The sequence below is a fragment of the Rhodococcus sp. ARC_M12 genome (assembly GCF_022810385.1).
Lineage (GTDB): Bacteria > Actinomycetota > Actinomycetes > Mycobacteriales > Mycobacteriaceae > Rhodococcoides > Rhodococcoides navarretei.
In genome coordinates, this window is record NZ_JALGQI010000009.1 from 172,530 (window position 1) to 228,330 (window position 55,801).

Here is a 55,801-nt window from a genome sequence, read left to right on the forward strand (position 1 = left end):
TCCTGCAGTCGAGGCTGTGCACCTCGCCTGTACGATCGCGCGCCGAGGAATGGATCTGTCAGTTCTGCTCCGGATCTACCGGCATGGGCAACAGGCTGCACTTCGGTATGCGAACGAGATGATCGAGACCCAGGATTGGCCCGAGGAAGGCCGGGTCGAGATTTTGACCGAGGTCTGGTCGCGCGCAACCGACTGGTTCAGCTTGTGCGTCGAGCAACTGATCACCGCGTACGCGGAAGAGCGTGAGCGATGGCTGCGCAGTGCGCTCACGCGGCGAAGGCAACAGGTCGAGGCGGTCCTGCGCGGAGACGCCGTCGACGTGACCGCGGCGGAAACCTCACTCGGCCATCCACTTCGACGCCGCAACACCGCACTCGTCATCATTGCCGACAGCGAAACCGACGGCACGACAGGGCTCGAAGAATCAGCTGTCCGGCTGGCCGCAGTATTGGGCGCGCCCCGACCGCTGCTGGTCCCTGTCGGGTCGCGCACCCTCTGGGCTTGGCTCGCGACCGACCACACACCCGATCTGACTCTGTTGAACGCGACCACACGTCCCAAGGACATACGGATCGGTATCGGCATCACCGCCAACGGAGTAGAAGGCTTCCGGTCCAGCCACCGGGAAGCTGTTGCGGCACTACAGGCCGATGCACGCCAGCTCGTGTTGTATTCGGATGTGGAACTGGTCAGCCTGCTCTCCGCAGATCGAACGGCACTGTCGACCTTCATCGACCGCACTCTCGGACGGTTGGCAGACGATGTCCACGCTCCGCTTCGGGACACCGTGATCGCCTACCTTGCGGAGGGTGTCGGCGGTGCCTCGACAAAACTCGGCCTGCATCGCAACACCGTTCGCTATCGACTACGGCAAGCCGAGGACCTTCTGGGACACAGTCTGGAAACCGGAAGACTGGAACTACACCTTGCCCTGGTCTGCGCAACCGCCGAAACATTGAGCGCGAACTGACTGACAGAACCCCATCACTGCCGCTTCGGAACGCCCTTTCGGGTAGAAGTCCGATCCGCCTCAGCCTCCGCCGATGGGAAGTCCGGTGAGCGCGTTCTTGGAAATCTGCTCGAATTCCAGGAACTTGACGAGGAAGTCGTGGACCCAACGTCGTCGACGCCATCGACGACGAACGCCGCCGCATCGAGCGCGACCTGCACGGCGGCGTACAGCAGCAGTTGGGTGCGGTGGGGATGCTGATCGGCCGGGCTCGCCGCGCCGAGGAGCCCGAGAAGTTGCACGAGCTCCTCACTCAGGACCGAGATCATCCACATGGAGACGATCGTCTAGCCGAGCCGTCCATCTGTAGGGGTCTCTGATCGGAGCACGCCGCCGCGATCATTCGCTGGTTCCACAAGACCGAGCATCCGTGCCGACGCCGAACTGCCTCGGGTCGGCAAGGCTCCCGAACTGGACAGAACCCGCTAGTCTGTTGCCGGAGTCAGCACGCCGGGGGTTGCTGACGTCGACTTACCGGGGGGTAAATGTTCGAGCATCGCGGCAGTTCGCCGGGGTTGTATGTGCCGCTTCAACCGTCGGAGGGTACTGCCAGCCGGACGGTTGATCTGCGAATCCTGCCCGACGGCCGAGTCGGGTTGGCGGCATACACGTCGCTGACATCATTGGTCCAGAACTGCGGCAACGGACAGCCGTGGGGGCTGGTGGACGAACACGGGCTCGCCGAGATCCGCGCGTCGGCCGAAATCGACGTCGTCCTACTCGATGCCGCACTTCCACTGCCGGACAGACGCATTCGTGCGGATAGCAGTACACCCGGTACCTACATGACGGATCCGCTCCGATGAGCGTGCCAGGTATCGAGATCGGTGACCTGAACGAACCCGCTCGGATACTGATCGAGAACGCGCAAACGTTGGATTCGAGTGGCGACAGCGCACCCGAGGTGCCGAACGCGGGCCGGTCCACCATCTTCGTCGGCGAGGCCATTAGATCTCTGGCGCAGGCGATGTCGGAATCTTGGTCAGCTATGGCGTGGGCGAGCTGATCGAATGGGCCGCAGACTGATGTCGAATCCACGGCGAGCACTCAGGCAGCCAGCTCCGATGCCGAATCCGACCACAGGCGAACCTCGACCACCGACCGCGCACCGAGGTGAAGCACGAGCGCATTGGGTGACGATGCCTGGAGACCTCGAAAATAGCGTTGTGCCACTCGAATACGGCCCAGCATTAGAAGCATTCGAGGAGCCCCGACGAGAAAAACTTCTGCAAGCGGTGATGTTGATCTGCATTTTTTTGCTGTTCTTTATTGTTCCCTTCCGCGGCTTCGGTTGGGCTGATCTCTGGTTTCCGTGGCTCGTCATTCTTGGACTCCCCGTTCTGCAATATCGCAAAAGCCTAGGAGATCGCGTCCTGGCAGGGGCTCGCTGGGTTCAACAGCGAGACGAATGGATCTCGACCTACGAAATCACCAAAATACGATCCACCACCGTCGGACTCAACCGAGCATCCAAGATCGAAGACGTCCACGGCAACAAGCTCATCCTCGTACTCCCCGACGCCCAAATGAACCCACTGCTCTGGAACCTCGTCTACAACGGCATCGTCCACTCCGTCGCCTACGGCAACTGCGACATATCGAAAGCTGCACGCCGAATTCTCGAGATCTAGCCGCCGTGCGTCGGTACGCAGCCCCGGTCGGTCCGACCGCGCGTCACCACCGATCGACGTGCAGCACCGTTTCGATCGGATCCCGCGGAGCAACCTTGAAGGTCTCGCCGGTGTAGTACGCCGTCGGAATCAGCGCGCCCTGATGGAAATCCTCGGGGATGCCGAGCAGTTCGGAGATCTCGGCTTCCTTCGCGAGATGGATTGTCGTCCAAGCCGTTCCGAGACCGCGCGCCCGCGCAGCCAGGGCGTAGTTCCACACCGCCGGCAACAGTGAGCCCCACAAGCCCGCCTGATTTCCTGCCGGGAGCGTCTTACCGGCCTGGATGCACGGAATCAGCAGCACCGGCACCTCACCCATGTGCTCACCGAGCCATCCGGCACTGTCTCCGACGCGCTTCTGCACCGATGCGCGTTCCGGATCGTCGGCGAACAGCGCCGACGCGGAATGCTTCGATGCCTGATACGCGGTGAACAATTCGCCGTAGATCGCCCCGATGCGAGCGCGAAGATCGGGATCGGTGACGACGATCCACTGCCACCCCTGCTTGTTCGACCCAGACGGTGCCTGTAGAGCGATCTCGAGACACTCCTTGATCAGCTCCATGGGCACCGGCCGCGTCAGATCCAAGCGCTTACGGACGGTACGCGTCGTGGTCAGCAGCTCGTCGGGAGTGAGGTCGATGATCGGGAAGGAAGTCACCCCTCGATCATGCACCACCGGCAGTCACACCGGCAGCAACGGTCGGATCAGTGCCCATGCGGACGCGTCGACCCAGGACGGATTCGATTGCTGCGGCGATCGGAACACCTCGAGCATCGACAGTTCCTCGATGGACTGAATGTCCGACGCGAGGATCGGCTCATCGAACAGCGCGATGTCGGTGCTTACCTTCCATTGCGGGCCGGGGACCGGTGTGCCGGTAAGGGTGCCTGCACCCCAGATCCCGCGTCGGGGATGGCTGCTGACCCAGAACAGCACGGGTTGCCCGGGTGCCATCAGACGCGTTCGGTAATTGTCGGCAACGCACCAGTGCTCTTGTGCGCGTCCGGCTTCGACCATCGGCGCGAGATCGGTCTTGTGCGGATTGCACTTGATCACCCAGGCACCGAGCGTCCGATCGGTAATCGCCATCACCGTCGCCATAGTAACGAAGAAGGCGGTCGAGTCACTGTTCTGCACCCAAGCACAATGGCGATCGCCGCCGGCGCGTTGCTTGCGAAACACGTAAAGCAATCCGTGTCGCCACCACGCTGGCCTCATGGGTTCTGACGAGACCGAAAGGACACCATCGCAACCTTGACGCGAGGCGGAAATGCCCCGATCGAGGCGCGCCAACGTTCCAGGTCACCGCCGGAGATGCCAACGGTGGCGACATACTCGCATTCCAAGTGGACACGAGTCGAAAATTAAGCAGCGACGACGATTTCGTGTTTTTCAACCAACCGTCATCGCCTGAGGGCTCGGTTGGTCTGTCACCGACGCAGTCGTTGAGCATCGACCCGCGACTCGTACCGGCTTACGCAAGCGCCATCGTCGTCGCGATCGCATCGGACTGCGCACTGTCGGCTCTCGCTGGGTTTGATCGTAAATTGTAGAGGTATCGTTTGCGCGATCCGGGATCCGCCGGTCCAACGATGGTCGATAGCGCGCACCCCGACGCAGGTTTGGTTAGATCGCGCTCGCTTCTAGACGTAACCCAGCCATGACCCTCAAGTCGTTTTAGAACGCGAAGGGGTTGAGCGCCGAATCTCGCGGATGAATGCGCCATGATCTCTGCATCATTCGATTGGACGACAACGGAAAAGCTGGTGGTACAGCACAATGACGATTAAGCTCGCTCGATTCCGAAGGAAGACCACTGTGAACGTCTCTACGATCTTCCGCCACCTCGGCGTCGGCGCGATGGCCGTCGCGATCACCATCGCGGTGACCACCACTGCAATGGCTGACCCGACGGACGAGCCTTCCCATCCGAGTTCCAGCGAGCAAGAACCGATTAGCACGCCTGACGCGCCATTCACCACGGAGATCGGTGCTCCAGTAGTTACACCCGAGGAGACGTTGAGTGGGGAAGCTGCGCCCACAACGGAGGCAGAGCCGCAGGAAGAGCCGCAGGAAGAGCCTGCCACGATTCCACCCACCACATCTCCTGAGTCGACTTCCGCAACACGACAGACACCCACCACCACGACTACTGCGCTGACACCACAAGACGAGCGCGAGGCTTCACCACCGCGACGCGCAGCAGCGGAGCCATCAACTGAGGCCGTAGAAGCGCGACCGATGGATACCGCGCCAAATGGAGCATCGTCGCCGCCAGGGTTCGTCGCAGCATCGGACGATGTCCGTTACGTCAACCGGTCCGATCAGTCCGAACTCGTCTATGTCTATGAGAACGGCCAACCAATCGGCCAACCGCGCACTGTGGAACCAGGCCAGACGCTTGTACTCCAACGATGCGCCACGGCTGATAGCACCTGTGCCTTCGTTGCATATTCTCCGACCACGAAACAGCAAACTGCTTTGTACCAAATTGTTGACCGCGCTACTCCCAGCGGCGACAGAATTACATCGGCACCAATGACTGGGGGGGACGGTTACGGCGGTGGTTGGCAGTCAATCGACGCCGGGGTGCTTTACACCAACCGCAGCGGTCACGACCAGGTGGTCGCTTCTTCGCAGACCTCACCTACCGGAGTATCCGAGACGACGCATGTACAGGTTCCGGCAGGTTCATCCGTCTCGCTGTCTTGCGCTGCCGGGAAAGGATGCGACTACACCGTTGGCGTTTTTTCTAAGGATCGATTGGACTTCACGAACGAGGGCCTGTTGATGGTCGACAGTGCAGGGAGAGCCGTCCACAACGGGAGCGGATATAGCTCAGGGATTGACCGTGAACCCGGCGGGCTCCGTTACACGAACAACGGTAAATTTAGGACGCTCGTCGCGTTTTTCGCCAATGGCGTTGACCTCGAACAAACCGCCACCGTATATGTAGGGGACAGCCTGTTCCTCCCGCCCTGCCACCCTTCGCTCCGCTACTGCACGTACACGGTATTTCAACTGGACGAAGATCTCACGACACAAAGCAGCGTGACGACATACTTCGAGAATTCTGGGCCACCGCTCACGGGTGGAGGCGGTACCACTGGTGGGGGGACTCCCGTCACCACTTCGACTCCTGTGCCGACCACTACGAAAACACCACCTTCCCCCAAACCACGACCGACCAATATCCCCAAACCACAAACAACCAAGCCGTCTCCTCGTCCCACGACTTCACAGCCAAAGCCCGCACACTACGGCGAAGACAGGTGGGTGGACTGCGGTCCGAAGGTCTGCACGGTGTATTGGAACAGGGCTACGACCAGAAGGCTCGCCGATGGACTCAATGGTCTCGCATTTGAGATCGGTAAAGATGCACTCGCAGCCGGTCAATGCAGTGTCACCGCCATCTTCGAAAAGTGGATTAGTCTGATCGGCGAGGCAATTGCCTCTCAAACTTGCTCAGCCGTCGTTGAAGCGCAGTATGAAGCGAAGGTTGAAACTATGGCATCCGCAGCCATGAGGGCCAAGAAGGCAGGTGCGTGTCTACAGGTCAGCTACGCCAAGGGCGACGAAGGTGGTCGCCAGACCTGGGGCGTTACAAGCAACGATCGGTACTGCTCATGACTGAACAGCCAATTGAACGCTGCAGTAGATGCATAGCCTCGGGGCTTAACGCTGGTAGATGAGGCCGGTCTGTCAGAACAGAAGATGGGCACGCTAAGCTGCGAGGACCGCATCCGCACCGTGAAGGACACCAGACTGACGGACTCCCTCTGCACTGGTTCGACCAGAACCGCATCCGCTTTGGCCATCGCACAGCGCGCGGTGGACCGATCGGTGTGGACGAGGCGGAAACCCAAACATGCTCGCTACCAAGCCTTCTCGGTCACCGCGCACATCGCCGCCTACGATAGCCACACACACCTGAGACTGTCGAAAACCGCGACCTGGTCGGCGCTGATCATGACAGCCAGGCTGGCAGCATTCCCCGCGCCCGCCTGACCACAATCCACCCCGCCGACCCCGAAAAACCAACGTCGGACCGTAGACCCGAGCCCTTCCGATCCGCTCGGCCCCTGCGCCCCTGCGACAGGCAGGTCCGAAGTCCACCATCTCGAACAGCTCAGGCGAGGACGTCACCGCCAAACAAATCGAGGCCAGTATGGGCTCGTCGAACAGCGTGATGCTCGTCGAAATTTTCCATCGGGGCACGGTTGCCGGTCAAGGTACCCACACCCCAGATTCCGCGTCGGGGATGGCTACTGACCCAGAACAGCACGGGTTGCCGGGTGCCATCAGACGCGTTCGGTAATTGTCGGCAACGCACCAGTGCTCTTGTGCGCGTCCGGCTTCGACCATCGGCGCGAGATCGGTCTTGTGCGGATTGCACTTGATCACCCAGGCACCGAGCGTCTGGTCCGTTATCGCCCGTGCCGTAACCGCCGCCAGCGTACCGAGCGTCAGCCCACCGCGTCGTTGCCCTGGGATGCCGAGACCACCAGATTGTTTGCGGTCAGCCCGTTCCCGTTCTTGGCGGCGTCGATCCACTGATCCGTCGTCGCTACCGCCGCGAAGTTCGACTGGTAGAGCACCATCAGAGCCTTGTGCAACTGTTCGGCAGAGACGGTGCCGGCCTCGTTCGAGAGGTTGATCGCACCCGTGGCGTCGGACAGGATCTCGACGGTCAGATCCAGCGCCTCGGCGTCGGCGCTGGATGCGAGGTCGCAGTTGTTGGTCATGTAGCCGACGATCGTGACGGTGTCGATGTTGTTGCTCTGCAGCCACTTCGCGACTCCGGTCCCGGCGAACACGCTGCTGTACTTCTTCTCGACCCGCTCGAAAGACGGCTGCACGACGGCTTGAATGTCCGGGTGCAGTTCGTATGTCGGAGTGCCTTTGACGAAAGCGGGCGCACCTTCCGGCATTTCGTGCTGCACGATCGCGACGGGAAGATCCTGCGCCGCAGCGGCTTCGATGGCACGGACGATGTTGGCCAACGACTCGTCTCGGGGCGGGTACTGAATCTTCAGCACCCCCTCGAAGTATTCCTGCTGGACATCGATCACGATGAGGGCTCTACGCGGTGCGGTCATGGCGTTCTCCTTCGACTGGCGTTGTTTGGTCGCACTTCATCCTGCGGTGCTGCTCTTGCATTCACGAGTGGCACGGATGCATACTTTCGATGGATTTGCGCCAGCGGTTGAGATCGGAGTCGGTATGCGCATCGCGCTCTACGCGTTCGACGGCATCACGATGTTCCACCTCGCCGCGCCGTTGATGGTGTTCGGCGAGGTGACCCGGCTCGGACTCGCCCCGGACTGGGAGACGCGAGTGTGGTCCGACGAAGCCGGTTCGATCCGCACCGAGGAGGGATTTCCGGTCGGCGAGATCGCAGGGCCCGATACCGTCGCCTGGGCCGATATCGTGATCGTGACATCGTGGCCGGAGTCGTTGCCTCGCATAGGCACTGACTTCTCGAACTCACTCCGAGGAGCACATGAACGAGGGGCAGAGATCGCAGGTCTGTGCCTCGGTTCGTTCGCTGTAGTCGATACCGGGTTGCTCGCCGGCCGTCCGGCCGTCACGCACTGGACCAAGATGGCCGAGCTGCGGGAGCGAAATGCACACGCGGGCGTCGACGAGTCGGTGCTCTACATCGACCACGGCGACGTGATGACCTCCGCGGGCACCGCGTCGTCGATCGATTCCTGCCTGCACATCGTGCGCAAGCACCTCGGTTCGGCTGCGGCGACACGGGTTGCGCGGAGTCTCGTGGTCGCGCCCCATCGCGACGGCGGACAGGCGCAGTACATAGAGCGTCCGGTCATCGAGGCATCGGGAGATACCGCGATCGCCGACGTGCTGAGCTGGGTACTCGAGCGTCTGGACGAGCCGTTGCCCATCGAGCGACTGGCCGACCATGCGCGCATGAGCCGACGCAGCTTCATCCGTCAGTTTCAGCTCGAGACAGGATCCACCCCGGCTCGCTGGGTCTTGGACAAACGACTAGAGGAAGCTCGGAGCCTGCTCGAAACGACCGATCGCAGTATCGAGAACATCGCTGCTCTGTGCGGATTCGGCAGCGCTGTCACTCTGCGTCAGAACTTTCGTTCGGCATTCGCAGTGACACCGACGGCCTATCGACGGCAATTCGCCGTCGGATGTGCGCCCACAGATGCGGTCGACAGGCAAGGATGAGCGACGTGATCCTGTGGATAGTTGCCGGAGTAGAGCTCGCTGCCATCATCGCGCTCGGTGTGGTCTTGATCGTCTCGCGTCGAAAGTTGAAGCACACGCGCCGGGCACTGGACCGCGCTCTCGAATCGCAGCAACGCCGTAAGCGACGCGGCCTGGTGCCCTTCGCGATCAGAACTGCCTTCCACACCACGGACCTACTCATCAACAAGGGATTCGGTGCCACGGTCCGCAACTCCGTCGAAGACCTCGCGGGCTGGGCCAAAGTCGAACGCCCCGACCTGGCACGCATGACGGCCGACGGCGACATCGTGGTGATGTTCTCCGACATCGAAGGATCCACCGCACGCAACGAGGAACTGGGCGACCGCGGTTGGGTGAAACTGCTCGAAAAGCACAACAAGCTCATCAACAAGCACGTCGACGCCCACGGCGGGCACGTGGTGAAAAGCCAGGGCGACGGCTACATGATTGCTTTCTCCGACCCGGGCCAGGCCGTGCGTTGCGGGGTGGAAGTGCAAGAAGCACTGATGAAGAACCCGGATCGATGGGACCGTATCCGCGTCCGGATGGGTATCCACGTCGGCAGTTCCGTACGACGCGGTGACGACCTGTTCGGCCTCAACGTGGCCATGGCCGCACGCGTCGCGGGACAGGCCGACGGCGGCGAAATTCTGATCAGCGAACCGGTGCGCAAGGCCATCGGTGCGGCGCATGATCTGACTCTCGGGACGCCACGCGACGTCGAACTCAAGGGAATGAGCGGGACTTTCCAGTTGTATCCGATTGCGCTGCCGGTGCAACCGGATACAACGCCGTCCATCAGCGCGGGATAGCGCCGGGAAGCACGTGCAGGGTCAAGTACGAACCACCGGCTCCGGTTCAGACGATGACGTCCCCTGCCGGAGCGTCGTCGGTGATGTCGGGGTAGTCGTTCCTGAGGACCAGGACAACTCGACGTCGACCTCGACTTGGGAAGTCGGAAACCTGTCTCACTCGGGACCGAACAGTTTCGAGTAGGTGGCCGCCGCACGTTCTCTGAGCTGTTCGCCGGACAGATCCTCCGGGCTATCGCGCAGCTCCGGATCCGAAACATAGTCATCTACATCGAAAAATAGCTTTTCGAGAACCGTGAACTCACTACCCGGCACTTGACTTTTATCGTTGGTGAAGGTGCGAATATAGTCTGTCTCGAAATCATCTGCCGAAATCTTTTCTTGTACAAATGCCTCGATCAGCTCCCTATACTGGCGCAGCATTGCTTCGACTGACCTCTCGCGCTCAGCCATTACTCACCCCCAAGATTTCTGTGTCAGAGCGCATCGCTGGCTTGTGAACGCGAATCCACGAGAGATCGACACTATCCGCCTCGACTCAACTGACGAAGTTTTTCCAACGCCCCAGTCGCACGGACAAGCAATTGCCCTGCGTCCAGATCGTCATCGCCACGCAACCTGTCCTCGGCGACGAAAGCGTCCACGTCGCCGAGCAGACCGTTGACGATCTCGGACACTTGCCTTTCGAGTATCCCCGGCGTCCGCTTCACCAGCCTCGAATATGCCTTCTCGAAGGCATCGGCGGTGTGACTCCATCTACGAAAGCCTCGATAGTGGGAATAAAAATCAGGGCCTGCTCGGCCGCGCTCCCGATAGCACTCATCAGTACAGTCTCCCCTCACTGAGAACCGACGCCATCTGGTCCTCACTCATTTCCCAGCCACTGACAAACCTTCCGTCTGAGCGTTGAACCACAATAGGCTTGGTGACTACCGGTCAGCGCACTGCCGCGGTGGGGAGCACCGGCACGGTCAGGGTTGAACCTCCGGCTCCGGTTCGAACCATGACATCTCCGGCTGGAGCGTCGTCGGTGATGTCGGGGTAATCGTCACTACGAACCTGCACCTGCAGCCGATGTCCGGCCGGCAACCGGAAGTGCGTCGGCCACGCCCGTACGTCCAATTCATACTCCTGTCCGGGTATTCCGGGCTCGGGTGCAATGGATCCGTTGCGATGGCTTGCCTTGAGCCAGCCCTGGGTGATGCGCTCCACGGTGCCGTCCGGCGCGACGTCGTCGACAATGACAGCGAGGTTACCGTCGGACGCGGTGAAGGTCGCCGACACCTTCGCTGTGGGGGAACCCGTGATGACCACATCACCGGGTAGTGGAGTGGTCGAGAAGACCACTGCCGCATCGGCAGCGTCGGTGTGGTCCGTCGGGACGGTGTATGCGCGACTGCCCTGCTCGGTCGACACCGGACTCAGACCGCCGTCGGTCCCCATCGTCAGCGTCAGCACGGTCGATTCAGCGGGCGGCCACTGCCCGAATTCCTGCCAGCCGCGTTCGACGGGCACCGAGGAGATCTCGTAGGAATTGATCCGCTTCGCCGGCAGAGGTGCAGAGCTGTCCTCGCGCAGCCACTTGTCCCACCATGCGAGGTATGCCCCCGTACCGATGTCGGCTTTCTGGCCCGCCGGCATACCGTGTTTCCAGGGCCCGGCAACGACCCACGTCAGATCCGGATGCGCGGAGTAGTTCTGCATCATCGGGTCTCGATAGCGGTCGTACCATCCGCCGACCTGCAACATCGGGACGTCGATGTTCTGCCATTTCGCCTTGACGCTGCGGTCGGTCCAGTACTCGTCGTACAGCGGATGCTCGTCGTACGGACCCTCGGTGGCCGGGGCTGTGCTCGCCTGCCACGTGCGGATGGTGTCGGATCGGATCCCGCCGCGGTAGATGGTGTTCTCGTACCAGTCACTGAATGCATCGACCGGGATGACCGCAGCCAGGTGCGGTGGATTGTTGGCTGCGGCGAGCATCGACGTGTGACCTCCGTAGCTGACACCGGATTGTCCGACCTTGTCCGTCGACCACGGCTGTGCTGCAGCCCATTCGACGAGATCGTAGTTGTCCTGCTGTTCCTGCGGGCCGAACGGATCCAGTACGCCTCGAGAATCTCCGGATCCCCGGACGTTGCACAACAAGATGTTGTACCCGCGTTCGACCAGATACGCCGAGTCCACTGCCAACCGGTCGAGGCCGTCGTAAGCGTTGAAGTCGTAGACGATGGTCGGGAACTTCTCTGCGACCGGCACGTTGCCGTCATCACCGGGTCGGTTCACGTCACACGCCAGCGCGGCACCGTCGCGCATCGGAACCTCCATGCGCTCCGAGGTGACCGTGTATTCGGCCGCCCGCCCATAACCGAAGAAGGGGTCGGTCGGTAATTCGCGAGGCAGTGCTCCGGCGGTACCGGCTGCCTGTCCGACGAGGACTACGGCAAGAGTCAGGGCCAGGGGTACGCGGATGTTACGGATGTCGATCTCCATCCATCGGGCGGCTGGGCCGCGAGAGTCGAAAAATGGGGTCAAAGAGGTTCCGGTACAACCATGCTCAACAGGTGGTAGCTCAGACACTTGCCATGTCCGTCGAGCACCGGGCTTCCAGTCACTCCCCCACCGAGCACGCCGGGTAGCTCGAACACCAACCCACAGACCAGGGGCATGTCAGTGCGCCGTACGTCCCCGGTGACCAGCGGCGCGAAATGCGTGGCAACGGCATCGACAGTCAGTTCACGGGTCAATAACTCGTAGTACTCCTCTGAGCGCGGAAAGACAGCGAGAATGAGGGTGTCGCCCTTGTCCCCGGTTCGCACGTCGGCGAGATCGTCGACAGTCCTCATACCGTCACCTCCGTGGTGTGTACAGCGGTCGTCACCTGTGCACGTGGAATCAGACACGATCTGATCGCGAGCACCTCGGCGCTGCTGCTGCGTGCGCCACCTCCACCGGCCGGGCCGTTGGTGTAGAGGCTTTCGACTTCCCACCCCACGAGTGCCGCGGTCTCCGCGTCGGGCACCTTCCCGGTCACGCGCAGCCGCACTTCGGGGACATCGGTTGGGGCAGCAAGTCCGCGGAACGCCGCACCCGCCCCGATGTACTCGATGCCGACATTCTCGGCCGGAATACCGTGCACCTCCCACAGTCGTTGCTGCACAATCTCTCCGGCGAGCTCGGCGCGTTGCAGTGCGCGTGGCCCGGCGTAGCTGATCTGACCTTCGCCGAGCCAACCGCCGCGAAAACCGAGGGTCACCTTCAGCTCCTCTGGCCGTGTACTGCCCGTCGCCCCGGACACCGCTACCCGATCGGGTCCGACGGTCTCGAACGCGACTCCGGTGAAATCGGCGGTCACATCCGGCGTCAAGTACCGGGCTGGATCGCCTACCTCGTAGAGCAACTGCTCGGCGCACGTTCGCCGCGTCAATTCCCCGCCGGTGCCGTCGACTTTGCCGAATTCGGCTGTGCCATCGGCACGTACGTCACCGAAAGGAAATCCCAGATGTGCCAGGCCCTGCACCGGCTTGGTGATCGGATCGGCGAAGTAGCCACCGGTCAGTTGGCCCGCGCATTCGAGAAGGTGTCCGACGGCCGTCCCTGCACCGAGCGTCTCCCAGTCCTGCCCAGCCCAACCGAACTCGTGCATCAGCGGCGCAAGATACAACGCTGGATCGGCAAGACGGCCGGTGATGATCACGTCGGCACCGACATCGAGTGCGGGCAGAACCGCATCGGCCCCGATATAGGCGTTCGCCGACACCAGTTCCTCGGAATGCTCCGACAGCGGCCGGCCGGTCTCCCACACCAACGGGTCGATCCGGCGCACTGCGTCGAGCACGTCGTCGCCGGTGACGGCAGCGATGCGCACCGAGCGCGAGCACACCTGCTCGGCAACACGAGCGGCAACGGCTGCTGCCGCAACAGGATTCGCCGCTCCCGAGTTCGTCACGACGGTGATGCCCTGCTCCGTGGTCGCGCCCAGCACTGCCCGCATCCGCGCGGCCAACAGTGGGTCGTAGCCCGCAGCGGGATCGAGCAGCTTTCGTGCCTGCCCGGTCGCAACAGTCCGCTCCCCGAGGCACTCGAAGATCAGATAGTCGAGCTCGCCGCGCTCGGCCAAGATCTTCGCCGGGTCGATGCGATCGCCGGCGAAGCCTGCTCCGGCCCCGAGCCGGATCGTTCCGTCGCGACTCATGACGACCACAGCGGGATCGCGCCGGTGGCCATGGCAACGCCGAGCATGCCGAGACTGATCAGCCACGCCCACCCCAGCGTGTGGCGAATGTGCTTACCGATGTCGACTTTCGCGAGACCCACCAGAAGGTAGAACGCGCCGGTCATCGGGCTGATGGGGAATCCGACGGTTTCCTCACCGATGATCGAGGCTTGCGCCAGATCCATTGCGCTGACGCCGAATTGGTCGCCTACCTCGATGAGGACCGGCAGCACGCCGAAGTAGTAGGCGTCCGGTCCGAAGATCAGGCTCATCGGTACCGCAAACACGCCGACGATGAGCGGTAAGGCAGGTGCCATAGCGTCCGGAATGGCATTCGCCGCGCTGACCGCCATCGATTCGATCATGCCGCTGCCGTCGAGCACACCGAGTAGTACACCGGCCGCGAGCAACGTACCGACCATGAGCATCGCGCCGACAGCGTGGGCCTCGATGCGGGCCGACTGGGCCTTCATTCCGCGGTAGTTGACGAGGAGCGCCACGATAGTGGCGATGATGAAGCACGTCTCCGGCGGGGCGATGGCGGCGATCAACGCAGCCAACGTCGCGATTACCAGGAAGGCGTTGACCCAGAACAACTTCGGCCGCAGCAGTGCTCGGTCACTCGACGCGGTTGCCGGACCGTCCGCATCGTCCCCGCCGGTCGACGGGCTACCGGGCTCCTCGTTCGCGTCATCGACTGAGGATCCGGTATCCCCGGATCCCACGGACATGCGTTCGGCGACTCGCGCCGTCGACTCGTCCACGACGGCCGACGCATCGCCCGCGGCTACCTTGGCCAACCGGGTCCGCTCACGCCGACCCAGATAGTAGGCGACGCCCAGTGCGAACACGACCCCGGCAATCTGAGCAGGAATCAGCGGCACCCACAGCTCGTTGGCGTCGACGCCCAGTGTTGCTGCAGCGCGAGCCGTCGGACCACCCCAGGGGACCATGTTCATCACTCCGGCACCGAGACCGACGCAGGTCGCCAGGACGAGCCGGCTCATACCGAGGCGTTCGTAGATCGGCAGCATGGCGGGGACGGCGATCAGAAACGTGGTTGCGCCGGCTCCGTCGAGGTGAGCCACCACGGCGAGGGCAGTGGTCGCGACTGCCACGGTCGGCGGGGCACTACCTGCCCAGCGCACGATGCGGGCGATGATCGGATCGAACAGACCCGCGTCGCGCATGATCCCGAAGAAGACGATTGCGAACAGGAACATCGCGGCGACGCCGACGACCCCGCCGAGTCCCTCTTTGACGAACCCTGCCACCTCGGATGGAGAGTTGCCGGCCAGGAACGCCGCAGCAAGCGGGACACCTGCAAGCGCGACGATGGCCGCGACGCGCTGGGTGAACAACAGCAGCAGGATGATGGCAATCGTCCCGAAGCCGAGCAGTGACAACATGTGATCTCCTTCATCGAATACGACGAGTGTTGTGCAGATCACTTACGCAGTCCAACATCAGTTGGGTATACATTCATTCGCTGTGAGCATCAATATCGGTATCGCGCACCTACGGGCCATCGTGGCGCTGGCCGATCTCGCGAGCTTCACCTCGGCGGCAGCGTCCCTCGGGGTATCCCAGCCGAACCTCAGTCGCACGGTCGCCGAGGCAGAGCGCCGCCTGGGCGTGCGACTGTTCGTCCGCACCACCCGCAGCGTCGACCTCACCGGCGATGGACACGAGGTGACGGCCTATGCCCGTCGGGTATTGCTCGAGTTCGATGACGGCCTGGAGCAGATCGGACGCTTCGTCTCGGGCGACCGAGGAACCGTCACCATCGCGTGCTTGCCGTCGATCGCGGCCACGTTCCTCCCGCCGTACATCGTCGACTTTCGCAGTAGTCACCCCGACGTCTCGGTGCACATCAAGGACGGCCTGCGCGACGACGTGGTGGCCTCCGTCCGCGACGGCTCCGTGGATTTCGCAGTGGTGGCGGCATCGGGGCGAGCGAACGACCTGATGCGCACGACGGTCAGCGCCGATGCGTTCGTCTGCGCGCTACCGTCGAATCACGCTCTGGCGCAGCGCAACAGCTTGAGTTGGACCGACCTCGCCGACGAGCCGTTCATCGCCTTCGGCCCCGAATCCAGCATCGCGTCGCATGTACGACTGGCTCTGGAGAACGCGGGAGTCGACGTCGGACCGTCTGTTCAGGCACACAACGTAGCCGCCGTGGCGGGCCTGACCGCGGCGGGACTCGGCATCACCGTCATCCCGGAACTGGTGGTGCCGATGATGTCGTTCGCGAGCCTTGTCTACCTGCCGATCGAGCCGACCATTCATCGCACCATTTCGGTCGTGCAATTGCCCGGACGACGCCAAAGCGCTAGTTGTTCGGCTTTTCTGGACATTTTGGTGCCGCCCCCGTAACGAATGAATGGCCCATTCAATACGTCTGAGCGCGTGAAAGTCACATTGATCCCGACGGGGTGGGCGGTGGACCCGAATGATGTTGCACCCCAATACGAATGAATGGTCCATTCACAACGTCTGAGCGCGTGAATGGACCATTCATTCGATGGGGGGTGAGGCAGAAAGAACTACTGCTTCGCCGACTCCAGAGCCTCGTTGAAGGTCTTGGACGGACGCATCACTGCGGCGGTGGCTTCGGGGTCGGGGTAGTAGTAGCCGCCGATGTCGACTGCAGTGCCCTGGACCTCGTTGAGCTCGGCGACGATCTTCTCTTCGTTGTCTGCCAACGTCTTTGCCAGTGCTCCGAAGTGCTTGGCCAGTTCGGCGTCCTCGGTCTGCTCGGCGAGTTCCTGCGCCCAGTACAGCGCGAGGTAGAACTGGCTGCCACGGTTGTCGAGTTCGCCGGTCGAGCGCGACGGGCCCTTGCTGTTCTCAAGCAGCTTGCCGGTGGCGGAGTCGAGTGCCTTGGCGAGGATGGTCGCCTTGGCGTCGCCGGTCTTGGTGCCGAGGTCTTCCAGGCTCACGGCCAGAGCCAGGAATTCACCGAGCGAATCCCAGCGCAGGTGGTTCTCCTCGATGAGCTGCTTGACGTGCTTGGGAGCCGAGCCGCCCGCACCCGTCTCGTACAGTCCGCCGCCCGCCATCAGAGGAACGATGGAGAGCATCTTGGCACTGGTGCCGAGTTCGAGGATCGGGAACAGGTCGGTGAGGTAGTCGCGCAGGATGTTGCCCGTCGCGGAGATGGTGTCGAGTCCGCGGACCAGACGCTCCATCGTGTACCGAATCGCGCGCACCTGCGACATGATCTGAATGTCGAGGCCCTCGGTGTCGTGATTCTTCAGGTACTTGCGCACCTTGCCGATGAGCTCGTTCTCGTGCGGGCGGTACGGGTCGAGCCAGAAGACGACCGGCATTCCGGACTCGCGAGCGCGGCGCACGGCGAGCGCAACCCAGTCCTGGATCGGAGCGTCCTTGACGATGCACAGGCGCCAGATGTCGCCCTCTTCGACGGTCTGCGTGAGCAGGACCTCGCCGGTGGCGATGTCGGTGATGTTCGCGACGCCGGCCTTCGGAGCTTCGAAGGTCTTGTCGTGCGAGCCGTACTCCTCGGCCTTCTGCGCCATCAGGCCGACGTTGGGAACTGTGCCCATCGTAGTCGGATCGAACTGGCCGTTGGTCTTGCAGAAGTTCACCATCTCCTGGTAGATCCGGGAGAAGGTCGACTCGGGGTTGACGGCCTTGGTGTCCTTGGGGCGACCGTCCGCTCCCCACATCTTGCCGCCGGCGCGAATCATCGCGGGCATCGATGCGTCGACGATGACATCGCTGGGCGAGTGGAAGTTCGAGATGCCGCGAGCGGAGTCGACCATCGCGAGCTCCGGACGGGTCTCGTGACACTTGTGCAGGTCTTCGATGATCTCGTCGCGCTTGGATGCCGGCAGCGTCTCGATCTTGGTGTACAGATCCGACAGGCCGTTGTTGACGTTGACGCCGAGCTCTTCGAAGATCTCGTTGTGCTTGGCGAACGCGTCCTTGTAGAACACGCGGACGGCGTGGCCGAAGACGATGGGGTGGGAGACGCGCATCATCGTCGCCTTGACGTGCAGCGACAGCATGACGCCGGTCTCGTAGGCGTCCTGCATCTCGGCCTCGTAGAAATCGAGAAGCGCCTTCTTGCTCATGAACATCGAGTCGATGACGTCACCGTCGGTGAGCGAGACCTTCTCCTTGAGCACGATCGGCTCGCCGTCGGCGGGCAGCAGCTCCATCTTGACCTCACGGTCACCGTCGACGACGGTCGACTTCTCACCGTGGTAGAAATCGCCCTCGCGCATGTGTGCGACGTGGGTGCGCGACGCCATCGACCACTCGGTCATGGAGTGCGGGTGCTTGCGCGCGAATTCCTTGACGGCCTTCGGCGCACGGCGATCCGAGTTACCTTCGCGCAGAACAGGGTTGACGGCGCTGCCGAGGCACTTGGTGTAACGGTCGCGGATTTCGCGCTCTTCGTCGGTCTTCGGGTTGCCGGGGAAGTCCGGGATCGCGTAGCCCTTGTCCTGCAGTTCCTTGACGGCGGCGAGCAACTGCGGCACCGAGGCGCTGATGTTCGGCAGCTTGATGATGTTGGTCTCGGGCAACTGCGTCAGCTTGCCCAGCTCGGCGAGGTTGTCGGTCACTCGCTGGTCTTCGTTGAGGTAGTCGGGGAACTCGGCGAGGATGCGGTTGGCAACGGAGATGTCACTCGACTCGACGTTGATCTCGGCCGCGCTGGCGAAAGAACGTATGACCGGCAGAAACGCGTGAGTCGCCAGCATGGGCGCCTCGTCGGTCAGGGTATAGATGATGGTCGGCTTCTTCGCTGTCATGTTTCGCCTTTGCCTCAGTTTCAACGTCGTCTTTTGGATGCGTTCGTGGTCAACTTTAATCTTCGATCCCGCGAATGTGGGGGGCAGTGGGGTATCACTCCACCAGCGGTTCCAAGTTACCGACCGGTAGGGCGCTCAAAGGATTTCGCAACCCTCCTCGATCCGGCCCTGACCACCGTCGGAGCCTCCGATTTGCCCGAATAGGAACAATGGCACCCTCTGCGACCGTTGAACCGGGTATGACGACCTACAAGACTGTCAATCCAGCCGACGGCACAACCGTCAAGGAATTCGAAACTCTCGACACGGCCGGCGTCGAGCGCGCACTCGCCGACGCACACGCCGGATTCCAGACGTGGCGCAAGACCTCACCGAAGCACCGCGCGGAAATCCTGCACAAGGTCGCTGACCTCTACACCGAGCGTTCCGACGAACTGGCTCGAACCATCTCGCTCGAGATGGGCAAGCCGCTGACCGAGTCCCAGGGCGAGGTGGAGCTGTCGTCGAGCATCTACCGGTACTACGCAGACAACGGCCCGACCCTGCTCGAGGATGAGAAGCTCGACGTACCCGGCGCGGAAGACTCTGTGCTGCAACGCAAGCCGGTCGGCGCACTGGTCGGCGTCATGCCATGGAATTTCCCGTACTACCAGGTTGCCCGGTTCGCCGGTCCGAACCTGATGGTGGGCAACACGATTCTGCTCAAGCACGCACCGAACTGCCCGCAATCGGCGTTGCTGATGGAGGAGATCTTCCAGCAGGCGGGACTCCCCCAGGATGCGTACATCAACATTTTCGCGACCAACGAACAGATCGCCGACATGATCGCCGACCCCCGCGTGCAGGGCGTCTCGCTCACCGGTAGCGAGCGAGCCGGAACCTCCGTGGCCGAAACCGCAGGACGCAACCTCAAGAAGGTCGTCCTCGAACTCGGCGGTTCGGACGTGTTCATCCTGCTCGACTCCGACGACATGGATGCCACCGTCGAATCTGCGACTCGGGCACGCCTGTCCAACGCCGGCCAGGCCTGCAACGCCGCCAAGCGCATCCTCGTCGCCGAGGACATCTACGACGACTTCGTCACCAAGCTCGTCGCGTCGTTCGAGGCCGTGCAGACCGGCGACCCGTTGGACGCGAACACCACCCTCGGGCCGCTGTCGTCGCAGACCGCCGCCGACACGTTGATCGAGCAGATCGACGACGCCGTCGCCAAGGGCGCGACACTGCTGACCGGTGGCAAGAAGATCGACGGGCCGGGTGCATTCGTGCAGCCGACGCTGCTGACCGACGTCACCCCGGATATGCGGGCGTACAGCGAAGAGCTGTTCGGACCGGCCGGTGTGATCTACAAGGTCGAAAGCCCGCAGCAGGCAATCGAATTGGCGAACTCCTCGGCATACGGTCTGAGCGGATCGGTGTGGAGCACCGACCTGGACAAGGCCCGCGATGTGGCCGAGCAGCTCGAGGTCGGCATGGCGTTCGTCAACGAGCACGGCACCACCCTCCCCGGCCTCCCGTTCGGCGGCGTCAAGCGCTCCGGCGTCGGCCGCGAACTGGGACCGTGGGGCATGGACGAGTTCGTGAACAAGAAGCTGGTGCGAGTCTCCGCGAAGTAGGCTCAGCTGACGATGCTCCCCGGGCAGTTGTCCGGGGAGCTTTGTCGTGCCGCGGTCGTGCGGTCCCGATGATCGTCGAACACGCTCTGCTGCATGTCATTCCCCATCGAACCAACGAACTCGCGGTCGCCTTCGCCGACGCGAAATCGATCATCTCCTCGATGCCGGGGTTCGTGAACCCGACCCCCTCGCGCCGCATCGAGCATTTCGCTCCGAGGCTCAGGGCATAGGAGATAAGTTCGGTTCTCGACCCCTCACCGGTTCAAGGAGACACTCGTGGCCAACGCTTCGTCGTTCGTATCCAAGCAGGACGACACCGAGATCAGTACCTACACCTGGGCGACCTCGGCCGACCCGGCACGCGGCGTCGTGCAGATCGCGCACGGACTGGCCGAGCACGGCAGCCGCTACGCCCGCTTCGCCGCCGCGCTGAACGACGCCGGATTCCATGTCGTCGCGTCCGATCATCGTGGCCACGGCCAGTCGATCGTCGACACCCCGGGCGATTTCGGTGCCGCCGCATTCGCCGGACTGTGGGCCGACATCGAGCAGCTGGGCGAGTCGTTGCTGAACGACTACCCTGACCTGCCGCTGTTCCTGTTCGCGCACTCGATGGGTTCGTTTGCCGCGCAGCATGTTCTGATCGAGCGATCGGATCTGTACGAGGGAGTGGTGCTGTCGGGCTCGACGACGCTGAACATCCTCGCCGCCGGCATGGCCGACGCCCCCGCGGGCGACCTGAGCGTGTTCAACGCCGCCTTCGAACACCGCACCGGATACGAGTGGCTCACCCGCGACGAGGCCGAAGTGGACGCGTACGTCGCCGATCCTCTGTGCGGTTTCGACCTCCCGGAGTCGACGGTCCCCGCGTTGTTCGGTGAGGCCGACAAGCTGGCCGACCCACACAACCTCGAGCAGATCCGCTCCGACCTTCCGCTGCTCATCACCTCGGGAGCAGACGACCCGCTCGCCGGTGGCGGACAATTGATCGAAACCCTCGCCGCCCGGTACCGCGAGGCCGGGATGAGCGACGTGACCGTCACCCTCTACCCCGGTGCCCGCCACGAAATCCTCAACGAGACCAACCGCGACGAGGTCACCGCGAACATCATCGGGTGGCTCACCGACCGCGCCGGATAGATCTACCGCTTTCGTAGGTGCACGGGCTGCCCGTCCTCCGGGAAGGGCAGCGACGTGAAGTTCAGCGGTGCAACGTAATCAGGGTCGACCGACCAGTCGAACCGCAACAGCAGATGGTGCATGATCGTCTTGATCTCCGCGCCCGCGAAGAACATGCCGATGCACTTGTGCACGCCCCCGCCGAACGGCTCCCACGCGTAGCGGTGCACCTTGTCCTCGCGACGGTCGGCGGCGAACCGGCCGGGGTCGAACTTCTCGGGGTCGGGCCAGTACTGCTCCATGTGGTGCGTGAAGTGCGGCGCGACCGATGCATACGTGCCCGCGGGAACGAACTTTCCCTGCACCTCGGTGTCCTTCACTGCGCGACGCGCCACCACCGGAGTGGGTGACACCAGCCGCAGGCATTCCTTCATCACCAGGTCGACGCTGTGCAGTTCGTCGAGTTGCGCGAGCGTCGGTGCATCGGTGCCGAGGGCCTCGGATTCCGCACGACACTTGTCCTGCCACTCGGGGTGTTGCCCGAGATACTGCATGATCGTCGACAGCGTGATCGTCGACGTGTCGTGAGCCGCCATGAGCAGGAAGATCATGTGGTCGATCACTTCGTCGTCCGAGAAGCGCTCGCCGTCGTCCCCCTCGATGTGGCACAGAACCGAGAACAGGTCGTCGGTCTCGGTGGCGCGCCGCGCAGGTAGGTAGCGCCGGAAGAACTGCTCGAGCATGGCGCGGCCGTCGAGGCCACGCTTCCACCGCGTTCCCGGAACTCGATAGCGCACGATCGACGTCGCCGCCTGAACGCACGCCACGAAACTCGAATTGAGCTCGGCTATCTCGGCGTCGGTACTACCCTCGGCCCCGCCCATGAAGATGCTCGTCGCGACCTCGAGCGTCAACGCCTTGAGCGCCGGGTAGACCTGGACGTCGCGCCCGCCTTGCCAGGCGTCCAAACCGGTTGCGGTGACAGGATTCAACGCCTCCACGGATTTGGTGAGCCTGTCCCTCGTGAAGGCCTGCTGCATGATTCGTCGGTGCTTCAGATGTTCGTCGGAGTCGAGCAGCATCAATCCGCCGTGAAAGAACGGGCCGATCAACAGCGACCAGCCGTCACCGTTCGCGAACGCTTTGTCGGCGTTCTGAAGCACCTGCTGGCATGCGTCGGGGCCGAGGACGGTGATCCACTTCTGCCCGGCCATCGTCAACCAGGAGATCTCGCCGTACTTCTCCCATCGACTCCCGAGCAGTTTCAGCGGGTCACGGATGTACTCCAGGGTGTGGCCAACGACGGGCACACCGCCGTCGCCGTATACCGGCTGAAGCGTTGAATCAGCAGGTGGAGCAGCCAGAACACGTGCCATTATCGACCTCCATCAATCTGACAGAGCGTCCTGTCAGATGCGATGTAGTGTGCGTCACACTCGCTCCCTCTGTCAAGATCTACCTATGGCCTCCACGACGCGCCGCTACAACGGCATGAGCGCCGACGACCGCCTTGCCGACCGTCGGGCCCGCCTGCTCGACGCCGGGCTCGAGGTGTTCGCGAAGGCAGGTGCCCAGAACACGACCATGACCGCGATCTGCGCGGAGGCGAAGCTGACCGAGCGCTACTTCTACGAAAACTTCACCGGCCGAGACGAGCTGCTCGAACGCGTGGTGGATTCGATATCCGACGAGATCCGATCCAAGGCCCTGGACGCGCTCCACTCCCCCGCACCCACCGTCGAAGAACAGGTACACAACGCCATCGCTGCCTTCGTCGGCGTGCTCACCGAGGACCCGCGCAAGGGCCGCGTCGCGATGATCGAATCACTGGCCGTCGACTCACTCCGGGCATACCGGCGAAAGTCCATGCGCGCGTTCGCCCACCTGGTCGCCGAGCAATCCCGCGAACTCTACGGTGAGCAGGCCTTCCCGCAACCGCAGTCGGAGATCAACGGCCTCCTGTTCATCGGCGGACTCGCCGAACTCGTGATCGCGTGGCTCAACGACGAAATCGACATCACCCCTGCGGATATCGTCGACGCCGCAACCCGGCAGTTCATCGCGACGGCGCATCGCTGAGGTGCCTTCGGCAGTGGCGTGATCAAGTGCCCGTTGAGGCACTTGAACGCACCACTGCGCCGAAGGCGCACTCCTACCGGTCGAAGTGTGCCTTCGAGATCCGGCCGTGCACACCGACCGTCTTGTCGACCACCTGCGAAACGGTGAAGTTCGCGGCCGCGGAGAGGTACGCATAGGCCGTCGCCCGGTCCATACCCAGATCGGTCTCGAGGAAGTCGAGCGCATTGACCACCGCGCGGCGCATGGCGGCGTTCAGGTCCGAACTCTGGCCGCCGACGGCACCGTCCGGGTCGGACAGACCGATCGGAATCCACGAGTCCTCTTTCTCGGCAAAGGGATACGAGTAGGCAACGGACGGGGCATCACCGCTGCCCGCCTTGCAGACGGTGAGGCGGAAGGTGCCGCGCAGCGAACCCTCCATCGCCGTCAACGCCACCTCCCCGTCGCCCATCGCCATGTGCGGATCGCCGACGTAGAACAACGCACCCTCCGCGAACACCGGGAGGTAGAACGTCGATCCGACGCCGAGCAACCCGACATCGATGTTGCCGCCGCCGAGCGTCGGCGGAATCGAATTCGCATTGGGCGACGTCAACCCTGGGTCGCTGGCGAACGCGACACCCATCATGCCCATGAACGGTCGCAGCGGAAAGCGCACGGACGCATCGCCGTACCGCATCACGCCCTGCCCGTCCTCGACGGCGGTGAACGTGGAGACGTTGCCGTACTGCGTCGGGTCACCCGACTTCCTGCCGTCGCTTCCGATCGGTGGCATGACCTCGTCGAGGCTGATACCCGCCGGTGCCTCACCGGACGCGGTGACGGCCAGAGCGCCCTTGCCGTGCCGGCTCGACACCACGCCGTACGGCACCCGGGGAGTCGCCTCGAGCGTCTCGATCTTGAGAACGTCGCCGCGCTGTGCACCTTCGACGAACACCGGGCCCGTGACCACGTGCGGTCCGTCGACGTCGAAGTTGCGTACCGTCCGGTCGTACCCGCCGGCGATGTCGATCGCATCCTGCAGAACATCGGACTCGGAAACACCTTCGCCACCGAAGAATTCGACGGGATCGCGGCCCTGGTCTTCGAGAATCCCCTCATGGCTGAGCGCGTCGATGGTCACCGTCTCGCCGGACTTCATCTGCAGCACCGATTCGGACTCGACCGTCGGCACGTAGGCCCCACAGGACCTTGTCGACCTCCGAGCTCAGGTAGTGATCGCCGGAGATGTCGCCCGCTCCGGGCTGAAGGATGCCGGCAGCGGTCGGAGCCGGTGACGACGAACTGGCAGCCGCGGTGGTCGTCGAGGACGTCGAACACGCTGCTGTTCCGGCAATTCCGACGCCTGCGCCCAGTGCTGCCACCGCCTGAATGAAGCCGCGACGCCCGATTCCCTTGGTGATCGTTTCCGCTGCCTGCTCCGCCATCGACCGCGCCATTGCTACCTCCTGAAGTGTCCGAATCTCGAACGTAGACGCACCGTGTTTCTCGGCCGTTACGAACGCGGGTCGGGCGAAGTGCTCAGCGGGACAACTCAGCTGGGATCGCTACCACCGATCACCGCCCACCAGATCGCGCTGACAGCGGCAGACACCGATTCGGCAAACCCACCATCGTCGACAACGAGCCACAGCAAATCGATGATCGGACCCGCCACCGCGGAGTGGCGTCGCGCAAGCACCCGGAGAAAGCGACGACCCCGATGTTCACGGCTCGACGACGACAGCGAGAATGGCGCTGCCCACTCACATCGGTAGATTCACGACCATGCCGACAGATTCCACACCCGACGGATTCACCTTCGAGCGCTTCGACGTCACCGACGCCGGATCCATCGCCACGGTCTTCGCGGCCAAGGAACACCGAGCCGGGCTCTACGTTCTGCACTTCACCGACGGCTCGGCTCACGTCGGCTACGCCGATTCGGTCGCCGCGCGGTTCGCCGCCGATCTGGACACCTGGACCGACATCGAGGCAATCGACTTCACGGCCGGAACGTCGGACCAGCTGGTAGAGGTGCAGGAGCTCGTGTCGCGCCTGACCCGCCTACGCGAACGCCCCGCCGAGTCCGATGCGATCGGCGAGGCACCGAGCGCGAAATCAGCACTGCCGAAGGAACGAGCCAAGCGGGCAACATTGCTCGACGCAGCCGTGGGCAAGGCGCGCAAACAATTCTGGGAACTGTCCGACCACATCGCGTACCCCGCCATCCGCAGCATCGTGGCCGACTACATCAATTCCTCGATACCCGACCCGGCGAACACCACCAAGTACCTGTGGCAGATTGCGGCACTGTCCGACGCACCCGACCAGACGGGACCTCGACGCCTGGTGACGCTGACGTGCGGCGGTTTCGAAACGCTGCGCATAGACGAGATCATGCACGACGACGACACGATCGAACTCGACCTGCGCATCAACACCAATGTTCCGCGCGACCGGACCGACGAGCAGCTCGAGATATCCAACGAGACCGTCAGTGCTGGGCGCGGACCGTACCGTGACGAACGTGTGTGGTCGTGGTCGATCGACCTCGGGGCACTGCTGGAAGAAGACGTCGATGTCGACTTGGGCATCGACGACGACACGTTCGACGACCTCGCCTACGGCCTCAACGCCCGGCTCATGCGCTCCGGAAACTCCACGGGCGCAGCGACACACAACCACGACCTGGCCGCCGACCTGCTCGCCGAGGCATACCGGCAGCTGTTCGAGACCGAGTGACCGACCGACTCTGGTACGTCTCGTACGGGTCGAACCTGCTGCGCGAGAGGTTCTTCACCTACCTGACGGGATCCGACGACAGCTCCGAATTCGGTGCGCACCCTACCGCGCCGTCGACTGCGTTACCTGCTGAAGAAAAGTGGTTGTGGATCGACCACGCACTGTATTTCGCAGGCGTCTCCAAGCGCTGGACAGGATCATCCGCCTTCGTCGCGACAACAGTAGATGCCACGAATCGCTCGGTAGCGCACGGCTACCTGGTCGACCGACGCCAGTTCGCTCATCTGGCTGCGGTCGAGAACGTCGTCGGGTCCGTCGATATCGGAGCGACGGAGACGCTTGCCATCGGACAGTGGTCGCAGCTGGCAGTGGATCGCGAGGGCGAGAACTTCCGCGGCAAATACGATGCACTGCTGCGACTTCCGGACCTCGGTGGACAGCCCGCGTTCACACTGACCAGTTCGATCGTGCGGGAGCCCGGCGAACCGTCGAGCAGGTATCTTTCGACGATCCGGCACGGACTACTGTCCGCCTCCATCGACCTCGATGTGGACGCCTACCTGCAGGCCGCCATCGAACGATCGGGGACAATCACTTCAGAGCATCGAGATTCGTCTTCAACAACAGCACGTTGTAGTCCGACCACCGAGAAGCAGTGAAGTACAGGTCTTTTCCGCTCGACATCGGGTGAATGAACGGCGCATAGATACCACCGGCCGTCTGACCGGCGTCGAGAATGGTCCTCGGCGCACTCCACGGGCCCTCGGGATTGTCGGCGGTGCGAGCGACCAATGTGCGAGAGTTCTCGTCCCCGTACATCATCACGTAGCGGCCGAGGTAGTCGTTCCACGCGACCGACATCTCGCTGACCGGTCCCTTGACGATGGCAACGGTGTCACCGATGTTCTTCGACCACTGCTTCGTCGGATCCGGATCCTGCGTCGAGTACTCGTACGCGTCGAGGTTCTCGATGTCGTTCGGTGCCACGCGCGAGACGAAGGCGTCGCCGAATCGTCCGTTCGGAGTGCCGAACTGGTACAGGTACTCGCCGTCGCGACCCAGCACGTAGGCACTCTGTTGGAACTTGCCCTGGCTCTCGTGGACGTTGGTGAAGCCCGGGATGGTGACACCCTTGTTGACGCGGATCGTCTTGGGATCCGTCGACCAATTCTGGCCGTTGTCAGTCGATTTCGCGGTCGCGGAGTAGTTCGTGATCCAGCGTCCTGGTGTGCCCCAGCTCTGCACCGACATGTAGTTGATGTACTGGGTGTTGCCGATCGCGATGGCCGCCGTGGGGATCGTCGTGTCCTCGACGGTCGGCAGTTTGGCGCTCGCGATGATTTCGGCTGCGTACCTGGGATTGTCGGCTCGCACGACCGCACCGGAGGTGTTGTCCGCTGGGTTGGCTGGACCGATCTCGATGCCCTGCGCCAGGTTCGTCGATGCCTTGTCCGAACGAAAGAGGGCGTTGCTGCGCCACTGCGCGTTGCCGGAGGAGCAGTCCCCGAAAGTGTCTCCGAACGCCATCAAGATCTGGCCGGCACCGTTGTCCCAACTGATACCCAGGTCGGTGCCGGACATCGCGAGGTCGTCGTAGGTGTTGTTCACGCTCTGCGGACCGGTGACCCAGGCAATGCTCTGCGTGTTGCCGGTGATCCGAGGGAGAGGCCCCTGCGGCCCCTGGGGATTCTTGCCCGACATCCCCGCGCTGCCCGAGGATCCGAACAGCGGCGACGAACCCGGCCCACCGAGACCACCGCAGGGTTCGGCCGAGACGGTAGGCGCGGTGAGAGCGCTGAGTCCGCTCACTGCCAGTGCCAGGACAGCCCCGACAGCGATCTGCCGACTACGTACACGCATTGACGAACCCACCGTTTCCCGTGTGACCCACGATACTGATGTGACTGATGGGACGAGTGTTACGCAAATCTACCGAACACGCAACAAATCGGGCGCGTCGGTACTTGACAAAACGCCTACGGCGAGAATGACACTCGTGTGATTAGTCGGCGATCATGCGCGCGTGAGTCGTGTCCAGAGCGAGAAGCGCAGCACCCTGCACGACGACGGCAACTCCGTGGCCCAGCGCCTGGTCAGCGGTGATCTGGCCGCCGAACCGAGGCTTCCTGACGGCGATGTGCGCACCGGTCGCGATGTAGAGAACGTCGAGACCTGCATTGATCCACAGCAGCTTGCTCAAGCTCTTGGACGTCGGGACCGAGGAGTTGAGCGCCCCCGCGACGGCGATGGCCACATCGATTGCTCCCCACCCGGCGGTCTGCTGACCGAACGCCCGCCAGGCAGGCGACGACCCGCGCAACGCCAACACCGTTCCGACGAGCACACTTCCACCGCCCCACACCGTGAGACGACGGCCGAGCCGCTGGGCGACGATGGGGGCTTCGAGTGCTGTCATGGTCTCCAGTGTGCCGCGTTCGAGGGAAGGCCGGTTCGTAACGCGCGGTCGGTTGCGACCGATCCCATGAGCACTGAGTACTCGTGCTCGAAACGAACGGAGCCACCATGCTGAAGAAGATCCTCGCCGGAGTCGCGTTGGCGATCGGCGGCGCAGTGCTCGTCGCACCGACAGCCTCCGCAGCTCCCGACGACAACCCGTTCGGGCCCAAGGATTCGACCGCGAACTTCGTGAGCGCCTTCGACCCTGCGGCATACGGCGCAGCGAGCACCAAGTCGTTGATCGTCAGCCCGTTCGGCACGAGCGTGCAGATCGATTGCTCGTCGTTCCACGGTCAGAGCTGGTGCTCCCAGAACGGCCGGGCCCTGACGGAGATCCGAATCCCGGCCGGATCGTCGGAGTGGAACTACCGGATGCTCTACGTCTACAACCCCTTCTGATGTTCGTCGGCCGTGCACTGTGCGGACTGGCGCTCCTCACTCTTACCGGTTGCGCGGCAACGGAACCCGAGCCGCAGGTCGAGGTAATCAACGTGACGCCGACGTCGTTCCCGCTGCCTCCCCCAGCGGTCGCAGCCACCACGATCCCCACCCCGGAGGATACGACCGCGATCTTTCGCACCGTGTTCGATGGCACCGCCGAACGAGGCGACCGCGCCGACGCGCTCGAAGGATCGGCGGAGGAAAACGCCGCGGTCTTCGACAGCGGGGGAATCGTGTCGGAGGTGATCTTCGACCACGTTTCTACTGTTTCGCCCGACCGGGTCGAGGCGACAGGAGCCTCACTGGGGCAACCTACGACCATCGACTTCGTCGTGTCGGATGGCCGCTGGAAACTCGAACGATCGACGGCATGCGCTGTCACCGGGGCCTGCTGATCACCAACAGAACGGGTCGGAGTCGGATCCGGGCAGCCAATTGTTGCCTGGTTCGACCCATCCCATGGATTTGATCATCTTCTTCGCGGCGCGCTGATTGCGGCCGATCAGGCGGTCGAGGTACAGGTGACCGGCCAGATGGTCGCACTCGTGTTGGAGACACCGAGCCAGGTAGCCGTGGCCCTCGACCGTCACCGGATCGCCCTCCACATCGACGCCGGTGACGCGGGCCCACTCGGCGCGTCCCGTGGGGTACCGCTCCCCCGGAACCGACAGACACCCTTCGGTGTCCTCGGGGTCGGGCATCGTCTCCGGGATCGCCGACGTCTCGAGCACTGGGTTGACCACGTGCCCGCGGTGACGCACTCCGCCGTCGTTCAGGTCGTAGACGAACACCGCCCGCGGGTCACCGACCTGATTGGCGGCGAGACCGGCACCGTGCGCGGCGGTGTTGGTCTCCAAGAGGTCGTCCACGAACGCCGCCAGTGCCGAATCGAACTCGGTGACGGGAGCGGCATGGGTCGTCAGCCGCGGGTCGCCGGCAATGAGGATGGGTCGAATCGCCATGCGAGAAGGTTACTGTCGAAGCATGGCTCACTCCCGTCGCTCCCCCACGGCGCACCCAGCGGACAAGGTTTGCGCATCGTGCGGACGGAGAATCGAATGGCGCAAGAAGTGGGAGAAGAACTGGGATGACATCAAGTACTGCAGCGACACATGCCGGCGACACAAGGTGAGCACCACAGACAAGGAACTCGAGGACAAGATCAGGACCCTGCTCGACGCCCGATCTCGTGACGCCACGATCTGCCCCTCCGACGTTGCACGAGCGCTGTCCGACGACGGGTGGCGCGACTTGATGGAGCCGGTCCGCCGCGCAGCTCGACGCATGGTCGACGCGGGAGAAGTCGAGATCACACAGAAGGGTTCCGTCGTCGATCCATCGACCGCAAAGGGGCCCATCCGCATCCGGTGGAAGCGCTGACCTGCGCTGCAGAAACGTGTCGGTGGGTGGGTATAGCTTTCGTGGGGTGAAGACATGGGGGGATGTGTTCGGGCTCGGGGACCAGGAATTGGTCTCCGCGCTCGCCGACGCGACTTTCCACGAGAATGCGCTTGCTGCAACCAGATTGACTCTGCTGGCCGAGATCGACCGACGCGGATTGGCGATGAAGCTCGGGCACTCGTCCGTCACCCGCTGGTACGCCCGGTCGGTTCGGATCACCGACGGATCGGCCGTCCGCCAGAACGCACTGGGGTACTGGCTGCACGATCACCACACCGTGCTCGACGCCCTCGCCTGCGGTGAGATCCACGCCGCGCACGCCGCCGCGATCGCCGAGGGCTACGACGTCGTCCTGCTGGCCGACACCACCCTCGACGAGCATCGACGCGACGCAATCGTCGCCGAACTCCTCGACACCGCGATGCGCAGCACCGCCGGTCAGGTCACCTCACGTGCGCAAGCGCTGGCGCACTCTGCGGCGGAGGACGCTCGGGCCCGGCACGAGAAGGACCGACGGGCGCAACAACAACGAGAGCAGGAAAAGCAGGAGCAGGAGCGTCGAGACCAGGCGGGGCGGCGAGATGATGCCGCGACTTCTACCGGCAGGCTGCCCGATCCGGAACCGCCTGCACCTGAGCCTGTTCCGCCGAAGCCCGCACCGCGACCGGTGTCGGAGAACCCGGACCTGAACCGATTCGACGTTCATCCTCTGGCCAATGGCCGCTTCCAGCTGGGCGGCAACGTCGACCTGATGGTGGCCGAGAAGCTGCTCACCGCGTTGTCGGGGTTGACCGCTCCGCGCCCGGGCCACGGTGGTGAGCGCGATCCACGTGGTCCGTCGAAGCGCCGGGCCGATGCACTCGATCACATTCTCGACCGCCACCTACGCGGCAGCCGCGGGTCGGCGGGTGGGTCGCGGGCGTCGGTGCACTTGATCGTTCCGCTGCGAGACTTGCTCAGCGACCGCGGAGAGAAGCAATCCGGCAGCGCTACAACGGGTTCGGCGACACACAGCGCCGGCGCTACCGGCGACAACTCACGAACTGGCGGCGGTGCCAGTCCCGATCGTGCCGAGGGCGACGGCAACGAGGGCCCCGATCGCGGAGCGGGCGGTGCCCGTACCAGCGGGAGCAGTGCTGCTACCGGCGACAACTCACGAACCGGTGACTCGAACGCCGGTCCCGGTCGTGGCACCGCCGATCACCGTGCGGGCGGGAGCAGTGCTGCTACCGCCGACAATTCACGAACCGGCGATGCCAACGCCGGTCCCGGTCGTGGCACCGCCGATCACCGTGTCACCGGAAGAAGTGCTGCTACCGCGACAACTCACGAACCGGTGACTCCAATGCCGGTTCCGATCGTGGCGGTCGCAGCGATGCCGGTGGTGACGATGCCGGGAAGAACCCGGCTCCCGATCCGGGCGACGCGGACTGGCCGTTCCACTTCGACTGGACCGGCCCGATCAGTCGCTCCCTCGCCGAACTCGTCACCTGTGACGCCGACCTGACCCCTGTCATCGTCGACCACAACGGCGTTCCACTCGCGCTCGGACGAACCACCAGACTCGCCAGCGACGACCAGCGCATCGCCTTGACGATCCGCGACACCTGCTGCGTGATGTGCGGCCGCCCCGCACAGTGGTGCCAAGCCCACCACGTCAGATTCTGGGAACACGGCGGCCGCACCGACCTGAACAACCTCGCGCTGGTCTGCGGAGAATGCCACCGCCTCGTCCACCACGGCGACTGGCAGCTACTCATGGGCGACGATGGACACCCCTACGCCATCCCACCCCAATCCATCGACCCCACAGGGCAACCCATCCCCAGCTACCACCGACGAAAACGTCGCGCAGCCTGACAACAGGTCAACTGCGCAGCTCACGCTTGAGCAATTTTCCGCTCTGATTGCGCGGCAATTCGTCGACGAACGTGACGGTCTTGGGCACCTTGAACGGCGCTATCCGACCCTTCACATGGTCGATCAAGACCTCCGACGACAACTCACTTCCGTCCTTCAGAACGACGACGGCCGTCACCGCCTCGATCCACTTGTCGTCGGGGGTCCCGATCACCGCGACCTCGGCGACCGCCGGATGGGTGTAGATCGCATCCTCCACCTCGCGCGACGCGACGAGAATACCGCCGGTATTGATCACGTCCTTGATCCGATCGACCACGGTGATGAACCCCTCGGCATCGCGGGTCACCAGGTCACCCGAATGAAACCACCCGTCCGAGAACGCATCTGCCGTCGCCTCCGGCTTGTCCCAGTAGCCGTCGCACAACTGAGGGGAACGGTAGAGGATCTCGCCGGGCTCGCCGTCCGGCACATCGTTGCCGTCGGCATCGACGACTCGGGTTTCGACGAAGAACACCGCACGTCCGCACGATGCCGGCCGCGCCTCGTGCTCCTCGGGCTGCAATACCGTTGCCAGCGGGCCGATCTCGGACTGCCCGAAACAGTTGTAGAACTCGATGTCCGGGTACCGGTCACGTAGCCGAGTCAGCACGGTGACAGGCATGATCGAAGACCCGTACTGCGCCTTCTTCAGCGACGAGAGGTCGCGCGTGGCCAGGTCGGGGTGATTGGCGAGCGGAACCCACACCGTCGGTGCCAGGAACAGAGACTTGATCTTCTCCTCTTCGATGCGGCGCAGGATCTCGGGAACGTCGGGCCTGCGCATCAAGTGGACCGTGGCACCCACCGACAGGTAGGGCAGCATGAACACGTGCATCCCCGCCGAGTGATACATCGGCATCACGAGTAGAGGATCGTCGTCCCGAGTGAACCCGAGCGCGATGACGCACGAGACGTATTCCGCGACGAGCGCGCCATGAGACATCATCGCGCCCTTGGGTTTCGACGTCGTTCCGGAGGTGTAGAGCAACTGAGCGAGGTCGCTGGAATCGGCGGCGGGTTCGAGTTCGGCGCCGTCACCGTCTGCGCCCAGTACATCGGGAAGGGAGACCACGTGCTCGATCGTCAGGTCTCCACGAACGGAGTCGAGGGTGGCCGTCAACGCGGGATCCACGAGAACCACGCGGGAGCCCGACTGATCGAGCAAGTACTGCAGTTCTTCGCCCACCAGCGCGTAGTTGATCGGAACGTGCACCAATCCGGCTCGCGCACAAGCAAGGAACGCAACGACGTACGCATCCGAGTTGACGCCGTACGCCGCCACACGGTCACCCTTGTTCAATCCCAACGCGATCAGCCGGCGGGCGGCGCGGGTGACCGCGGTATCGAGTTCCCTGTAGGTGTGACTGCGTCCCTCGAACGTCACGGCGAGTCGGTCGGGGAATTTCGCTGCCGACCGTCGCAGGACGCCGTCGACGGTGTTCACTCGTGTTCCGCTGCTCATCACCCGACGTTATAGGACGTCCAAGCATCTCGTCCCGTGCTTGGCTGCCCTTACGGTTCGCGCATCCCCAGTGGGGCATTCGCCCCGGTATGACACTCAAACAAGCACTCGACAGCCTCGAATCGGCATCGTTCCTCGACGGAACCGGCAACGCCATCAACGGCGTTCTCGAGCCCGCACTCGACGACAGCGCGATCGGTGGGGCGCTCCGTGGGCGATGGATCGGTCACCCCATTCACCCGGCACTCGTCAACGTCACCATCGGTAGCTGGACCAGCGCCGTTGCCCTCGACCTGCTCAATCACCAATCGAGGGCGAGCAAGCTCGTCATCTCCGTCGGGCTGGCGTCCGCGCCGGCAGCCATCGCCACCGGTTGGGCCGACTGGTCGACGATGAACACGCGCCAACGACGGGTCGGGATGATCCACGCGGCCTCGAACGCGACCGGCGTATTCCTGTTCCTCGGCTCCTACCTACGACGCCGCAAGCACACCGACGGTGTTGCCAAGGCCTTGGCTGCGGCAGGCCTGGCGGCAGCGAGCGTCGGCGGCCTCATCGGAGGTCACCTCGCCTACAGCTCCACCGAGCAAGAACCGGCTCCGGCAGGCAAGCACAACATTCGCCGGTAGATCAGCAATTGTTCGGCTCACCGATCTTCACCGCGGACAGCAGTGCATCCCCCTCACCGATGAGAGTCCCTGCGGGTGGATCCTGCGCTACGACAATCCAGTTCGAGTCGTTGACCTGCATCCGGCTCGCACCGGACGCATCGTTGCTCCGGGAGTAGAAGACTCCTGCAGCCTGAATCGTATTCTGGGCAGTCTGCAGATTCATACACACGACCGGAGGCATGGCAACGAGGACGGGCTCCGCGGCGGGCGGTTCGGGCGCGGTGGTGTCCGGAAGGACAATTCGCTCGGAAGCCGTCGGCGCGGTCGTGGCTGGGGTCGCGTCCACGGTCACAGTCCGCACTTCGGTTCGAACCTCGGGTTCGGCGGAGTCCGCAGATCCGCAGCCCGCGAGGACGAACACAGGAAGGGCGAGCACGATGGCCGATCGCACGCGGAAACGACTGCTGCTCGTCATGAATACCTCTCGACACGACCGACAGCCTGTTGCAACCGGTGCCCATGAGAGATCGTCAGACCGGTAAGTCTGTTACGGCGGGCGCTCTCAGCGCATTTCCGTACGCCGTACGGTAGACTGCGTCGGCCCCGGGCGAACCAGCGTCGGGGGCGGCGAAAGGCGACTCGAACGCAATGACTCCAGCCCAGCCGACGATCTCGATCGATACACCGACACCTGCAGACGAACTGTCCACCATCATCGTTCGTGGAGCCCGCGAGAACAATCTCCGCGACGTGAACCTAGACCTCCCCAAACGCTCGCTCGTCGTGTTCGCGGGCGTCTCCGGTTCGGGCAAGTCGTCGCTCGTCTTCGACACCATCGCCGCCGAAGCACAACGGCAGATCAACTCCACGTTCACCGCGTTCGCTCAGACGTTTCTCCCGTCCTACGGTCGGCCCGACGCCGATCTGATCGCCAACCTGTCAGCCGTCGTGATCGTCGATCAGAAGCGTCTGTTCGGTGGCCCGCGATCGACGGTCGGCACCATCACCGACATCGGCGACTGGCTACGCATGCTCTGGTCCCGCGCCGTCACGCCGAGCATCGGCTATGCCAATGCGTTCTCGTTCAACGACCCCGCCGGAATGTGCCTCGAATGCGAGGGGCTCGGCGAGGCGAAGGTCGTAGACCTCCGCGAGCTGGTGGACGAGTCGAAGTCCTTGCGCGAGGGGCCGTTCAAGCATCCGGACTTCGAGGTCGGCAAATGGCCGTACCGAGTGTTCGCCGACTCGGGCCTGTTCGACCTCGACGTCCCGATCGAGCAGTACTCCGCCCGTGAGCGCCACATTTTCTTCGACGCCAAGCCCGGCGAGGTCGAGGTGATGAATCCCGACGCCGTCATGAAGAGTTACGAGGGGATCGTGTCCAGGTTCCGGCGCAGCTACCTGGCGAAGGACGCCGACGCACTCAAAGGCAAAGCCAAGCTCGCGTTCGAGCGCATCGTCACCCGCGGCACCTGCGAGGCCTGCGGCGGCTCTCGATACAACGAGACCATCCGCGGTGCCACCCTCGAAGGACTGTCCTTGCCCGACGCGTTCGCGATGCAGGTCTCCGAACTCGCCGACCGCATCGACGGCTGGCGGATCACAGGCCTGGGCAGCGTCACCGCCGAAATCGTCACGCAGCTGCGACGACTCGTCGATCTCGGTCTCGGCTACCTCAGCCTGGACCGCGCAACGTCGTCGCTGTCGGGCGGTGAATCGCAGCGCATCAAGATGGTGCGGCACCTCGGAGCAACCCTCAACGACATGCTCTACGTCTTCGACGAACCGACCACCGGGCTCCACCCCCGCGACGTCCACCGCCTCGACGACATGTTGCTCGCGCTGCGCGACAAGGGCAACACCGTCCTCGTCGTCGAGCACGATCCCGAGGTCATGGCCATCGCCGACCGCATCGTCGAGATCGGCCCCGGTGCCGGAAAGGCCGGCGGCACAGTCGTGTTCGAGGGCACTTACGACGAACTGCGCCGCGCCGACACCCGTACCGGATCCGCGCTACGACGCGAAGGCGTCGAACTACGCACTCCCCGTCCGCCGTCGGGCTGGCTGAGCATCACCGGGGCAAGCACCCACAACCTGCGCGACGTCAGCGTCGACATTCCGCTCGGAGTCCTGACGGCCGTCACCGGGGTCGCGGGCTCCGGCAAGTCCAGCCTCATCCACGGCCACCTTCGTGAGGCCGCGCCGGACGCCGTCATCATCGACCAGGCACCCATCCGCGGTTCGCGTCGTTCCTCCCCCGCGACCTACACCGGACTGCTCGATCCGATCCGCGCCTACTTCGCCAAGAAGACCGGGCAGCCGCCGTCACTGTTCTCCCCCAACTCCGACGGTGCGTGCCCCGACTGCCAGGGCGGTGGCGTCATCTTCACCGATCTCGGGTTCACCGACCCGGTGACGAGCACGTGTGAGACATGCCAGGGCAGGCGGTTCCGATCGGGCGCGATCCGGCACACCGTCGACGGCATCAGCATCGCCGACATCTTCGAGATGTCCGTCGAAGACGCGCAGGACTTCTTCGAGGTCAAGAAGATCCGCGACATCCTCCGTCGGTGCCGGGACGTCGGCCTCGGCTACCTCTCACTCGGCCAGAACCTGTCTTCGCTTTCCGGCGGCGAACGTCAACGGCTCAAGCTCGCCACCGAATTGGTCGGGTCGTCGCCGGTGCTGGTTCTAGACGAGCCGACGACCGGTCTGCACCCGTCGGACGTGTCGAACCTGATCGCGTTGCTGTCCGGGATGGTCGACGAGGGTAGGTCGGTGATCGTCATCGAACACAACCTCGACGTCATCGCCGCCGCCGACTGGGTCATCGACCTCGGCCCCGACGGCGGACACAACGGCGGGCTGGTCACCTTCACCGGCACCGTCGACGAGTTGGTGCTCTCCGACACCCACACCGGCACGTACCTGGCACGGAGCCTGGGGCGCTGACCGCGACCCGATAGTGTTGGCGCTTCAAGAGGCATCGGAAACACAGGAGTGGCAGTGCAGCGTCGATCGGCACGAATGATCTCAGCCGGGTTCGCGGTCGTCGCGCTGGTCGCGACCGGTTGCGGCGGCACGACGGCGGACTCCCCGCCGACCACCACCTCGGCCGCGGCGTCGAGCGGGGAGTTTCCGAGGACGATCGCCTCGGGCTCGGACGGCGGGACCGTCACCATCGACGCGATGCCTCGTTCGATCGTCTCGCTGAGCCCGACGGCGACGGAGACCCTGTACGCCGTCGGCGCGGGTGAGCAGGTGGCGGCCGTCGACGATCAGTCGGACTATCCCGCCGACGCGCCGAAGACCGGGCTGTCGGCGTTCACGCCGAGTCTCGAGGCGATCGTCGCGTACGACCCGGACCTGGTCATCACCTCCACCGACCTCGGCCTCGTGACGTCCACTCTGGCCGAGGCCGGCATTCCGACGCTGCTGGTTCCGGCCGCGACGAGCCTCGACGACGCGTACTCGCAGATCGAACGCGTCGCGGATGCCACCGGGCACGACGCCGACGGCGATGCGGTGGTCGCCCAGATGCGGTCCCGGATCGACGCTGCCGTGGCGAGCGTTCCGGATCGTGATCAGCCGCTGACGTACTTCCACGAACTCGACGACACGCTGTACACCGTGTCCAGCCAGAGCTTCGTCGGCCAAATCTACGGACTGTTCGGCCTCGAGAGCATCGCCGACGGCTCCGATGCTGGCGACTACCCACAACTGTCCGCCGAAACAGTGATTACCACGGATCCCGATATCGTGTTCCTCGCCGACGCCCAATGCTGCGGCGTGACAGCCGAATCCGTCGCCGCTCGGCCGGGGTGGGGTTCGATGACCGCCGTCCGAGACGGCAGGATCTTCCCGATGGACGAAGACCTGTCGAGTCGGTGGGGCCCACGCATCGCAGACCAGGTGGAAGCCGTCGCCGCTGTGGTGCAACAGATTCCGGCATGAACTCGGCGGGTGACCGAACACTGCGATCACCCGCCGCGCTCTACACGATGCTGTCGCGGTGCATGGCCTCGATCTCGTCGGCGCTGCACCCGATTTCGGTCAGCACCTCATCGGTATCGGCACCGTGCTTGCGTCCGGTGTATCTGATGCTTCCGGGGCTACGACCCATCCGCCACATGACGTTCTGCATGCGCACCGGACCCAGGTCGTCGTCCTCGACGGTCGTCACCATCTCGATGGCATTGACCTGCGGATCGGACAACAGGTCGCTCGGCTTGTAGACGGGAGCGACTGCCGCGCCTGCCTTCTCGAACTCGTCGATCACCACGTCTTTCGTCCGCTCGCCGATCCAGCCGCCGACGTACTCGTCCAGCAGGTCCGCGTGGGCGGCGCGCTGACGCCCGGTGGCGAACCATGGTTCGTCCAGCACCTCGGGGTGGCCCACCAGGACCAGCACGCGCTCAGCGATCGAATTGGCGCTCGTGGAGATCGCCAACCAATGACCGTCCGCGGTCTTGTACAGGTTGCGGGGCGCATTGTTGCTCGACCGATTGCCCGTGCGTTCCTGATCGATCCCCAACTGGTCGGCGTAGATGACGCCCGGCCCGACCGCGGCCATGATCGGGCTCAACAGATCCAGGTCGATCTGCTGACCATGACCGCCGTTGTTGGTTCGGTGCAGCAGGGCCATGGACACCGCCGACGAGCCGGCGATCCCGGCGAGGGAATCGGCCAGTCCGAACGCAGGAAGCGTCGGCGGTCCGTCTGCTTCACCGGTCAGATGCGCAAAGCCACTCATCGATTCGACGAGCGTCCCGAAGGCCGGCCGGGTGGCGTACGGCCCGGTCTGACCGAAGCCCGTGACACGCAACAGGATCAGACCAGGGTTGAGCTCGGACAGCACGTCGTATCCCAGCCCCCAGCGTTCGAGGGTTCCCGGCCGGAAGTTCTCGACCACCACGTCGGCTTCGGCGGCGAGACGACGAAATAGTGCTCCGCCCTGTGCATTTCCGAGGTCGAGAGTCATCGTTCGCTTGTTGCGACCGATCATCGTCCACCACAGCGGGTGACCGTCCTTGTCCAGGCCGTGTCCGCGCATACCGTCGGGCTTGGTGGGGTGCTCGATCTTGATGACCTCCGCCCCGAAATCGCCGAGGATCTGCGCGACGAGAGGGCCGGCGAGGATCGTCGAGATATCGAGAACTTTGATGCCCTCGAGCGGGCCCGTCACAGGTACGGACGGTGCAGGTAGCGGCCTGCCGGCGCACCGGCGACGGCACCGTCGGCGAGTACCCGCTGACCACGGACGAACGTGTCGGTCACCTTGGCCCCGAGCTCGAATCCCTCGAACGGTGTGTACTCCTGCGCCGACTCGGAATCCTCCGGCCGGACGGTCCAGGTGTGATCGGGGTCGATGAGGGCGACGTCTGCGTCCATACCGACGGCGATGTCTCCCTTGCCCGGCAGCCCGTAGCGTCGGGCCGGGTTGAGCGAGGTCAGCTCGGCGATGCGACGCCAGCTCAGGCCGCGCTTGCGTCCTTCGCTGACCAGTCCCGGGAGCAGGTACTCGGCACCGCCGAAGCCGGACTTCGCGGCGAAGATGTCGCCGCGGTCCTCGGCGAACTTCTTCTCGTCCTTGCAGCACGCGTGATCGCTGACGACCCAATCGATGTCACCGGCGAGCAGGTGCTCCCACAGCGCTTCGACATCGTCACGCGGGCGCAACGGTGGGTTGACCTTGCCACCGAGTCCGTAGGCGGTGTCGATATCGGCCAGCAGGTGCCCGATGGTGACCTCGCGGCGAAAGTTGACGTGTGGGAACGCCTTTGCCATCCGCATCGCCGCGGTCAGCGCCTTGCGCGACGACAGGTGCAGCAAGTTGATGTTGGGCAGCTGCGTCTCGTCTGCGAGGAACGACGCAATGGTGACGGCGAGGCCCTCGGAATGCGGTGGCCGCGACGCGCTGTATGCGGCGAGGCCCTCGAGGGTGCCCTCCTCCTCGACGATCTTGGTGTACGCGCTCATGATCTCGGCGGTCTCGCAATGCAGCGACAGCGAGATGTGATCGGCCTTGTCGCCCATCTGCTCACGGGCAGCCTGGATGCCGCGCATGACGAACTCGAAGTGCGCCAGGTCGTAGCGCTCCCCCTCGGGCGTCATGAGGAACTCGCTCTGATCGGTGGACCGGCCGTGGAGCCCGTGGCTACCGTAGAACATGAAGATCTTGAACGACGTGACGCCGTGGTCGGCGATGAGCGAGGGGATTTCGTCGATGTGTTCCTTCGACATCGGCGCGAGGTGGTACGCGTAATCGACGTAGGGGCGTCCCTCGGTGGCCTCGAGGACCTTGGGGAACACATCAGCGTAGGAGCCGCCGGTGTTCATGTAGTACTGGCCGGTCCGCATGTAGGACAACGACGTGGTCACGCCGCCCTGCACGCACGCCCGCGACTCGGTCTCGGCATCCTCACCGAGCGAGTTGTAGATACCCCAGTGCTGGTGCGCATCGACGACGCCGGGAAACGCGATCTTGCCTGCTGCGTCGACGACGGTGTCCGCCGCGGAGGCATCGATGTTCGCTTCGATTCGAGTGAACTTGCCGTCCTCGATGAGCAGGTCCAGAAATTCACCCTCGTCGGGGGCATCGGATCCTGCACGAACTACGCGAGCATTGGTGATCAAGAGCGTTGACATGGTTGTCCTTTCGATTTTTTCACAAGAGTGCAGTTGTTCGGAGTGAGCTTGCCGCGAGGTAAGCGAGTCCCAGAGCCGGGAGCAATCCGTTGCCTGCTAGATACCCGGCCGCACCGTGGCCGGAGATGCCCATCGCGGCACCGCCCGAGGCGAACAGACCGGTGATGGCGGAACCGTCGGTGCGGAGAACACGTGCGTTCTCGTCCACGACGAGCCCACCCTGGGTGTGGAACAACGCGGGCACGATCTTGATGGCGGCGTACGGCCCGGCCAGCGGGTGCTCGAAAGAGTTGCGGCCGAACGGATCCGACACCTCTCCCTGCGCATAGCTTTCCACAGCGGCGAGTTCTTCCGCCACTGTGGCAGGTGGAAGCCCGGTAGCGGCAGCAAGACTCTCCGCATCGTCGGCCCATATTGCAGCACCCGACTCGACCGTCTGCTGGAAGTCCTTGAACGACAAACACTTGTCGTAGATCTCGCGGTCGATGACAACCCAGCCCTCGGAGCCGGGCCTGGCGGCCAGAGTGGCCGCGTATTCGGAGTAGCCGGTCGTCTCGTCACCGAACCGGTGACCGGTCGAGTCGAGCACGACGCCGCCGTGCATCACCGTCGCCCATCCGACGAGCGTCGTCGCCTGCTTCGACAGTGCCGCGTGCCCCTGGTACGCATCGAGGTATGCCGAGTCGGCACCGAGACGACGTCCGATAGCCAGCGCATCCCCGTTGGAGTGCTCACTGCCGTGATAGCGGGCCGCGGATATCTCCGGCACGTGCTCCGCCACCATCTCCGCGTTGGCACCGTAACCGTTGGTGGCCAACAGAACTGCGCGGGTGGGAACGACATCGACGCTACCGTCGGGCATCGTGATGCTCACCCCGTCGACAGCCCCGGCGGTGTCGACGGACACGTCGGTCAGTCGGGCGGGAGTCAACATGTCGATTCGAGGCTCGTCCGCGACCGCCCGCGCGAGGTGCTCGAGCATCGCGCTGCCGTGGCGGCCTTCGACTGTGTGGCAACGCAATTGCGAGTGGCCCGGGTACGCGAAATCGGTGACGAGCGTGAGCGGCAGCTCGACGTGATCTGCGAGCCATTCCACCAGCGGCGCACTGACATCGGCCAGGGTGGACGCCAGCCGAAGATCGGCACTACCCTTCGTTTTGCGCAAGACATCGTCCAGAAACTGCTGCGGCGAATCCTCGATTCCGGCCTCCCGCTGCCACCGTGAACCGGCACCGGGGATCATGGCCGTGGACATTGCCGTGTTGTTGCCCCGCTTGAAGTGCGTGCTGGCCTCGACCACCAGCACGTCGAGCCCGAGCTCGGCCGCACGCAGAGCAGCAACGAGTCCGCCGCCCGCGCCCGCCACCACCAGGTCGGGGCCGTCCTCGCTCATGCGGTGACCTGCAATTCCGAACGCAGCCCCAGTAACCGCAGCGCCGTAGCCGTCGGATCGACGACCTGTGGTGACGTCGGTGGATCGACGAGATCGACTGCAGAGCAGGCATTGACGGCGATGGTGCACCGGAGTGTGCGCGCGTGTTCCGAGACCGCTCTCCCCCATGCTCCGGCGTCTGCGATGTCGTGCACACCGAGCCCGAGCACCTCGGTGGCCTCGGCGACTATCCCGTAGAACCCGAGTCGGCGGTCCAGTTCTGCGGCGATGGCGTCGTTCCTCGCCAACGCACCGATCCGATGCCCCTGGGAGGCATAGAACGACGCCGTCAGCCGCGTGAGGCCGTAGAGCGGCCGCGCAAACGAATCCGCTTCCTCGGCACAGGGGTCGAGCACGCAGTCGGGCAGGAACCCGTCGGCGTGCGTGTCGCGCACGGAGTGGAAGACCTGCGACAGCACGTCTTCCGACCGTCTGACGTCGAGTTCGGTGTCCAGTGCGCTCGGCGCATCGGGCCCGATGTTGCGGAGCTCGACGGTGATCCCCGCGGGTGAAAGGTGATCGTACCGATCCTGCCGGCGCCGCAGTTCTGCCGCGTCGACGTCGATCGGGGTGAAAGCCAAGAGGTGCATGTGAGGTGGACTCCTAAATGCCGAGGTAGGCAGCTTTGACTCGCTCGTCGTGTGCCAGTTCGGGTCCGGTGCCGGTCAGCACGATCGACCCGCTTTCGATGACGTAGGCCCGATCGGAGATGGCGAGTGCCTGCGCGGCGTTCTGTTCGACGATCAGCACGGTCACACCCGAATCACGGATACGTACGATCGCGTCGAGGACTTGAGCTGCCAGCTTGGGAGCGAGCCCGACGGACGGTTCGTCGAGTGTCAGTACCCGCGGCTTCGACATCATGGCACGCCCGATGGCGAGCATCTGCTGTTGACCGCCGGACATCGTGTCGGCCCGCTGTTCTCGCCGTTCGGCGAGAATCGGGAACAGGGCGTAGACCTGGTCGAGTGATTCCTTCACGCCGCTGCGTTTCTGGGTGTATGCGCCCATCTCCAGGTTGTCGGCCACGGTGAGGCTGCCGAACAACGCCCGATCCTGGGCGACGTGCACCAGCCCGGCTCGCACGATCCGGTCCGCGCGCATCCCATGGATTGCAGTGCCGTCCAACATGATTCTGCCGCCGGACGTGGACACCAGGCCGGACAGCGCACGCAGCGTTGTCGTCTTGCCCGCACCGTTCGCGCCGATCAGGGAGACGATCTCGTGCCGGTCGACCGACAGGGTCAACCCGTGCAGGATCTCGAGCCGACGGTATCCGGCGTGCAGGTTGTCGATTTCGAGCATCATGCAGTCTTCTCCTCTCCGAGGTATGCCTCGACGACGCGGTCGTCGGCAACGACCGTGCGTGGGTCGCCCGAGGTGAGCACTGCACCCTCGTGCATGACCACCAGACGCTCGGACAGGGCCATCACCGCCGCCATGATGTGCTCGACGAACATCACCGTCTGACCGTGCTGATGCACCGTGCGCAGCAGTTCGATCATCGGTGCCCGCTCGGCTGGAACGAGCCCGGCGAGTACCTCGTCGAGGAGTACCACGCGCGGTTCCATGGCCAGTGCGCGCGCGAGTTCGAGTCGTTTGAGGCCTGCCGTCGACATGGTCGAGACCTTGCCGCCGACCTGGTCGGACAGCTGGACACGATCCAGAACTTCGAGGGCATGCCGCCGGGCATCCTTACGCGACTTGCGCTTCGACAATGCGGCGATGGTGACGTTCTCGAGCACCGACATCGAGTCGAAGGGGCGCATCAACTGGAACGTCCGCACCAGCCCGGCGCGCGCGATCTTGCTCGCAGGCCATCCGGTGATGTCCGTTCCGTCGAAGATCACTCGGCCTGCTGTCGGGGGCTGCTCACCCGACAGCAGGGAGAACAGGGTCGTCTTTCCTGCCCCGTTGGGACCGATGATGCCGAGGAATTCGTGCTCGGGTACATCGAGGCTGACCTCGCGCACCGCGTGGATGCCAGAGAAGGACTTGCTCAGGTTCTCGATGGTCAACAAACTCATCGGTTCCACCTCTCACGGATCGTCCCGAAAATTCCCTTGGGCAGGAAGATCACGATCGCGATCAGAATTACCGAGTACGCGGCAACGTCCAATCCGATTGTTCCCTGCAGGAATTCGAGGAAGGCAGGTGGGTTTCTCAGCAGCTGATTGATCAACTCCGACAACGGCCCGATCACGGCCGCACCGATGACCGGCCCCCAGATCGTTCCGATGCCGCCGATGACGGCCGGCACGATCGCTTCGACGGATACAGCCGAACCGAAGGCCTGTTCCGGGCCCACGAAGAAGTAGTACTGCGTGTAGTAGACGCCGGCGACGGCGGTGAGGGCACAGCTCGCAGCCACGGCGATCAACCGATACTTCATCGTGTCGATACCGAGCGAGGCTGCGGCAGTTTCGTCGTCGCGGGTGGCCTGGACGAATTGCCCTGCCCGGGAACGGGTGTAGAAGATGGTGCCGAGAACCGCGAGGGTCAGGATGACCAGCGGGATCCAGACGTAGTTGGGGCTGCCCTTCTCGAACTGCAGCATCCACCACGAATCACGCGGCAGAATGGGCACATTGAAGCCCTCGGTCTTGTTGAACACCTCCAGGTTCTGCACCAGCAGCAGGAACATCTGCGCAAAGGCGAACGTGGCCAATGCGAAGTAGGACCCGGCGAGCCGGTAGCGCAGGCACAGATAGGCGATGAGCGTTCCCACCACGGCCGAGAAAGTCGCCGCGATGATCATCGAGATCCACGGCGATATACCGTGGTCGACCAGCAGATACGCGCCGGTGTACGCACCGATTCCGAAGAAGGCGGCGTGGCCGAAACTGAACATGCCGCCGAAACCACTCATGATGTTCCACGCCACGGCCATCAGCGCGAAGATCAGGGTGCGGACGGCGACCGTCTGCGCCTGCTCACCGAGAATCAGTGGCAATGCCGCCACCACGACGAATCCGATTGCGAGCGTGATCAACTGGCGACGGAGCCAGGTGTCTTTCAGTCGTGGGTCGTCGTGCACCGCGCTGGGTGCAGCAGCTGTCGTTGTCATCGGCGCGCTCCGTACAATCCTTCTGGCTTGAGAAACAGGACGAGAACGAACACCGCGAATACCAGGATCAGCGAGCCTGTTCCGGGGAGGTACAGCGCGCCGACGGTCTGCACCAGGCCGATGACGAGGCCACCGACCATGGCTCCGACGACACTTCCGAGTCCGCCGAGAACCACGATGACGAACGCCAGGATGGTGAATTGCTCTCCGACCGACGGCGTCAGGCTGGTGAACGGCGTCATCAATCCGCCGGCGACCGCGACACAGGCCGCGCCGATACCGAAGGTGAGCGCATAGACCCGCCCGATGTCGACGCCGACCAGTTTGGCTCCCTCGGAATTGGATGCGACTGCGCGAATGGACAATCCGAGTGGCGTCCGCTTCAGCACTGCGGTGAGCGCGACGGCCACCAATGCAGCCCCGATGAACGCGATCACGCGTGGCCACGCCGCGACGGCGCCGAGTACGTCGAGGGAACCGTCGATCGGAGCCTGCACCGATTGCGGTCGTCCACCGAAGATCATCAGCAGCACGTTGATGATCAGCAGTGACAGACCGAGTGTGACCAGGAGCGGCCCGTCGTGGCTGCCACTGACGGTCAGTTTCGTCAGCAGTGTTGCCTGAACGACCATGCCGAACAGGAACATCGCCGGAACCGCCAGCAGTGTCGCGAGATAGACCGGCAGACCGGCGTTGGACAGCGCGTACACGATGTACATCGCCATCGTGAGCATCGCGCCCTGGGCGAAGTTCACGATTCCCAGGACACCGAAGATGAGCGTCAGTCCGACGGAGATCAGTGCGTACACACCACCGAGGAGAAGTCCGGAGACCACCGACTGTGTGACCAGGCCCTGATCTTTGCCGCCGACGAGATAGATCACCGCCATGATGACGACGATCGCTGCTGCGACCGGGATGCCGGGGTTCAGCCCGGAGAGACTCTTCTTTCCCGTTTTCTCCGCAGTCGAGGTAGCGGCCGTCACTGGCCGGCTCCTACGGGGAACTCGATTGCGTCCGTGGCGAATTCCTCGGGGAACACCTGGGCGACTGCTCCGTCGCGAACCTGCATCACGATGACGGTGGCGTTCTTGTTCTGGCCGGTTTCGTCGAACTCGATCGGTCCGCTGAAGGCGAGCAGCGGATCCTCGATCGACACACCGGAGATGGCGTCGCGCAGATCTTCCGGATCACTCGATGCTCCGTCGTTCAGTCCCGCCGCGATGACCTCGACCGCCTGGTAGGACAGCATTGCCGCGGTTTCCATGGGACGCCCGTATTCGGCCTCGAACCGCGAGCGGATGTCCGTGACACGGTCGCTGGTGGCGTCGTAGTGGTAGTTGGCGCTCAGCACGCCGTCGCCTGCGGCCCCTGCGTCACCGGGGAACGAGCTGTCGTCGAACGCGCCGTTGGCAATTCCGTAGACACCCTTGACGTTCAAGTTCAGCTGCTGCACCGCGCGAGCGATGAGCAGTCCGTCCGGGTAGTAGCCGGTGGCGACGATGACGTCGGGGTTGGACACTGCGGCCTCACGCACCTGCGTGGTGGCGTCGGAGAAATTGGTTGCCGGGTAGGTGATTTCCTGTACCGACGAGATTCCCTGGTTCGCAGCCTCAGATTCGAATGCATCGAAGACGCTGTCGCCGAAGGACCCTTCGATGTGCAGGTAGGAGACGCGGTCGATGGGCTGGCCGGTCTGCTCCTCGATCGCGGCGAGGGCCTTGGCACCATCGGTTCCCATGCTGGAAGCATTCGGCTGCATGCGGAAGGAGTACTGGTATCCCTGGTCGAGGATCTTGTCGTCCACCGCCACATCGATCACGAGCGGCACCCGGGATCGCTCGGCGACCGAGGCGACGTTCTGCGTGACATCACTCTGGTACGTGCCGATGAGCGACACCGCGCCCTCGTCGATCAGTCGCTGCGCCTCACTCTGTCCGACCTCTGCTTTGCCCTGACTGTCGCCCGACACCAATTCCAACTGCCGACCGTCCATGGACGAAATGCCGCCTGCTGCATTGATATCGGCCACGGCGAGTGCCGCACCGTCGTTCATCAGCCCGCCCACACCTGCCAGAGCACCGGTGGTGGGGTGAACCGATCCGATCTTGATGGGTCCGGAGTCGTCCGAACCGGTGGAGGAGCCACATGCTGCCGCACCCACGACTGCAACGGCTGTCAGCACACCTACGAGCTTCTTCATTGTCGAATCTGCCTTCCGCGCCCATCGGCGCCGAGTCGAACCACTGGGCGGAACCAACCGTTCCGCTGAGCGCACCATCAGATTGATGATTGATCTCGCTGGATTCGAGTATGGCACGCATCACGGCCTCAGAACAGGCTCTTCCGTCAATTTCTTGTTACGGGTATGGTTCGCCCAGCGGAACGGCCGCGTATCCCGAAAGGTGACACTTATGGTCAACAGGCCTGTACTGGAGACGTCGACGGGCACAGAGTCGGCCGATCGAGTTGCCGATGTGCTCATCGCCTTCGCCCAATCCGATCGAGCGCTCGGCGTGTCCGAGATCGCCCGCACCCTGGACCTGAGCAAGGCTGTGGTGCACCGCATTCTGCAATCGCTCGCATCACGATCGATCGTGCAGCCGGTGGCGGGCGAGTCGACGTATTCACTCGGCCCGGCGGCCATCGGACTCGGCACCAAGGCGTGGAGCCAGCTCGACGTCCGGTCCATCGCGGCTCCGGTACTTCGCGCGCTGCGGGCGAACACACGCGAAACCGCAACGCTCTCGGTGCTTGTCGGCCACCGACGCGTCTATCTCGATCAATACGAGAGCCCTCAGGAGGTGAAGATGGTCGTCGAGATCGGACCTCAGTACGCGTTGCACTCGGGCGCATCGAGCCGAGCGATCCTGGCGTTCCTCCCCGATCGGTTCGCGGAGGAGGCCTTTCAGGAACTCCGCGGCAATTCTCCGGACGCCGACGAGACCCGCTTTCGCGCTCGCCTCGCCGAGATCCGCACCAACGGATACGCAACCTCGACGAACGAGCGAAACACCGGTGCAGCCTCGATCGCTGCGCCGTTCTTCGACGCCGCAGGGCACGTGCTCGGTTCGGTCAGCTCCTCCGGCCCCGCCTTCCGCTACTCATCGTCCGCAGACGACGAACACATCGTTCACGCCGGCCAAGTTGTCGCGGCGGCCCAGTCCATCACCACCATCCTGGAAGCGCGTGCAGCTCGATGACCCCCACCTCCGCCCGGTCGTTCCTCTACGTACCGGCGAACAAGCCCGAATTGTTCGACAAGGCCGCGGGCGGTGCCGCCGACGCTGTGATCATCGACCTGGAGGATGCGGTTCCACTGCCGGAGAAGGACCGGGCGCGTGCCGCCCTCACGCGATGGTTGGCCTCGGAGCCGTCGACCGATACCCAGATCTGGATCCGCGTCACCCCCGAATTCATGATGCAAGACCTCGAGGCCGTCGCCGAGGGCGGAGTCACCGGCATCATGGTGGCGAAGTGTTCGGTCGAGTCACTCACGCGTGCAGACCGATTGCTCACCCAGCACAATCTGGGCGAGGTCGAACTCATCGGCCTCATCGAGACCGCGCACTCGCTGCGCGCCCTGCCGGAAATGGCTCGATGCAACAGAGTACGAACCTTCGGGATCGGTGAGGTCGACCTGCTCGCCGATCTACGGATCACCCGTTCGGCGACCACCGAGCCGATGATCGACGCTGTTCGCCTGAACGTCGTGATCGATTGTGCTGCTGCGGGACTGGCGGCACCTATTGCACCGACGTCCACCGATTTTCGTGACCTGGACGGTTTCGTCGGCACCACAGAACGTTTCGTGCAGATGGGATTCCGAGCCCGGACTGCGTTGCACCCCCGTCAGGTTCCGATCATCAATGCGGCGCTCACGCCGTCGGTGGACGACGTCGATACAGCACGTCGACTGGTACAGCTCTACGCGGATTCGCAGGGCGGACCGACCGTCGACGACAACGGACGGTTCGTCGACGAGGCAGTGGTCCGGGGCGCGCGGGAGATTCTCGGCCGGGCCTGAACTGGTCGAACTTGCAGCTCGGGCACCGCCACACGAGTGACGGTGCCCGAGGACTGTCCTATTGCTGCGTGGTCGATTTCAGATCGGTCAACGGCGCAAGCAGTGCTCCGATGTCGGTCAGGTCTCCGAGTCGATCGCATCGACCGGCAAGTTCCTTCAGCTCGACTTCGGTGAGGAGCGGCCGTGCGTTGCTGGTGAACTTGGTCGACACCTCGTCGAAGGACAGTGGTCGTTCGGGTCCGCCACGCGTGGTCAGTACCTCTTCGACCAGCACAGTCCCGTCGCTCAGTGTTGCGGTCAGCACCGCTGGGAACTGATGCGGGAAGATGGCGTCGCACTTCGGATCCGGTACGACGTCGACCTTGGCCATCAGGGCCCGTCGATCCGCCGACTTCGCCAACTCGTCGGTGTAGTCCTCCAGTGCCGCACCGAGTCCGCCCCCACCCAGCAGGCCGACGACCACGGCGTACGGGCCGCTGAACTGCGCCATGTAACCGGTCTCGGGCGTGCGTTTGACATCGATGGGTTCGCCGATGGTCCGCAGATTCGCCGCGGGCACCCCGAGCTCGAGCTTCTCGATCTGCTCCGGCCGGATTCCCCTCGCCCGCAGAGCTGCTCCCGCGTCGATTGCGGCATGGGTGAAGTGATTGGCGGGGTACGGCTTGAAGAAGATTCCGGGAACGGCCCACTCGGTGCCGAGTCCGTCCAGAATCTCGTTGGCTCGGCCAGGCTCGTGCAGCCAGGCCTGGAAGAAGCCGAACCGTCCTTCGAGGACCGTCGGCGGCCCGGTGATCCCGTGTCGGGCGAGGCCTGCCGCGGACAGTGCGGAGTGCGCCGCCCAACCGCAGTGCATGCGCTTGACGGTGCCACCGGTGCGGTTGGCCTCGATGATGCCCGACGCCATCGACGCAGCAATGCCCATCGTGTCGACGATCTGCTCCTCGGACGCACCGCCGATGACAGCGGCGGCCACGGCGCTTCCCATCGCACCGCAGATGGACGTCGCGTGCTGACCGTGCTCGAAGAACACCGAGTTCTTGGTGGCCGGGTCGAATCCCGCCATACCGATGCGCACGCATACCTCCAGCCCGATTGCGATGCCGCGCACGAGCTCTCGGCCGTCGGCTCCATGCTCCTGAGCGGCTGCGAGAGCTGCGGGCACCACGCTGGCGCTCGGGTGCAGGATCGACGGGAGGTGTGTGTCGTCGAAGTCCAGCGAGTGTGCCAGCACTCCGTTGACGAAAGCGGCCAACGCGGGAGGAAGGGCAATGTCGAGGCCGATCGCGGATGCCGTTGCTGCCCCGCCTTGTTCACGGGCCCATGCGGTCGCGGCCTTGCTCGTCTCCAGGTCGGTGGCCGCAACCGCGATCCCGAGCGTGTCGAGCACCCGCATCCCGACCGAGGTGACAACTGCCTCGGGCAGATCCTGATAGCGGGTGGTCGCGGCAAAATGCGCCAGATGTTGCGCGAGTGTGCGTTCGGTCATGCGGACGTCACCGCCAGCGGCCGGACCGGCGAACCCGTTGCGCCGAAGATGTTCAGCGGAACGAGAACGAACGTGAACTCGAACAGTTCCTGCTGGGAGAGCTCTTCGAGGTCGAGCGCTTCGATGATGTAGATCCCGCTCTCCACCAGCAGAACTCGGTGCGCGGGTAGCAGCGCATGTCCGCCGCCGGGGGCGAGCCGCTCGAACGCGATCGTGTCCGCACCCGCAGCGTGGACACCCTTGTCCGCCAGCCACTGTGCGCCCGCTTCTCCGACCCCGGGAACTCCGGACGGACCACCGACGTAGGGCAGCCCCTCGGCGAACAACTGCCCCCAGCCGCTGCGGATCAACACGACATCGCCTCGTTCGATCTCGATTTTCTCTGCAGCGCAGGCCGATTGCAGATCGTCGACGGTGATCTCGTATCCACCCTCGCAACGACCGACACCGAGGAGTCTCGGGATGTCGAGCAGCACACCACGGCGGATCATGGGTTCGATGGTATGTACGCCGTGTTCGACGTATTTACCGCCCAGGCACGACTGACCGGCATCGGCCCCGCCGTGCAGCTTTCCGTCGTGACTGACGTGGGCCAGCGCGTCGATATGGGTGCCCACATGCGTTCCGGTGGTGATCATGTCGTTCGCGGCGCTGCCGCCATCCGCTCTGGTCACGTCACCGTGTCTACGCGGCAGGGTGTGCCAGAACTGCGGATGATTGGGCGATTGCGGCATGCCGACTCTCAACTGCCTACCGAGATCGACTGCGCGCACGCCCCCCTGGACTGCACGAAGAAGTTGATCGGACATTGCTTCTTCTCCTCGTTAGACGCTGCGCGCGCACCTCGCACCAGCGTAAATATTGTTTCGCTAGCCGGAACACTTATGAACTGCAAGAAGCCATTCCAGCGGTAGGCCGAGCGTAGCAGTCCCCTAGTCGAACGTCTCGATCATTGACCCTTTCTTTTTCTGCCTTCTACAGTCCACGGATGAACGGTTCTTCAGCGTTTCGCTCAACGGAACACACGTCTGCGGTGGACGCCTTGGCCACAGTGATGGTCGAACTCACAGGTGCGCCCCTGCCCGCACCGCTCGACGACCGGATTCGGTTGATTCTGTTCGATCTGCTGGGTGTCACCCTCGCCGGTGCCCGCACCGCCGAGATGGTCGCGGTGCGTCGTGAGTGGGATGCGGAGCCCGGATCGACGTACCCGATAGGCGGAAGCGTCGGCACCACCATCGACACGGCGGCCGAGCTCGACGCCATCGCATCGTGTTGCCTCGAGCTGGACGAGGGCAACAAGTACGCCGCCGGACATCCCGCCGCACATGTGCTTCCAGCGGCGATCGCTGCGGCCAGGCTGGCACCGACGCCGATCCCGGGTTCGACGTTCTTGGCGGCCGTCGTGGCGGGCTACGAGGTTGCTGCCCGATTCGGCTGGGCACTGACCCGCCACAGTTCCTGGCACACCCATGGGCACTGGGGTGCTACCGGTGCTGCCACGGCAGCGGCATTGCTTCGCGGCGCCGATGCGAACGAGGTCGCGGCGGCGATCGACTCGTCGTCTGCGCTGGTTCAAGTGGCACCATGGGCAGTGGTGCTCGACGGAAACTTCTCACGAAACCTGTGGATCGGCGGTGCCGCGCGCGCGGGCGTGAACGCGGCCAGGCTGGCTCGATCAGGGATAGTGCACAACTCGGGGGCTATCGAACACACCCTGGGCGCACTGGTAGGGACGCTGAACACCGCCCGATTGACCGAGGACCTCGGCGACCGTTGGCTCACGTTGGAGGGCTACACGAAGCAACACGCCAGCTGCTCGTACACGCACGCCGCGGTGGACGCCGTACAGAGCCTGCGCGCGAGTGCCGACTGGTCTGCAGAGGACGTCGAACATGTACGGGTACGGACACATTCGCTGGCAGAACCCCTGTTTGGTCGACATCCCTCCAGCAGGCTCGGTGCCATGTTCTCGCTGCCGTTCGTCGTGGCAGCCGCCTTGGTTTCCGACGAGATAGACGTCGATTCTCTGGATCCCCGAGGTGCCGGCTTCTCCGCGGCCGAATCGTTGAGCGACCGTGTCGACGTCACGACATCGACCGAGCTCGACGCGCTGCTACCGGAGCGCCGAGCCGCCGAAGTGACGATCGAATTTCGGGACGGAACCACTCTTTCTGCGACCGCCCCCAATCCGGTGGGCGACATCGACCATTTCCCGATGAATTTCAGTGCGGTGCGCGCCAAGATCGCTCGCTTGGTCGGCAAATCCGATACCGCAGTCATCGAGGACATCGTCGACTCCCTCGGCGATACCGAGGACGTTGCAGCGCTGTTGCGGGCACTACCGAGTCGCTAGCGTCGACCGATACGTACCTCGTCGACGAACTCGTCTGCTGCCCAACCCAATCGGGTCCTGCTCGGGTCGGGCAGAGTGACCGTCAGCTGCACGAGGTACTGATCGACGATGTGGTGGACAACCACGTAGCGGGTCCGCGCGAAGAGCAGATGCCCATCCCACTCGTACCGACCGGCGATCGCGACGGACGGTAGCCCGCGCAGCGATGCTCGATCGCGGCTGACCTCGACCCAACCCGACAACGTCCGTGAATCTCCGAACCCGCACTCCAGCAACGACACCGGGTTCACCGATCGCGTCAATTTCCCCACCAGCGCCAGAGCATTCGGCACGAACCCGTCGACGGCGTTCGCCGGCGAACACAGCACCGCGGTGGCATGCGGGAACAGGTGCTCGGGAACCACGTCCCAGCCCGGCATCGTCGGCAGTTCGAGACCGAATCTGCTGCACTCGTCCAGATGTACCGGAACAAGCTCGACACCCTGCTGCTGCAAGAAGCTCTGCATCGAATGTTCCCGAGTAGTCACTGGACGTCCCGTCGACCCGACATCGATGCCGCTCGGTCTGCTTCGATGCGATCGAGGAACCGGGGCGGGCGAAGCAATTCTCGTGCGTCGTCGTGAGCAAGCTGTTCGCGCGCCCATGGATTGTCGCGACACCATTGCAACAGAGCAAGCAACGAATTGGGCTCGACCTTCTTCTCGCACACCATCAGCGTCAGTTCCTGATCCAATTCACTGTCGGCTTCGCGATACACAACGCGGACGGTGGGGTACAGATGCGGGTGGGGGGCCGCCGGATTCGGATGTGTCTGTGGCTGCAGGCCGACAATCCCGTCCCACGGAACAACCGTGACGTCGCTCGTCACCTTCCATGCCCGACGTCGATAGATCTCCTGCACTATGCCGCCGGGATGCAGTGAAATTCTCGTCCGGTTGACGATGACGAATCCCAGAACGAACCACAGAAGGCCCACCGGGGCTCCGACCAGCGTCGAGATCTCCGCCCTGAACTGGCGACGTCCAGGTTCGTCGTCCCTCCAGTAGAAGTACGAAAAGCCGAGCAGAACCGCGAAGGCGAAGATGAAGCTCCGGATCAGGAAGTCTCCCCGCCCGGGCACGGACAAACCACGTCCCGCCGCAGCCACCTCGATCGGTCGCACGAAACGCGACAGCCGCGCAGACCCTACGCCGGACATCACCACAGACTGTCCGAGTGCCACGATCACCAGAAACGCGAGCCACAACACGCCCATGAGCACATCCGGGGGAAGGGGCTCGAACAGAAGGACGGGGGTCACAAGAATCGCTACGGATGCCCCAGCGAGACCGACGAACGCTATGAGCCACCCGACATGCACACTGCGCCAGGTTCGGACCCACAATGGTTTCTGCTGCCCTACAGGGCTTTTACGCAGCGACCAGACGGCGTGCTTCGAGATGGCGTGGTTGTCTTCGTCTCGGCTCATTTCCACTTCGCCTCGAACAGCTTGGACACGCCGTAATTGACGGCACCTCCGAGAGCAATACCGATCGCCGCGCCGGCCACCGTGCCGGGTCCCGGAACGATCGAACCCGCCACGCTGCCGATGGCACCGAACACCCATGTCGTGGCGGCCCCGGCAGCGATGGGTGCTGCCTCGACGATGACGGCCTTGGTCGGGTCCATCCCGTCGTCGATGTTCTGAGCGAATCCGGGGATCGCTCCGGCCACACCACCGAACGCCCCGAGTCCGCGGCCGATGTTTCTGGCGACGTCGTCCACGGAACCGACACCTGGAAATTCGAGTGCTCTCCTCGTCACGTCGGCCATGCCTCCGATCACTGTCGACGCTATGGTCGTCGGCCAGTCCGGCACCCATGAGAACGATCCATCCGAGTTCTCGACGAACTTCCCGGTAGGGCTGCCGAGCGCAAGCGCGGTCAACAGCTTTGTGGGCTCGGCCAACTGCTGCGCAGCGTCGAGGGCGGCCCGCTCTGCCTGTTTCAGCGCATCTTGGATGTCCTCGGTCAACTGAGCTGCAGCAGAGCGCAGTTCGTCGGCCTGGCGTACTTTCTCTTCGCGCAGGCTGTCCGGTATCAGCGCAATCATCCCGTCGGGGTTGACCGCTCCGTCATGTGCGACGGCAAACCCGCTCGTGGTCGCCGCCGACACCTGCGCCTGCAGATGCGTCTTCGCGGCGTCGACCATTCCTGCTGCGGTCGCGAATGCCGCACCGAGCAAATCGATCTCACCGCACACCGAGCTCAT

At 63.9% G+C, this 55,801-nt stretch carries 57 protein-coding genes and 3 pseudogenes (1 of these 60 running past the window's edge); 28 read left to right on the plus strand and 32 right to left on the minus strand.

All coding sequences use genetic code 11. The features are described from left to right. Positions 1-118 precede the first annotated feature (118 nt). Complete coding sequence (locus MTX35_RS13595; protein ID WP_243595551.1) at positions 119-970, plus strand: CdaR family transcriptional regulator; 852 nt, start codon at positions 119-121, stop codon at positions 968-970. Here the strand turns inward: MTX35_RS13595 and MTX35_RS13600 are convergent. Continuing rightward, positions 950-1,102, minus strand: a pseudogene (locus MTX35_RS13600) (Glu/Leu/Phe/Val dehydrogenase dimerization domain-containing protein); the annotation flags it as partial. The gene MTX35_RS13595 and the pseudogene MTX35_RS13600 overlap by 21 nt on opposite strands. A 50-nt stretch (positions 1,103-1,152) precedes the next feature. On the opposite strand from MTX35_RS13600, the gene MTX35_RS13605 reads away from it, so the two are divergent. The 4 genes from MTX35_RS13605 (at position 1,153) to MTX35_RS13620 (ending at position 2,640) form a co-directional block, all read left to right on the plus strand. Next, complete coding sequence (locus MTX35_RS13605; RefSeq protein ID WP_308198130.1) at positions 1,153-1,329, plus strand: hypothetical protein; 177 nt, start codon at positions 1,153-1,155, stop codon at positions 1,327-1,329. A gap of 165 nt (positions 1,330-1,494) precedes the next feature. Beyond that, the gene (locus MTX35_RS13610; RefSeq protein ID WP_243595487.1) at positions 1,495-1,815 is read left to right on the plus strand and encodes an SAV_915 family protein; all 321 of its coding nucleotides are present in this window, start codon (positions 1,495-1,497) and stop codon (positions 1,813-1,815) included. After that, on the plus strand, positions 1,812-2,015 hold the full coding sequence (locus tag MTX35_RS13615; protein ID WP_243595488.1) for a hypothetical protein: 204 nt from the start codon (positions 1,812-1,814) through the stop codon (positions 2,013-2,015). Before MTX35_RS13610 ends, MTX35_RS13615 begins: the two co-directional genes overlap by 4 nt. A 58-nt stretch (positions 2,016-2,073) precedes the next feature. Further along, complete coding sequence (locus MTX35_RS13620; protein ID WP_243595489.1) at positions 2,074-2,640, plus strand: hypothetical protein; 567 nt, start codon at positions 2,074-2,076, stop codon at positions 2,638-2,640. 43 nt (positions 2,641-2,683) lie between these two features. On the opposite strand, the gene MTX35_RS13625 is transcribed toward MTX35_RS13620, so the two are convergent. Both MTX35_RS13625 and MTX35_RS13630 read right to left on the minus strand, forming a co-directional pair. Further along, the gene (locus MTX35_RS13625; protein ID WP_243595490.1) at positions 2,684-3,340 is read right to left on the minus strand and encodes a nitroreductase family protein; all 657 of its coding nucleotides are present in this window, start codon (positions 3,338-3,340) and stop codon (positions 2,684-2,686) included. Between the two features lie 24 nt (positions 3,341-3,364). Beyond that, positions 3,365-3,772, minus strand: a complete 408-nt coding sequence (locus MTX35_RS13630; protein ID WP_243595552.1) for an EVE domain-containing protein — start codon at positions 3,770-3,772, stop codon at positions 3,365-3,367. Between the two features lie 242 nt (positions 3,773-4,014). Between MTX35_RS13630 and MTX35_RS26280 the strand changes: the two genes are divergently transcribed. Continuing rightward, complete coding sequence (locus MTX35_RS26280) at positions 4,015-4,236, plus strand: TerD family protein (protein WP_374230297.1); 222 nt, start codon at positions 4,015-4,017, stop codon at positions 4,234-4,236. A gap of 265 nt (positions 4,237-4,501) precedes the next feature. Next, a complete protein-coding gene (locus MTX35_RS13635) occupies positions 4,502-6,313 on the plus strand; it encodes a hypothetical protein (protein WP_243595491.1) in 1,812 nt (603 codons plus the stop codon). Between the two features lie 836 nt (positions 6,314-7,149). On the opposite strand, the gene MTX35_RS13640 is transcribed toward MTX35_RS13635, so the two are convergent. Then, a complete protein-coding gene (locus MTX35_RS13640) occupies positions 7,150-7,782 on the minus strand; it encodes an isochorismatase family protein (RefSeq protein WP_243595492.1) in 633 nt (210 codons plus the stop codon). A 124-nt stretch (positions 7,783-7,906) separates the two neighbouring features. Here MTX35_RS13640 and MTX35_RS13645 point away from each other — a divergent pair, with 124 nt between their 5' ends. Together MTX35_RS13645 and MTX35_RS13650 are read left to right on the plus strand one after the other, a co-directional pair. Beyond that, positions 7,907-8,887, plus strand: a complete 981-nt coding sequence (locus MTX35_RS13645) for a GlxA family transcriptional regulator (RefSeq protein ID WP_243595493.1) — start codon at positions 7,907-7,909, stop codon at positions 8,885-8,887. Beyond that, positions 8,884-9,720, plus strand: coding sequence for an adenylate/guanylate cyclase domain-containing protein (locus MTX35_RS13650; RefSeq protein ID WP_243595494.1), 837 nt, complete (start codon positions 8,884-8,886; stop codon positions 9,718-9,720). Before MTX35_RS13645 ends, MTX35_RS13650 begins: the two co-directional genes overlap by 4 nt. A 156-nt stretch (positions 9,721-9,876) precedes the next feature. Here the strand turns inward: MTX35_RS13650 and MTX35_RS13655 are convergent, their stop codons facing one another. From MTX35_RS13655 to MTX35_RS13680, 6 genes are all read right to left on the minus strand, one after another. Further along, positions 9,877-10,173 carry a colicin immunity domain-containing protein gene (locus MTX35_RS13655; RefSeq protein WP_243595495.1) on the minus strand — a complete coding sequence of 99 codons (297 nt, stop codon included), beginning with the start codon at positions 10,171-10,173 and terminating at the stop codon, positions 9,877-9,879. A 71-nt stretch (positions 10,174-10,244) separates the two neighbouring features. Then, a complete protein-coding gene (locus MTX35_RS26285) occupies positions 10,245-10,397 on the minus strand; it encodes a hypothetical protein (protein ID WP_335742197.1) in 153 nt (50 codons plus the stop codon). A 259-nt stretch (positions 10,398-10,656) separates the two neighbouring features. Further along, on the minus strand, positions 10,657-12,213 hold the full coding sequence (locus MTX35_RS13665) for a CocE/NonD family hydrolase (protein WP_243595497.1): 1,557 nt from the start codon (positions 12,211-12,213) through the stop codon (positions 10,657-10,659). A gap of 38 nt (positions 12,214-12,251) precedes the next feature. Continuing rightward, the gene (locus tag MTX35_RS13670; protein ID WP_243595498.1) at positions 12,252-12,566 is read right to left on the minus strand and encodes a hypothetical protein; all 315 of its coding nucleotides are present in this window, start codon (positions 12,564-12,566) and stop codon (positions 12,252-12,254) included. Beyond that, entirely contained in the window at positions 12,563-13,915 is a 1,353-nt protein-coding gene (locus MTX35_RS13675) for an acyclic terpene utilization AtuA family protein (RefSeq protein ID WP_243595499.1), read from the minus strand. The genes MTX35_RS13670 and MTX35_RS13675 overlap by 4 nt, the downstream gene beginning before the upstream one ends. Continuing rightward, a complete protein-coding gene (locus MTX35_RS13680; protein WP_243595500.1) occupies positions 13,912-15,345 on the minus strand; it encodes a CitMHS family transporter in 1,434 nt (477 codons plus the stop codon). The genes MTX35_RS13675 and MTX35_RS13680 overlap by 4 nt, the downstream gene beginning before the upstream one ends. Before the next feature lie 82 nt (positions 15,346-15,427). On the opposite strand from MTX35_RS13680, the gene MTX35_RS13685 reads away from it, so the two are divergent. Continuing rightward, entirely contained in the window at positions 15,428-16,315 is an 888-nt protein-coding gene (locus tag MTX35_RS13685) for a LysR family transcriptional regulator (RefSeq protein WP_243595501.1), read from the plus strand. Between the two features lie 170 nt (positions 16,316-16,485). Here the strand turns inward: MTX35_RS13685 and MTX35_RS13690 are convergent, their stop codons facing one another. Next, positions 16,486-18,723, minus strand: a complete 2,238-nt coding sequence (locus tag MTX35_RS13690) for an NADP-dependent isocitrate dehydrogenase (RefSeq protein WP_243595502.1) — start codon at positions 18,721-18,723, stop codon at positions 16,486-16,488. Between the two features lie 239 nt (positions 18,724-18,962). On the opposite strand from MTX35_RS13690, the gene MTX35_RS13695 reads away from it, so the two are divergent. The 3 genes from MTX35_RS13695 to MTX35_RS13705 all read left to right on the plus strand — a co-directional run bounded on the left by MTX35_RS13695 (position 18,963) and on the right by MTX35_RS13705 (position 21,479). After that, a complete protein-coding gene (locus MTX35_RS13695) occupies positions 18,963-20,339 on the plus strand; it encodes an NAD-dependent succinate-semialdehyde dehydrogenase (protein WP_243595503.1) in 1,377 nt (458 codons plus the stop codon). A 68-nt stretch (positions 20,340-20,407) separates the two neighbouring features. After that, positions 20,408-20,569: a hypothetical protein gene (locus MTX35_RS13700; RefSeq protein ID WP_243595504.1), complete on the plus strand. Its 162-nt coding sequence runs from the start codon at positions 20,408-20,410 to the stop codon at positions 20,567-20,569. Positions 20,570-20,615: 46 nt separating this feature from the next. Next, a complete protein-coding gene (locus MTX35_RS13705; RefSeq protein WP_243595505.1) occupies positions 20,616-21,479 on the plus strand; it encodes an alpha/beta fold hydrolase in 864 nt (287 codons plus the stop codon). 2 nt (positions 21,480-21,481) lie between these two features. Here MTX35_RS13705 and MTX35_RS13710 read toward each other — a convergent pair whose 3' ends face one another. Then, positions 21,482-22,834, minus strand: a complete 1,353-nt coding sequence (locus tag MTX35_RS13710; protein WP_243595506.1) for a cytochrome P450 — start codon at positions 22,832-22,834, stop codon at positions 21,482-21,484. Positions 22,835-22,919: 85 nt separating this feature from the next. Between MTX35_RS13710 and MTX35_RS13715 the strand changes: the two genes are divergently transcribed. Continuing rightward, positions 22,920-23,537: a TetR/AcrR family transcriptional regulator gene (locus MTX35_RS13715; RefSeq protein ID WP_243595507.1), complete on the plus strand. Its 618-nt coding sequence runs from the start codon at positions 22,920-22,922 to the stop codon at positions 23,535-23,537. Positions 23,538-23,610: 73 nt separating this feature from the next. Here MTX35_RS13715 and MTX35_RS13720 read toward each other — a convergent pair. Further along, positions 23,611-24,976: pseudogene (locus MTX35_RS13720) on the minus strand (acetamidase/formamidase family protein). Positions 24,977-25,304: 328 nt separating this feature from the next. Between MTX35_RS13720 and MTX35_RS13725 the strand changes: the two are divergent. Both MTX35_RS13725 and MTX35_RS13730 read left to right on the plus strand, forming a co-directional pair. Further along, positions 25,305-26,261 carry a hypothetical protein gene (locus MTX35_RS13725; protein ID WP_243595508.1) on the plus strand — a complete coding sequence of 319 codons (957 nt, stop codon included), beginning with the start codon at positions 25,305-25,307 and terminating at the stop codon, positions 26,259-26,261. Next, a complete protein-coding gene (locus tag MTX35_RS13730) occupies positions 26,258-26,920 on the plus strand; it encodes a hypothetical protein (protein ID WP_243595509.1) in 663 nt (220 codons plus the stop codon). The genes MTX35_RS13725 and MTX35_RS13730 overlap by 4 nt, the downstream gene beginning before the upstream one ends. Here MTX35_RS13730 and MTX35_RS13735 read toward each other — a convergent pair. Next, entirely contained in the window at positions 26,853-28,121 is a 1,269-nt protein-coding gene (locus MTX35_RS13735) for a DUF4185 domain-containing protein (RefSeq protein WP_243595510.1), read from the minus strand. The genes MTX35_RS13730 and MTX35_RS13735 overlap by 68 nt on opposite strands. Before the next feature lie 142 nt (positions 28,122-28,263). Further along, positions 28,264-28,677 carry a hypothetical protein gene (locus MTX35_RS13740; protein ID WP_243595511.1) on the minus strand — a complete coding sequence of 138 codons (414 nt, stop codon included), beginning with the start codon at positions 28,675-28,677 and terminating at the stop codon, positions 28,264-28,266. A 107-nt stretch (positions 28,678-28,784) separates the two neighbouring features. On the opposite strand from MTX35_RS13740, the gene MTX35_RS13745 reads away from it, so the two are divergent. Beyond that, complete coding sequence (locus MTX35_RS13745) at positions 28,785-29,117, plus strand: hypothetical protein (RefSeq protein ID WP_243595512.1); 333 nt, start codon at positions 28,785-28,787, stop codon at positions 29,115-29,117. Next, positions 29,117-29,554 carry a hypothetical protein gene (locus tag MTX35_RS13750; protein ID WP_243595513.1) on the plus strand — a complete coding sequence of 146 codons (438 nt, stop codon included), beginning with the start codon at positions 29,117-29,119 and terminating at the stop codon, positions 29,552-29,554. The genes MTX35_RS13745 and MTX35_RS13750 overlap by 1 nt, the downstream gene beginning before the upstream one ends. Here the strand turns inward: MTX35_RS13750 and MTX35_RS13755 are convergent, their stop codons facing one another. Next, positions 29,555-30,121: a peptide deformylase gene (locus tag MTX35_RS13755; RefSeq protein WP_243595514.1), complete on the minus strand. Its 567-nt coding sequence runs from the start codon at positions 30,119-30,121 to the stop codon at positions 29,555-29,557. A gap of 22 nt (positions 30,122-30,143) precedes the next feature. On the opposite strand from MTX35_RS13755, the pseudogene MTX35_RS13760 reads away from it, so the two are divergent. From MTX35_RS13760 to MTX35_RS13775, 4 genes and pseudogenes are all read left to right on the plus strand, one after another. After that, positions 30,144-30,272 (plus strand): annotated as a pseudogene (locus tag MTX35_RS13760) (DUF2256 domain-containing protein); the annotation flags it as partial. Positions 30,273-30,287: 15 nt separating this feature from the next. After that, a complete protein-coding gene (locus MTX35_RS13765) occupies positions 30,288-30,539 on the plus strand; it encodes a DUF3253 domain-containing protein (protein WP_243595553.1) in 252 nt (83 codons plus the stop codon). A 46-nt stretch (positions 30,540-30,585) separates the two neighbouring features. Beyond that, positions 30,586-32,067: a DUF222 domain-containing protein gene (locus MTX35_RS13770; RefSeq protein ID WP_243595515.1), complete on the plus strand. Its 1,482-nt coding sequence runs from the start codon at positions 30,586-30,588 to the stop codon at positions 32,065-32,067. Next, positions 32,064-32,420: an HNH endonuclease signature motif containing protein gene (locus MTX35_RS13775; RefSeq protein ID WP_243595554.1), complete on the plus strand. Its 357-nt coding sequence runs from the start codon at positions 32,064-32,066 to the stop codon at positions 32,418-32,420. The genes MTX35_RS13770 and MTX35_RS13775 overlap by 4 nt, the downstream gene beginning before the upstream one ends. Positions 32,421-32,427: 7 nt before the next feature. Here the strand turns inward: MTX35_RS13775 and MTX35_RS13780 are convergent, their stop codons facing one another. Beyond that, positions 32,428-33,924, minus strand: a complete 1,497-nt coding sequence (locus MTX35_RS13780) for an acyl-CoA synthetase (protein WP_243595516.1) — start codon at positions 33,922-33,924, stop codon at positions 32,428-32,430. An 89-nt stretch (positions 33,925-34,013) separates the two neighbouring features. On the opposite strand from MTX35_RS13780, the gene MTX35_RS13785 reads away from it, so the two are divergent. Further along, a complete protein-coding gene (locus tag MTX35_RS13785) occupies positions 34,014-34,553 on the plus strand; it encodes a DUF2231 domain-containing protein (RefSeq protein ID WP_243595517.1) in 540 nt (179 codons plus the stop codon). Between the two features lies 1 nt (position 34,554). Here the strand turns inward: MTX35_RS13785 and MTX35_RS13790 are convergent, their stop codons facing one another. Next, complete coding sequence (locus MTX35_RS13790; protein WP_243595518.1) at positions 34,555-35,010, minus strand: hypothetical protein; 456 nt, start codon at positions 35,008-35,010, stop codon at positions 34,555-34,557. A 173-nt stretch (positions 35,011-35,183) separates the two neighbouring features. On the opposite strand from MTX35_RS13790, the gene MTX35_RS13795 reads away from it, so the two are divergent. Together MTX35_RS13795 and MTX35_RS13800 are read left to right on the plus strand one after the other, a co-directional pair. Beyond that, positions 35,184-37,487, plus strand: coding sequence for an excinuclease ABC subunit UvrA (locus tag MTX35_RS13795; RefSeq protein ID WP_243595519.1), 2,304 nt, complete (start codon positions 35,184-35,186; stop codon positions 37,485-37,487). Between the two features lie 75 nt (positions 37,488-37,562). Next, entirely contained in the window at positions 37,563-38,489 is a 927-nt protein-coding gene (locus MTX35_RS13800) for an ABC transporter substrate-binding protein (RefSeq protein ID WP_243595555.1), read from the plus strand. A 40-nt stretch (positions 38,490-38,529) separates the two neighbouring features. Here MTX35_RS13800 and MTX35_RS13805 read toward each other — a convergent pair whose 3' ends face one another. From MTX35_RS13805 to MTX35_RS13845, 9 genes are read right to left on the minus strand one after another with little or no spacing between them, the layout of a single operon-like run. Continuing rightward, positions 38,530-39,720 carry a CaiB/BaiF CoA-transferase family protein gene (locus MTX35_RS13805; RefSeq protein WP_243595520.1) on the minus strand — a complete coding sequence of 397 codons (1,191 nt, stop codon included), beginning with the start codon at positions 39,718-39,720 and terminating at the stop codon, positions 38,530-38,532. After that, positions 39,717-41,183: a dihydroorotase family protein gene (locus MTX35_RS13810; protein ID WP_243595521.1), complete on the minus strand. Its 1,467-nt coding sequence runs from the start codon at positions 41,181-41,183 to the stop codon at positions 39,717-39,719. The genes MTX35_RS13805 and MTX35_RS13810 overlap by 4 nt, the downstream gene beginning before the upstream one ends. 19 nt (positions 41,184-41,202) lie before the next feature. Beyond that, positions 41,203-42,576: an FAD-binding protein gene (locus MTX35_RS13815; RefSeq protein WP_243595522.1), complete on the minus strand. Its 1,374-nt coding sequence runs from the start codon at positions 42,574-42,576 to the stop codon at positions 41,203-41,205. Then, entirely contained in the window at positions 42,573-43,205 is a 633-nt protein-coding gene (locus MTX35_RS13820; protein ID WP_243595523.1) for a hydantoin racemase, read from the minus strand. Before MTX35_RS13820 ends, MTX35_RS13815 begins: the two co-directional genes overlap by 4 nt. 13 nt (positions 43,206-43,218) lie before the next feature. Continuing rightward, complete coding sequence (locus MTX35_RS13825; RefSeq protein WP_243595524.1) at positions 43,219-43,923, minus strand: ABC transporter ATP-binding protein; 705 nt, start codon at positions 43,921-43,923, stop codon at positions 43,219-43,221. After that, a complete protein-coding gene (locus MTX35_RS13830; protein WP_243595525.1) occupies positions 43,920-44,642 on the minus strand; it encodes an ABC transporter ATP-binding protein in 723 nt (240 codons plus the stop codon). Before MTX35_RS13830 ends, MTX35_RS13825 begins: the two co-directional genes overlap by 4 nt. Next, on the minus strand, positions 44,639-45,682 hold the full coding sequence (locus MTX35_RS13835; protein ID WP_243595526.1) for a branched-chain amino acid ABC transporter permease: 1,044 nt from the start codon (positions 45,680-45,682) through the stop codon (positions 44,639-44,641). Before MTX35_RS13835 ends, MTX35_RS13830 begins: the two co-directional genes overlap by 4 nt. Beyond that, on the minus strand, positions 45,679-46,668 hold the full coding sequence (locus MTX35_RS13840) for a branched-chain amino acid ABC transporter permease (protein WP_243595527.1): 990 nt from the start codon (positions 46,666-46,668) through the stop codon (positions 45,679-45,681). Before MTX35_RS13840 ends, MTX35_RS13835 begins: the two co-directional genes overlap by 4 nt. Continuing rightward, positions 46,665-47,885, minus strand: coding sequence for an ABC transporter substrate-binding protein (locus MTX35_RS13845; protein WP_243595528.1), 1,221 nt, complete (start codon positions 47,883-47,885; stop codon positions 46,665-46,667). Before MTX35_RS13845 ends, MTX35_RS13840 begins: the two co-directional genes overlap by 4 nt. A 211-nt stretch (positions 47,886-48,096) precedes the next feature. Between MTX35_RS13845 and MTX35_RS13850 the strand changes: the two genes are divergently transcribed. After that, on the plus strand, positions 48,097-48,885 hold the full coding sequence (locus MTX35_RS13850) for an IclR family transcriptional regulator (protein ID WP_243595529.1): 789 nt from the start codon (positions 48,097-48,099) through the stop codon (positions 48,883-48,885). Further along, positions 48,882-49,709, plus strand: coding sequence for a CoA ester lyase (locus tag MTX35_RS13855; RefSeq protein WP_243595530.1), 828 nt, complete (start codon positions 48,882-48,884; stop codon positions 49,707-49,709). The genes MTX35_RS13850 and MTX35_RS13855 overlap by 4 nt, the downstream gene beginning before the upstream one ends. Before the next feature lie 58 nt (positions 49,710-49,767). Here MTX35_RS13855 and MTX35_RS13860 read toward each other — a convergent pair whose 3' ends face one another. Beyond that, positions 49,768-51,195, minus strand: coding sequence for an MmgE/PrpD family protein (locus MTX35_RS13860; RefSeq protein WP_243595531.1), 1,428 nt, complete (start codon positions 51,193-51,195; stop codon positions 49,768-49,770). Continuing rightward, positions 51,192-52,004, minus strand: coding sequence for a cyclase family protein (locus MTX35_RS13865; RefSeq protein ID WP_243595532.1), 813 nt, complete (start codon positions 52,002-52,004; stop codon positions 51,192-51,194). The genes MTX35_RS13860 and MTX35_RS13865 overlap by 4 nt, the downstream gene beginning before the upstream one ends. Before the next feature lie 179 nt (positions 52,005-52,183). Between MTX35_RS13865 and MTX35_RS13870 the strand changes: the two genes are divergently transcribed. Further along, the gene (locus MTX35_RS13870; protein WP_243595533.1) at positions 52,184-53,551 is read left to right on the plus strand and encodes an MmgE/PrpD family protein; all 1,368 of its coding nucleotides are present in this window, start codon (positions 52,184-52,186) and stop codon (positions 53,549-53,551) included. Here the strand turns inward: MTX35_RS13870 and MTX35_RS13875 are convergent. The 3 genes from MTX35_RS13875 to MTX35_RS13885 form a co-directional block, all read right to left on the minus strand. Then, entirely contained in the window at positions 53,548-54,057 is a 510-nt protein-coding gene (locus MTX35_RS13875; RefSeq protein ID WP_243595534.1) for an LpqN/LpqT family lipoprotein, read from the minus strand. The two genes, MTX35_RS13870 and MTX35_RS13875, sit on opposite strands and share 4 nt — an antisense overlap. Positions 54,058-54,074: 17 nt before the next feature. Next, complete coding sequence (locus MTX35_RS13880) at positions 54,075-54,806, minus strand: hypothetical protein (protein ID WP_243595535.1); 732 nt, start codon at positions 54,804-54,806, stop codon at positions 54,075-54,077. A gap of 209 nt (positions 54,807-55,015) precedes the next feature. After that, positions 55,016-55,801, minus strand: partial view of a hypothetical protein gene (locus MTX35_RS13885; RefSeq protein WP_243595536.1) — the 3' portion only. 198 nt of this gene lie beyond the right edge of the window; 786 of the gene's 984 nt are visible here — the last part of the coding sequence; its start codon lies off the right edge, out of view; it ends in the stop codon at positions 55,016-55,018.

What these genes read in the sequence shown, in the direction of transcription:
- MTX35_RS13595 (WP_243595551.1), top strand. Translation starts at nt 119, where the DNA reads ATGATCGAGACCCAGGATTGGCCCGAGGAAGGCCGGGTCGAGATTTTG.
- MTX35_RS13610 (WP_243595487.1), top strand. Translation starts at nt 1,495, where the DNA reads ATGTTCGAGCATCGCGGCAGTTCGCCGGGGTTGTATGTGCCGCTTCAA.
- MTX35_RS13615 (WP_243595488.1), top strand. Translation starts at nt 1,812, where the DNA reads ATGAGCGTGCCAGGTATCGAGATCGGTGACCTGAACGAACCCGCTCGG.
- MTX35_RS13620 (WP_243595489.1), top strand. Translation starts at nt 2,074, where the DNA reads ATGCCGAATCCGACCACAGGCGAACCTCGACCACCGACCGCGCACCGA.
- MTX35_RS13630 (WP_243595552.1), bottom strand. Translation starts at nt 3,772, where the DNA reads ATGGCGATTACCGATCGGACGCTCGGTGCCTGGGTGATCAAGTGCAAT.
- MTX35_RS13640 (WP_243595492.1), bottom strand. Translation starts at nt 7,782, where the DNA reads ATGACCGCACCGCGTAGAGCCCTCATCGTGATCGATGTCCAGCAGGAA.
- MTX35_RS13645 (WP_243595493.1), top strand. Translation starts at nt 7,907, where the DNA reads ATGCGCATCGCGCTCTACGCGTTCGACGGCATCACGATGTTCCACCTC.
- MTX35_RS13650 (WP_243595494.1), top strand. Translation starts at nt 8,884, where the DNA reads ATGAGCGACGTGATCCTGTGGATAGTTGCCGGAGTAGAGCTCGCTGCC.
- MTX35_RS13655 (WP_243595495.1), bottom strand. Translation starts at nt 10,173, where the DNA reads ATGGCTGAGCGCGAGAGGTCAGTCGAAGCAATGCTGCGCCAGTATAGG.
- MTX35_RS13665 (WP_243595497.1), bottom strand. Translation starts at nt 12,213, where the DNA reads ATGGAGATCGACATCCGTAACATCCGCGTACCCCTGGCCCTGACTCTT.
- MTX35_RS13670 (WP_243595498.1), bottom strand. Translation starts at nt 12,566, where the DNA reads ATGAGGACTGTCGACGATCTCGCCGACGTGCGAACCGGGGACAAGGGC.
- MTX35_RS13675 (WP_243595499.1), bottom strand. Translation starts at nt 13,915, where the DNA reads ATGAGTCGCGACGGAACGATCCGGCTCGGGGCCGGAGCAGGCTTCGCC.
- MTX35_RS13680 (WP_243595500.1), bottom strand. Translation starts at nt 15,345, where the DNA reads ATGTTGTCACTGCTCGGCTTCGGGACGATTGCCATCATCCTGCTGCTG.
- MTX35_RS13690 (WP_243595502.1), bottom strand. Translation starts at nt 18,723, where the DNA reads ATGACAGCGAAGAAGCCGACCATCATCTATACCCTGACCGACGAGGCG.
- MTX35_RS13695 (WP_243595503.1), top strand. Translation starts at nt 18,963, where the DNA reads ATGACGACCTACAAGACTGTCAATCCAGCCGACGGCACAACCGTCAAG.
- MTX35_RS13700 (WP_243595504.1), top strand. Translation starts at nt 20,408, where the DNA reads ATGATCGTCGAACACGCTCTGCTGCATGTCATTCCCCATCGAACCAAC.
- MTX35_RS13710 (WP_243595506.1), bottom strand. Translation starts at nt 22,834, where the DNA reads ATGGCACGTGTTCTGGCTGCTCCACCTGCTGATTCAACGCTTCAGCCG.
- MTX35_RS13715 (WP_243595507.1), top strand. Translation starts at nt 22,920, where the DNA reads ATGGCCTCCACGACGCGCCGCTACAACGGCATGAGCGCCGACGACCGC.
- MTX35_RS13725 (WP_243595508.1), top strand. Translation starts at nt 25,305, where the DNA reads ATGCCGACAGATTCCACACCCGACGGATTCACCTTCGAGCGCTTCGAC.
- MTX35_RS13735 (WP_243595510.1), bottom strand. Translation starts at nt 28,121, where the DNA reads ATGCGTGTACGTAGTCGGCAGATCGCTGTCGGGGCTGTCCTGGCACTG.
- MTX35_RS13740 (WP_243595511.1), bottom strand. Translation starts at nt 28,677, where the DNA reads ATGACAGCACTCGAAGCCCCCATCGTCGCCCAGCGGCTCGGCCGTCGT.
- MTX35_RS13745 (WP_243595512.1), top strand. Translation starts at nt 28,785, where the DNA reads ATGCTGAAGAAGATCCTCGCCGGAGTCGCGTTGGCGATCGGCGGCGCA.
- MTX35_RS13750 (WP_243595513.1), top strand. Translation starts at nt 29,117, where the DNA reads ATGTTCGTCGGCCGTGCACTGTGCGGACTGGCGCTCCTCACTCTTACC.
- MTX35_RS13755 (WP_243595514.1), bottom strand. Translation starts at nt 30,121, where the DNA reads ATGGCGATTCGACCCATCCTCATTGCCGGCGACCCGCGGCTGACGACC.
- MTX35_RS13780 (WP_243595516.1), bottom strand. Translation starts at nt 33,924, where the DNA reads ATGAGCAGCGGAACACGAGTGAACACCGTCGACGGCGTCCTGCGACGG.
- MTX35_RS13785 (WP_243595517.1), top strand. Translation starts at nt 34,014, where the DNA reads ATGACACTCAAACAAGCACTCGACAGCCTCGAATCGGCATCGTTCCTC.
- MTX35_RS13790 (WP_243595518.1), bottom strand. Translation starts at nt 35,010, where the DNA reads ATGACGAGCAGCAGTCGTTTCCGCGTGCGATCGGCCATCGTGCTCGCC.
- MTX35_RS13795 (WP_243595519.1), top strand. Translation starts at nt 35,184, where the DNA reads ATGACTCCAGCCCAGCCGACGATCTCGATCGATACACCGACACCTGCA.
- MTX35_RS13800 (WP_243595555.1), top strand. Translation starts at nt 37,563, where the DNA reads ATGATCTCAGCCGGGTTCGCGGTCGTCGCGCTGGTCGCGACCGGTTGC.
- MTX35_RS13810 (WP_243595521.1), bottom strand. Translation starts at nt 41,183, where the DNA reads ATGTCAACGCTCTTGATCACCAATGCTCGCGTAGTTCGTGCAGGATCC.
- MTX35_RS13815 (WP_243595522.1), bottom strand. Translation starts at nt 42,576, where the DNA reads ATGAGCGAGGACGGCCCCGACCTGGTGGTGGCGGGCGCGGGCGGCGGA.
- MTX35_RS13820 (WP_243595523.1), bottom strand. Translation starts at nt 43,205, where the DNA reads ATGCACCTCTTGGCTTTCACCCCGATCGACGTCGACGCGGCAGAACTG.
- MTX35_RS13825 (WP_243595524.1), bottom strand. Translation starts at nt 43,923, where the DNA reads ATGATGCTCGAAATCGACAACCTGCACGCCGGATACCGTCGGCTCGAG.
- MTX35_RS13830 (WP_243595525.1), bottom strand. Translation starts at nt 44,642, where the DNA reads ATGAGTTTGTTGACCATCGAGAACCTGAGCAAGTCCTTCTCTGGCATC.
- MTX35_RS13835 (WP_243595526.1), bottom strand. Translation starts at nt 45,682, where the DNA reads ATGACAACGACAGCTGCTGCACCCAGCGCGGTGCACGACGACCCACGA.
- MTX35_RS13845 (WP_243595528.1), bottom strand. Translation starts at nt 47,885, where the DNA reads ATGAAGAAGCTCGTAGGTGTGCTGACAGCCGTTGCAGTCGTGGGTGCG.
- MTX35_RS13850 (WP_243595529.1), top strand. Translation starts at nt 48,097, where the DNA reads ATGGTCAACAGGCCTGTACTGGAGACGTCGACGGGCACAGAGTCGGCC.
- MTX35_RS13855 (WP_243595530.1), top strand. Translation starts at nt 48,882, where the DNA reads ATGACCCCCACCTCCGCCCGGTCGTTCCTCTACGTACCGGCGAACAAG.
- MTX35_RS13860 (WP_243595531.1), bottom strand. Translation starts at nt 51,195, where the DNA reads ATGACCGAACGCACACTCGCGCAACATCTGGCGCATTTTGCCGCGACC.
- MTX35_RS13865 (WP_243595532.1), bottom strand. Translation starts at nt 52,004, where the DNA reads ATGTCCGATCAACTTCTTCGTGCAGTCCAGGGGGGCGTGCGCGCAGTC.
- MTX35_RS13870 (WP_243595533.1), top strand. Translation starts at nt 52,184, where the DNA reads ATGAACGGTTCTTCAGCGTTTCGCTCAACGGAACACACGTCTGCGGTG.
- MTX35_RS13875 (WP_243595534.1), bottom strand. Translation starts at nt 54,057, where the DNA reads ATGCAGAGCTTCTTGCAGCAGCAGGGTGTCGAGCTTGTTCCGGTACAT.
- MTX35_RS13880 (WP_243595535.1), bottom strand. Translation starts at nt 54,806, where the DNA reads ATGGGCGTGTTGTGGCTCGCGTTTCTGGTGATCGTGGCACTCGGACAG.